This is a genomic window from Bacillus sp. PDNC022 (assembly GCF_016919285.1).
Lineage (GTDB): Bacteria > Bacillota > Bacilli > Bacillales > Bacillaceae > Bacillus > Bacillus safensis.
This window is the reverse complement of the sequence record NZ_CP070345.1, coordinates 3,569,182-3,626,852: the sequence shown is the minus strand read 5'-3', so window position 1 is coordinate 3,626,852 and position 57,671 is coordinate 3,569,182. Positions and strand designations below refer to the sequence as shown.

The 57,671-nt window shown below is 41.8% G+C and carries 56 protein-coding genes and 1 riboswitch (2 of these 57 only partly in view); of the genes, 19 read left to right on the top strand and 37 right to left on the bottom strand.

Features of this window, described 5'->3' with window-relative positions; all coding sequences use genetic code 11:
* Both JVX94_RS18420 and JVX94_RS18415 read right to left on the bottom strand, forming a co-directional pair.
* A protein-coding gene (locus JVX94_RS18420) for an ABC transporter ATP-binding protein (protein WP_008347057.1) crosses the window boundary here: on the bottom strand, positions 1-280 show its 5' end (the start). It extends 551 nt beyond the left edge of the window; 280 of the gene's 831 nt are visible here — the first part of the coding sequence; the start codon lies at positions 278-280; its stop codon lies beyond the left edge, outside the window.
* Positions 281-426: 146 nt separating this feature from the next.
* Positions 427-873, bottom strand: coding sequence for a YusW family protein (locus JVX94_RS18415; RefSeq protein ID WP_205184071.1), 447 nt, complete (start codon positions 871-873; stop codon positions 427-429).
* Positions 874-986: 113 nt separating this feature from the next.
* On the opposite strand from JVX94_RS18415, the gene JVX94_RS18410 reads away from it, so the two are divergent.
* The gene (locus JVX94_RS18410) at positions 987-1,829 is read left to right on the top strand and encodes an oxidoreductase (protein ID WP_240193786.1); all 843 of its coding nucleotides are present in this window, start codon (positions 987-989) and stop codon (positions 1,827-1,829) included.
* A 47-nt stretch (positions 1,830-1,876) separates the two neighbouring features.
* Here JVX94_RS18410 and JVX94_RS18405 read toward each other — a convergent pair whose 3' ends face one another.
* Positions 1,877-3,283 (bottom strand): S1C family serine protease, encoded by a 1,407-nt coding sequence (locus JVX94_RS18405; protein WP_095409527.1) that lies wholly within the window; start codon positions 3,281-3,283, stop codon positions 1,877-1,879.
* 327 nt (positions 3,284-3,610) lie between these two features.
* Here JVX94_RS18405 and JVX94_RS18400 point away from each other — a divergent pair, with 327 nt between their 5' ends.
* Positions 3,611-4,288 (top strand): response regulator transcription factor, encoded by a 678-nt coding sequence (locus JVX94_RS18400; RefSeq protein WP_095409528.1) that lies wholly within the window; start codon positions 3,611-3,613, stop codon positions 4,286-4,288.
* Complete coding sequence (locus JVX94_RS18395; RefSeq protein ID WP_205184067.1) at positions 4,285-5,616, top strand: sensor histidine kinase; 1,332 nt, start codon at positions 4,285-4,287, stop codon at positions 5,614-5,616. Before JVX94_RS18400 ends, JVX94_RS18395 begins: the two co-directional genes overlap by 4 nt.
* A 20-nt stretch (positions 5,617-5,636) precedes the next feature.
* On the opposite strand, the gene spxO is transcribed toward JVX94_RS18395, so the two are convergent.
* Complete coding sequence (spxO, locus tag JVX94_RS18390) at positions 5,637-5,801, bottom strand: anti-adapter protein SpxO (RefSeq protein ID WP_003212782.1); 165 nt, start codon at positions 5,799-5,801, stop codon at positions 5,637-5,639.
* A 192-nt stretch (positions 5,802-5,993) separates the two neighbouring features.
* Between spxO and JVX94_RS18385 the strand changes: the two genes are divergently transcribed.
* A complete protein-coding gene (locus JVX94_RS18385; protein ID WP_144472173.1) occupies positions 5,994-6,872 on the top strand; it encodes a TetR/AcrR family transcriptional regulator in 879 nt (292 codons plus the stop codon).
* Between the two features lie 21 nt (positions 6,873-6,893).
* Here the strand turns inward: JVX94_RS18385 and JVX94_RS18380 are convergent, their stop codons facing one another.
* The 3 genes from JVX94_RS18380 to JVX94_RS18370 all read right to left on the bottom strand — a co-directional run bounded on the left by JVX94_RS18380 (position 6,894) and on the right by JVX94_RS18370 (position 9,005).
* Positions 6,894-7,199, bottom strand: coding sequence for a hypothetical protein (locus JVX94_RS18380; RefSeq protein ID WP_225315506.1), 306 nt, complete (start codon positions 7,197-7,199; stop codon positions 6,894-6,896).
* Positions 7,200-7,353: 154 nt separating this feature from the next.
* The gene (fumC, locus tag JVX94_RS18375) at positions 7,354-8,748 is read right to left on the bottom strand and encodes a class II fumarate hydratase (RefSeq protein ID WP_024423418.1); all 1,395 of its coding nucleotides are present in this window, start codon (positions 8,746-8,748) and stop codon (positions 7,354-7,356) included.
* 89 nt (positions 8,749-8,837) lie between these two features.
* On the bottom strand, positions 8,838-9,005 hold the full coding sequence (locus tag JVX94_RS18370) for a YvzF family protein (protein ID WP_003213147.1): 168 nt from the start codon (positions 9,003-9,005) through the stop codon (positions 8,838-8,840).
* Positions 9,006-9,117: 112 nt separating this feature from the next.
* Between JVX94_RS18370 and JVX94_RS18365 the strand changes: the two genes are divergently transcribed.
* From JVX94_RS18365 to JVX94_RS18350, 4 genes are read left to right on the top strand one after another with little or no spacing between them, the layout of a single operon-like run.
* Entirely contained in the window at positions 9,118-10,542 is a 1,425-nt protein-coding gene (locus JVX94_RS18365; protein ID WP_095409531.1) for a spore germination protein, read from the top strand.
* Positions 10,529-11,623, top strand: coding sequence for a GerAB/ArcD/ProY family transporter (locus JVX94_RS18360; RefSeq protein WP_095409532.1), 1,095 nt, complete (start codon positions 10,529-10,531; stop codon positions 11,621-11,623). The genes JVX94_RS18365 and JVX94_RS18360 overlap by 14 nt, the downstream gene beginning before the upstream one ends.
* The gene (locus tag JVX94_RS18355) at positions 11,620-12,741 is read left to right on the top strand and encodes a Ger(x)C family spore germination protein (protein WP_203128827.1); all 1,122 of its coding nucleotides are present in this window, start codon (positions 11,620-11,622) and stop codon (positions 12,739-12,741) included. Before JVX94_RS18360 ends, JVX94_RS18355 begins: the two co-directional genes overlap by 4 nt.
* 37 nt (positions 12,742-12,778) lie before the next feature.
* Positions 12,779-13,147 carry a hypothetical protein gene (locus JVX94_RS18350; RefSeq protein WP_041115724.1) on the top strand — a complete coding sequence of 123 codons (369 nt, stop codon included), beginning with the start codon at positions 12,779-12,781 and terminating at the stop codon, positions 13,145-13,147.
* A gap of 42 nt (positions 13,148-13,189) precedes the next feature.
* Here JVX94_RS18350 and liaR read toward each other — a convergent pair whose 3' ends face one another.
* The 6 genes from liaR to JVX94_RS18320 form a co-directional block, all read right to left on the bottom strand.
* On the bottom strand, positions 13,190-13,825 hold the full coding sequence (liaR, locus tag JVX94_RS18345; protein WP_041115722.1) for a two-component system response regulator LiaR: 636 nt from the start codon (positions 13,823-13,825) through the stop codon (positions 13,190-13,192).
* Positions 13,822-14,886 carry a two-component system sensor histidine kinase LiaS gene (liaS, locus tag JVX94_RS18340; protein ID WP_048237405.1) on the bottom strand — a complete coding sequence of 355 codons (1,065 nt, stop codon included), beginning with the start codon at positions 14,884-14,886 and terminating at the stop codon, positions 13,822-13,824. The genes liaR and liaS overlap by 4 nt, the downstream gene beginning before the upstream one ends.
* Positions 14,883-15,674 (bottom strand): cell wall-active antibiotics response protein LiaF, encoded by a 792-nt coding sequence (liaF, locus tag JVX94_RS18335; RefSeq protein ID WP_186437281.1) that lies wholly within the window; start codon positions 15,672-15,674, stop codon positions 14,883-14,885. Before liaF ends, liaS begins: the two co-directional genes overlap by 4 nt.
* A 15-nt stretch (positions 15,675-15,689) precedes the next feature.
* Positions 15,690-16,559 (bottom strand): LiaG family protein, encoded by an 870-nt coding sequence (liaG, locus tag JVX94_RS18330; protein ID WP_205184065.1) that lies wholly within the window; start codon positions 16,557-16,559, stop codon positions 15,690-15,692.
* A gap of 103 nt (positions 16,560-16,662) precedes the next feature.
* Complete coding sequence (liaH, locus tag JVX94_RS18325) at positions 16,663-17,331, bottom strand: stress responsive protein LiaH (RefSeq protein ID WP_095409535.1); 669 nt, start codon at positions 17,329-17,331, stop codon at positions 16,663-16,665.
* A 15-nt stretch (positions 17,332-17,346) separates the two neighbouring features.
* Entirely contained in the window at positions 17,347-17,739 is a 393-nt protein-coding gene (locus tag JVX94_RS18320; protein ID WP_111292639.1) for a hypothetical protein, read from the bottom strand.
* Positions 17,740-18,167: 428 nt separating this feature from the next.
* Here JVX94_RS18320 and JVX94_RS18315 point away from each other — a divergent pair, with 428 nt between their 5' ends.
* The 4 genes from JVX94_RS18315 to JVX94_RS18300 all read left to right on the top strand — a co-directional run bounded on the left by JVX94_RS18315 (position 18,168) and on the right by JVX94_RS18300 (position 22,716).
* Positions 18,168-18,962 (top strand): AraC family transcriptional regulator, encoded by a 795-nt coding sequence (locus tag JVX94_RS18315; protein ID WP_095410054.1) that lies wholly within the window; start codon positions 18,168-18,170, stop codon positions 18,960-18,962.
* A gap of 275 nt (positions 18,963-19,237) precedes the next feature.
* On the top strand, positions 19,238-20,587 hold the full coding sequence (locus JVX94_RS18310; protein ID WP_197197687.1) for an NtaA/DmoA family FMN-dependent monooxygenase: 1,350 nt from the start codon (positions 19,238-19,240) through the stop codon (positions 20,585-20,587).
* Positions 20,584-21,570 carry an ABC transporter substrate-binding protein gene (locus tag JVX94_RS18305; RefSeq protein ID WP_197197686.1) on the top strand — a complete coding sequence of 329 codons (987 nt, stop codon included), beginning with the start codon at positions 20,584-20,586 and terminating at the stop codon, positions 21,568-21,570. Before JVX94_RS18310 ends, JVX94_RS18305 begins: the two co-directional genes overlap by 4 nt.
* Before the next feature lie 96 nt (positions 21,571-21,666).
* Positions 21,667-22,716 carry an NAD(P)/FAD-dependent oxidoreductase gene (locus JVX94_RS18300; RefSeq protein ID WP_205184063.1) on the top strand — a complete coding sequence of 350 codons (1,050 nt, stop codon included), beginning with the start codon at positions 21,667-21,669 and terminating at the stop codon, positions 22,714-22,716.
* A gap of 90 nt (positions 22,717-22,806) precedes the next feature.
* Here JVX94_RS18300 and JVX94_RS18295 read toward each other — a convergent pair whose 3' ends face one another.
* The 14 genes from JVX94_RS18295 to JVX94_RS18230 all read right to left on the bottom strand — a co-directional run bounded on the left by JVX94_RS18295 (position 22,807) and on the right by JVX94_RS18230 (position 39,559).
* Positions 22,807-23,376 (bottom strand): cob(I)yrinic acid a,c-diamide adenosyltransferase, encoded by a 570-nt coding sequence (locus tag JVX94_RS18295; RefSeq protein WP_205184061.1) that lies wholly within the window; start codon positions 23,374-23,376, stop codon positions 22,807-22,809.
* A 125-nt stretch (positions 23,377-23,501) separates the two neighbouring features.
* A complete protein-coding gene (locus JVX94_RS18290) occupies positions 23,502-24,788 on the bottom strand; it encodes a heme ABC transporter ATP-binding protein (RefSeq protein WP_205184059.1) in 1,287 nt (428 codons plus the stop codon).
* Positions 24,785-25,843: a FecCD family ABC transporter permease gene (locus JVX94_RS18285; protein ID WP_205184057.1), complete on the bottom strand. Its 1,059-nt coding sequence runs from the start codon at positions 25,841-25,843 to the stop codon at positions 24,785-24,787. The genes JVX94_RS18290 and JVX94_RS18285 overlap by 4 nt, the downstream gene beginning before the upstream one ends.
* Complete coding sequence (locus JVX94_RS18280) at positions 25,809-26,759, bottom strand: ABC transporter substrate-binding protein (RefSeq protein WP_205184055.1); 951 nt, start codon at positions 26,757-26,759, stop codon at positions 25,809-25,811. The genes JVX94_RS18285 and JVX94_RS18280 overlap by 35 nt, the downstream gene beginning before the upstream one ends.
* A gap of 175 nt (positions 26,760-26,934) precedes the next feature.
* The gene (locus tag JVX94_RS18275) at positions 26,935-28,323 is read right to left on the bottom strand and encodes a glycoside hydrolase family 28 protein (RefSeq protein WP_095409544.1); all 1,389 of its coding nucleotides are present in this window, start codon (positions 28,321-28,323) and stop codon (positions 26,935-26,937) included.
* Between the two features lie 20 nt (positions 28,324-28,343).
* Positions 28,344-29,837 carry a UxaA family hydrolase gene (locus JVX94_RS18270; RefSeq protein ID WP_205184053.1) on the bottom strand — a complete coding sequence of 498 codons (1,494 nt, stop codon included), beginning with the start codon at positions 29,835-29,837 and terminating at the stop codon, positions 28,344-28,346.
* On the bottom strand, positions 29,834-31,291 hold the full coding sequence (locus JVX94_RS18265; protein WP_205184051.1) for a tagaturonate reductase: 1,458 nt from the start codon (positions 31,289-31,291) through the stop codon (positions 29,834-29,836). The genes JVX94_RS18270 and JVX94_RS18265 overlap by 4 nt, the downstream gene beginning before the upstream one ends.
* Positions 31,292-31,350: 59 nt before the next feature.
* On the bottom strand, positions 31,351-32,361 hold the full coding sequence (locus tag JVX94_RS18260) for a LacI family DNA-binding transcriptional regulator (protein WP_095409547.1): 1,011 nt from the start codon (positions 32,359-32,361) through the stop codon (positions 31,351-31,353).
* A gap of 58 nt (positions 32,362-32,419) precedes the next feature.
* Entirely contained in the window at positions 32,420-33,856 is a 1,437-nt protein-coding gene (gene uxaC, locus JVX94_RS18255) for a glucuronate isomerase (RefSeq protein ID WP_205184048.1), read from the bottom strand.
* Positions 33,857-33,991: 135 nt separating this feature from the next.
* Entirely contained in the window at positions 33,992-35,746 is a 1,755-nt protein-coding gene (locus JVX94_RS18250; RefSeq protein ID WP_095409549.1) for a HAMP domain-containing sensor histidine kinase, read from the bottom strand.
* A gap of 3 nt (positions 35,747-35,749) precedes the next feature.
* Positions 35,750-36,472, bottom strand: coding sequence for a response regulator transcription factor (locus tag JVX94_RS18245; protein WP_095409550.1), 723 nt, complete (start codon positions 36,470-36,472; stop codon positions 35,750-35,752).
* A 175-nt stretch (positions 36,473-36,647) separates the two neighbouring features.
* The gene (locus JVX94_RS18240; RefSeq protein ID WP_048237424.1) at positions 36,648-37,463 is read right to left on the bottom strand and encodes an ABC transporter ATP-binding protein; all 816 of its coding nucleotides are present in this window, start codon (positions 37,461-37,463) and stop codon (positions 36,648-36,650) included.
* Positions 37,464-37,483: 20 nt separating this feature from the next.
* Positions 37,484-38,506, bottom strand: coding sequence for a FecCD family ABC transporter permease (locus JVX94_RS18235; protein WP_095409551.1), 1,023 nt, complete (start codon positions 38,504-38,506; stop codon positions 37,484-37,486).
* Entirely contained in the window at positions 38,507-39,559 is a 1,053-nt protein-coding gene (locus JVX94_RS18230) for a FecCD family ABC transporter permease (RefSeq protein ID WP_095409552.1), read from the bottom strand.
* A gap of 259 nt (positions 39,560-39,818) precedes the next feature.
* On the opposite strand from JVX94_RS18230, the gene JVX94_RS18225 reads away from it, so the two are divergent.
* Complete coding sequence (locus JVX94_RS18225) at positions 39,819-40,760, top strand: iron-hydroxamate ABC transporter substrate-binding protein (RefSeq protein ID WP_205184045.1); 942 nt, start codon at positions 39,819-39,821, stop codon at positions 40,758-40,760.
* 243 nt (positions 40,761-41,003) lie between these two features.
* On the opposite strand, the gene JVX94_RS18220 is transcribed toward JVX94_RS18225, so the two are convergent.
* The 3 genes from JVX94_RS18220 to JVX94_RS18210 all read right to left on the bottom strand — a co-directional run bounded on the left by JVX94_RS18220 (position 41,004) and on the right by JVX94_RS18210 (position 43,555).
* Positions 41,004-42,410 carry an amino acid permease gene (locus JVX94_RS18220; protein ID WP_095409554.1) on the bottom strand — a complete coding sequence of 469 codons (1,407 nt, stop codon included), beginning with the start codon at positions 42,408-42,410 and terminating at the stop codon, positions 41,004-41,006.
* A gap of 191 nt (positions 42,411-42,601) precedes the next feature.
* Positions 42,602-42,780, bottom strand: a riboswitch (Lysine riboswitch).
* A 121-nt stretch (positions 42,781-42,901) separates the two neighbouring features.
* Positions 42,902-43,045, bottom strand: a complete 144-nt coding sequence (gene sspJ / locus JVX94_RS18215) for a small acid-soluble spore protein SspJ (protein ID WP_034280900.1) — start codon at positions 43,043-43,045, stop codon at positions 42,902-42,904.
* An 81-nt stretch (positions 43,046-43,126) separates the two neighbouring features.
* The gene (locus JVX94_RS18210; protein ID WP_048237430.1) at positions 43,127-43,555 is read right to left on the bottom strand and encodes a MarR family winged helix-turn-helix transcriptional regulator; all 429 of its coding nucleotides are present in this window, start codon (positions 43,553-43,555) and stop codon (positions 43,127-43,129) included.
* A gap of 170 nt (positions 43,556-43,725) precedes the next feature.
* Between JVX94_RS18210 and JVX94_RS18205 the strand changes: the two genes are divergently transcribed.
* From JVX94_RS18205 to modB, 4 genes are all read left to right on the top strand, one after another.
* Positions 43,726-44,211, top strand: a complete 486-nt coding sequence (locus tag JVX94_RS18205; protein ID WP_205184043.1) for a metal-dependent hydrolase — start codon at positions 43,726-43,728, stop codon at positions 44,209-44,211.
* Between the two features lie 123 nt (positions 44,212-44,334).
* Positions 44,335-46,185 carry an LTA synthase family protein gene (locus JVX94_RS18200; protein ID WP_111291353.1) on the top strand — a complete coding sequence of 617 codons (1,851 nt, stop codon included), beginning with the start codon at positions 44,335-44,337 and terminating at the stop codon, positions 46,183-46,185.
* Between the two features lie 115 nt (positions 46,186-46,300).
* On the top strand, positions 46,301-47,077 hold the full coding sequence (gene modA / locus JVX94_RS18195) for a molybdate ABC transporter substrate-binding protein (RefSeq protein ID WP_144472125.1): 777 nt from the start codon (positions 46,301-46,303) through the stop codon (positions 47,075-47,077).
* On the top strand, positions 47,077-47,742 hold the full coding sequence (gene modB / locus JVX94_RS18190) for a molybdate ABC transporter permease subunit (RefSeq protein ID WP_144472123.1): 666 nt from the start codon (positions 47,077-47,079) through the stop codon (positions 47,740-47,742). Before modA ends, modB begins: the two co-directional genes overlap by 1 nt.
* A 39-nt stretch (positions 47,743-47,781) precedes the next feature.
* On the opposite strand, the gene JVX94_RS18185 is transcribed toward modB, so the two are convergent.
* The 7 genes from JVX94_RS18185 to JVX94_RS18155 all read right to left on the bottom strand — a co-directional run bounded on the left by JVX94_RS18185 (position 47,782) and on the right by JVX94_RS18155 (position 56,252).
* A complete protein-coding gene (locus JVX94_RS18185; RefSeq protein WP_144472115.1) occupies positions 47,782-48,627 on the bottom strand; it encodes an aldo/keto reductase in 846 nt (281 codons plus the stop codon).
* 69 nt (positions 48,628-48,696) lie between these two features.
* Positions 48,697-49,566, bottom strand: coding sequence for an ROK family protein (locus tag JVX94_RS18180; protein WP_205185578.1), 870 nt, complete (start codon positions 49,564-49,566; stop codon positions 48,697-48,699).
* Between the two features lie 64 nt (positions 49,567-49,630).
* Positions 49,631-51,646 (bottom strand): Na+/H+ antiporter, encoded by a 2,016-nt coding sequence (locus JVX94_RS18175; protein WP_111291358.1) that lies wholly within the window; start codon positions 51,644-51,646, stop codon positions 49,631-49,633.
* A 309-nt stretch (positions 51,647-51,955) separates the two neighbouring features.
* Positions 51,956-52,567 carry a trimeric intracellular cation channel family protein gene (locus tag JVX94_RS18170; protein WP_024423463.1) on the bottom strand — a complete coding sequence of 204 codons (612 nt, stop codon included), beginning with the start codon at positions 52,565-52,567 and terminating at the stop codon, positions 51,956-51,958.
* Positions 52,568-52,914: 347 nt separating this feature from the next.
* Positions 52,915-53,328 (bottom strand): disulfide oxidoreductase, encoded by a 414-nt coding sequence (locus JVX94_RS18165; RefSeq protein WP_041107782.1) that lies wholly within the window; start codon positions 53,326-53,328, stop codon positions 52,915-52,917.
* Positions 53,325-54,011 carry a DsbA family protein gene (locus JVX94_RS18160; RefSeq protein ID WP_144472114.1) on the bottom strand — a complete coding sequence of 229 codons (687 nt, stop codon included), beginning with the start codon at positions 54,009-54,011 and terminating at the stop codon, positions 53,325-53,327. Before JVX94_RS18160 ends, JVX94_RS18165 begins: the two co-directional genes overlap by 4 nt.
* A gap of 141 nt (positions 54,012-54,152) precedes the next feature.
* Entirely contained in the window at positions 54,153-56,252 is a 2,100-nt protein-coding gene (locus JVX94_RS18155; RefSeq protein ID WP_205184040.1) for a heavy metal translocating P-type ATPase, read from the bottom strand.
* 412 nt (positions 56,253-56,664) lie between these two features.
* On the opposite strand from JVX94_RS18155, the gene JVX94_RS18150 reads away from it, so the two are divergent.
* Both JVX94_RS18150 and JVX94_RS18145 read left to right on the top strand, forming a co-directional pair.
* On the top strand, positions 56,665-57,408 hold the full coding sequence (locus JVX94_RS18150) for a metal ABC transporter ATP-binding protein (protein WP_205184037.1): 744 nt from the start codon (positions 56,665-56,667) through the stop codon (positions 57,406-57,408).
* A protein-coding gene (locus tag JVX94_RS18145) for a metal ABC transporter permease (RefSeq protein ID WP_205184034.1) crosses the window boundary here: on the top strand, positions 57,408-57,671 show its 5' end (the start). The gene runs 609 nt beyond the window's last position; 264 of the gene's 873 nt are visible here — the first part of the coding sequence; its start codon is at positions 57,408-57,410; its stop codon lies beyond the right edge, outside the window. The genes JVX94_RS18150 and JVX94_RS18145 overlap by 1 nt, the downstream gene beginning before the upstream one ends.

Genomic DNA, 57,671 nt, shown 5'->3' with positions numbered 1-57,671 from the left:
CGGTCAATCCTTCTGGGGCTTCTGGTCCTTGTGGAAGAATGGCGAGCTGTTTCGCTACTTCCTTTGTAGGTAATTTTGCAATGGAATGACCTTCAAGCAGAACAGAACCACCCATTGGCTTCATGAGACGGGCCAAAGAGCGAAGTAGCGTGGATTTACCGCATCCATTACTGCCAATAAATACTGTGATTTCTCCCTTAGGGATTGATACATTTAGTTCGTCTATGATCATTGTTTCTCCGTAGCCTAAGCTTAAACCTTCAGTAGAAATGGCACTCATTCCGCTCAAACGCTCCTTTTCTCATCCAAATTTTTATATGAAATATCGTCTATGTACAGACGTAAAAGATCACTTATCTCAATTTAGTGTATCAGATTTAAGTGATCTTGAAAATCATTTTCAATTAAAAAATGAGAAAGTCTCGTTTATTTCTTCTTTTGGAATGTACGTTTGGTCCCATCTTCGAGCTTCAGATCGATCTGAATCCGCTGATAGTCATCATCTAAATTAAAAGCAGTTAATAGTTCATTTACATACGCTTCATTGATCTTTGCACTAGGAATCGACATATCATTCAGCTTCATCTTCATCTCGCGCAAGGCTTCTTCCCCTTCATAGCGGACACCATTCATATGATCACGAATGAGTGCTTCCTCTTTGCCTCTTGACTGACGGTAAGTCGCTTCGTATAATTCGTTTTTCTGTCCATATTGTACATGCAGATGTATATGCTGAAATGGCAGTTCCTTCATTTGAACAGCTGACAGACTTTCTGCTTCTGCTTCATGTGTTTGTTGTAACGGTTCAATTGATTGACAGCCGGACAGCATAAAGAGCAGCACTCCTATTCGTCCCGCCTTCTTCCAACACATCATGTGTTTCCTCCTATTTCACAGCATCGCTTTTTATTCTTCTCCAAGCTCCTTTTCGTTATTCAATAAAACATCGCACTATGATAAATTTAAACAAAAAGGAGAACCGGATAATGAAAAAAACAGCCATTGTAACTGGTGCCAATAGCGGCTTTGGCAAGCTCATCACAATGCGTCTCGCCAAGCGGGGCTATACAGTGATTGCCGGCGTCAGACAGGAAACCAATGCAAAAAAGCTCGCTGAAGAAATCGAGCAAGCCTCTTTATCTGGCATGATACATATTGAAGCGTTAGATGTGACCGATACGCAGTCAATTCAAGCATTTCAGAAGAAACTGCATGACTACGCACCCATTACCCTGCTTGTGAACAATGCGGGAACAGCCTTTGCTGGTTTTGCGGAAGAGGTTCCTGTCGACACGTACCGCCAGCAATTTGAAGTGAATGTTTTCGGTGTGATGGAAATGACCCAAGCGGTGCTGCCGTTTATGACAAGTGGTGCAAAGATTTTCAATATGAGCAGCATCAGCGGATTAATGGGGATGCCTGCCCTATCTCCATATGTATCGTCTAAGTTTGCGTTGGAAGGCTATACAGAAAGCTTGCGGATTGAACTGGCTTCGTTCGGTATACAGGCGGCCTTGATCGAGCCGGGCTCTTTCCAAACGAATATTTGGAACACCTCCATGAACGAGCAAATGATTCAACCCGCAGAAGGATCGAAATACACAAAACTCTATCAAAAGATGATGGCCCATATTGATGCCCAGAAATCCAACTATGGAGATCCTCTTGAAGTGGCAGAGCTTGTTGTACGATTAGCAGAAAAGAAGCGGCTGAAACGGCTGAGATATCTTGTTGGAAAAGGCGTACGACTTTCATTCACAGCAAAGCAGCTTCTACCTTGGAACATGTGGGAACACATCATACTACGGACACTCTCTTCAAAAAAATAAGCACAAAAAAACAGGTGGATATGTTGACATCCACCTGTTTTTTTCATTTATTCGCTATCTGACTGTCCAAGGGTAATATCTAGATTTTTGTTCTTTCCTTCACGAATGACTGTCATTGTGGTTTTATCGCCGACTTTTGTTTCTTTATAAAGAATTTCTTTCAGCTGAGAGCTGTTCACTACGTCTTTCCCTTTGAACTTGATGATGACATCTCCAGATTTCAAGCCTGCTTTTTGTGCAGGTGAACCTTTTGAAACATCCTTTACATAAATGCCTTTGCCGATTTGTTTATCAAATAAGCCGAGCGTATTTTCTTGATACGTCTCAGGCACTTGCTCAAGATCAATCATTTGAACGCCAAGATATGGACGTTCAACTTTTCCATTTTTCAACAGCTCATCTACAATCGGTTTGACATCGTTACTTGGGATCGCGAATCCAAGTGATTCCACACCGCTTTCGCTGATTTTCAAGCTGTTGATGCCAATGACTTGACCATCTGTATTGATCAGTGGCCCCCCGCTGTTTCCTGGGTTAATGGCTGCATCTGTTTGCAGCACATTCATCTCCACCGTACCAGATGATGTATTTGCTTCTACAGTACGATCAAGACCACTAATGATTCCTTCTGTCACAGTACCTGAGAACTGTGCACCGAGCGGATTCCCAATGGCAATGACTTTATCTCCAGCACGAAGCTTAGAAGAATCACCAAAGCTCGCCACTTTATCAATGCCGTCTGCGTTCATTTCAACAACGGCTAAATCTGTCATGACATCACTGCCGACAAGCTTTGCGTCTTTTGTTTTTCCATCATAAAGGGTGACCTTGATTTTATTGGCACCTTCGACAACATGGTTATTTGTAATAATGTACGCTTTTTTGCCATCTTTTTTGAAGATGACACCAGAGCCTGTTCCAGCTTCAGCTTCTGTTTGATCACCGCTCAAGCCAAACGAATTTTGTGTAGATTGATAGTTTGAGACCCCAACAATAGTGGGCTCTAAATCTTCTACCATATCAGCAACATTTGTGGCATTGGTGATTTGTTTTGTCGAGAAATTATCTGAGGCTGCCGGCTCGCTTGATGCTGTCTGCGTTTGCGTGTTGGCAGCTGTATCCTGTGACTGCGGCAAAAGCGGTGTAATGCCAAGTACAAGACCCCCGCCAATAATTCCTCCAAGAATTGGACTGAGCCATGCCGCCTTCCGCTTTTTCTCTTTTTTCGACGCACGGTCATCCACCATTTGAGGAGAATGCTTTGTCACACTCTCCTGCGAGGCAGATGCTTCGTTTTCATGCTGGTGAAAAACGAGTTCCTTCTCTTTTTCTGGTGCGTCTATTTGTTTCTCATTCTCTTGATGGGTATCTTTTTGCTGATTCATTTCATTGTCTTGATGCGCGTTTTCAGGATGATTCATCTTATTCTCTTCATCTTCTCTTCGGAAATCCATCGCTTGCACTCCTTTACATCATGTTTCATTCATATGTCTAGATCGGACTTTAGGTCCTCTTAATGGAAAGATCATTGAAAATCACTTTATGGCAATATGTCAAATTATATAATACTTATTCATAGAAAAAAAGCAAGGTGCGCACATTGATGAAAAGCACCTATTCATCCGCCTTTTGTCTATGCCCTTTTTTCCCTTGACCTTATCATAATCAAACATTATGGGATAATGATGAGAAGAATATGTGAAATTGTGAAAAAAGCGTGTGATTGTTGACATGCCGCCTTCGTATCCCGTTATAATGACGTTGAGAGGATGTGGAAGACTTTGTCGTACACCATTTATTTAGTTGAAGATGAACAAAACTTAAATGAACTGTTAACCAAATATTTAGAGAGTGAAGATTGGAATGTCTCCTCTTTTTTAACTGGAGAAGCGGCACGCGAGGCAATGAACAAGCCGCCGCATCTATGGATTTTAGATATCATGCTGCCTGATACAGACGGCTACACCCTTATTAAAGAAATCAAGGCCGCATCACCTGACGTACCGGTCATTTTCATTTCAGCACGTGATGCAGATATCGACCGTGTCCTCGGCTTAGAGCTGGGAAGCAGTGATTATATTGCGAAGCCATTTCTTCCGCGTGAGCTAATCATTCGAGTTCAAAAGCTGCTGGAGCTTGTGTATAAAAACAGCGATACCCCGCAGCAGCAAAGCGTCACACCAGTGTCTTCTTATGTCATTCATGAGGATGTAAGAGAGGTCTATGAAGAGGGTCAGCTCATTAACTTAACGTCTAAGGAATTTGACTTGCTGCTTTTATTTACACATCACCAGGGACATGCTTTTTCTCGTGAAGATATCCTCGTCAAAATTTGGGGACACGATTACTTCGGGACAGATCGTGTGGTCGATGACCTTGTCAGACGGCTGCGCAAAAAAATGCCCGACTTAAAGGTCGAGACCATCTATGGATTTGGCTATAGGATGCTTAAAGGATGAAGAACAAACCGCTCGCTTTTCAAATTTGGGTTGTGATCTCTGGCATTTTGCTCACCATTTCAATTGTCCTGATTATTCTATTTTCCAATACATTACGTGACTTCTTCACAAATGAAATTTATAAAAATATCGAAAATGAACAGCAAGTGCTGACAGAATATCCATTAAACCGAGACGGCTCGCCAAAGTCGACACCGGAAAACCGCTCCGTGCAGCACATTTTGATCCCATCAGATGAATTAGATCAAATGGCGCAGTTTTTCCCGCATGCCTTTATTGAGAAAATCCAATCGTTTGTGAAAAAACAAAAAACCGCAACGAAACGGTATTCTGAAGAGGTGAACGGCCAGCATATCTTTTTTGTCATCAAAAAGGTATCAACAGGCAATACACAATATATTCTTCTGTCCTATGCACCGGATTCTTATCGAGACGACCTGTCCTTTACGCTGTTTAAACAGCTGATCTTTATCTTAGGCACCGTTATTTTACTAAGCTGGATTCCATCGATTTGGCTTGCCCGCTATTTATCCCGACCAATCGTTGCGTTTGAAAAGCACGTTAAACGAATTGCACAAGAGGACTGGGACGACCCTGTCATCGTTGACCGGCAAGATGAAATCGGCAAGCTTGGCCATACCATTGAAGAAATGAGACAAAAACTCATCCAAAAAGATGAAACTGAACGGACACTTTTGCAGAATATTTCACATGACTTAAAAACACCTGTCATGGTCATCCGCGGCTATACGCAGTCCATTAAAGATGGTATTTTTCCTAAGGGAGATCTTGAACAAACGGTGGAAGTCATTGAAGGTGAAGCGGAAAAGCTTGAGAAGAAAATCAAGGATCTGCTGTACTTAACAAAGCTTGATTATTTATCTAAACAACATCCCGCACATTCTTCCTTCCTACTCAGTAATACGTTGCTGGAAGTGGTCGACCGAATACGCTGGTCGAAAAATGAATTGCAGTGGAACGTGGACTTAGATGATGAGGCTACTCTTGAAGGCGATCCAGAACAATGGAGCAAATTATTTGAGAATGTACTAGAAAATCAACTTCGCTACGCAAAAAGTAAGATTGATATTCAGATGGAACAGGAAGAGGATCAAATCCGCATTGTCATTCGTAATGACGGTCCTCCAATTGAAGAACATATGCTATCCAACCTATACGAACCTTTTAGTAAGGGAAAAAAGGGCGAATTCGGTATTGGGTTAAGCATTGTCAAAAGAATTCTTTCAATGCATCAAGCGTCCATATCTATTGAAAATGATGATCTAGGTGTACGTTATACAATCATGGTTCCAAAGAAGAGACTGTAGGTTTTTGACCGCAGTCTTTTTTAGATGAATGAATACCCATTGAAATCACGGTATGTGGCTTTGATCTTTTTGCCAGCTTGATACATCCATTTCTTTTCAATGGTTGTCTCTTTCGGCATTTTGACTTTTTCTACTTGAATCCCTTTTGTTCGCAAGCGTCTAATCATATCATCGATTTCTCTCATGGAACATCATCCTTTCACATATTTTGACCAGTTGGTCACCTTACTTTATAATATAAAGAATTACACTGTAAAAAACAAGTTACAATCTGATTAATTTTTGAAAATTTTCGTCGTTTATGACCGATAAGTCACATCTCTTTGCGCACGTTTCCTAAGACATTTGTCTCTCGGTAAGAAAGGATGACATTCATTTTGAAAAAGAAAGAAAAAATGATCATTGAGGCTGGCATGAAATTATTTGCCAGCAAAGGCTATAACACAACGTCTGTTCAGGAAATTGCAGATGAATGCCACATGTCAAAGGGTGCTTTTTATCTTTATTTTAAATCAAAGGAAGCACTGCTCATTTCGATCCTTCATTACTATTACGATAAGGTATTTACCCGGATTCATGAGGTTCAAACAGAGGGCGGCACACCAAAAGAAGCCTACCGCAAACAGCTCACTGTCTATTACGATAATATTTTGCAGCAAAAGGATTTTATAAAAATGCAGCTGAGTGATCGTGCGCTTCCATTGAATGAAGAGACGCAGCAACTCGCAAAACAAATTAGGCTTGCAACCATCCAGCTTCACATCGATAACATTAAACAAGTGTATGGAGACGCTGCCATTCCATATATGGCTGATTTATGTTTGACGATTGAGGGCATGAGCCACGTTTATTTCGAGCTGGCGATTTTATATGATTTTCAGCTGGAAGCAGAAGAGCTTGCCACAACCATGATTCATCGTATCGATGATTTGATGGGCGGTATGATGAAGCGAAATGACCTTCCTCTCATTTCTGTAGATCAAGCGAGCGATTGGTTTGGTCCAATTTATGAACGGTCATTCGATCCGCTCACAGAATCTCTTTTAAAGGAATTAAGAGAGCTGGCTGAAGCACACTATGAAGTGAAAGAAGAGCCCGATTTATTTGAAGCGCTTGGCATTCTAGAAAATGAATTAAACAAACAAAAACCAAGACAAGTCATCGTGAAAGGCATGCTGTACCAATTGAAATTATACGCACCGCTTCAAACCAACTCTGAGTCACTTTTGCGTATTTTGAAAGAGGATCATTTGTAAAACCCAGGGGATGCCTTGGGTTTATTGTTGTGATAAAAAATCAAAATCCTTATGTGTCAGTTCAGGAAGTTTGCTGGCTTGAACTCTATTTAGTAAGTCATCTACATATCTTTGAACAGCAAGCATGTCACAAGGAAAATCAAATTCAAATTCTTCCTCTATCGACAGAGTGTCCATACAATACGAACAGGTTGGTTTAAAGCCAAGCATATCGTTATTGAAACTTAGAACATCTTCATACGACTCTTCTGACAGCTCAAAATGAGAGATCAAAAATATATCAATATGATTCCCACCCTCGGGCCGTCTTTGATCAATGTATAACAAAAAAGCTGACTCCTCCGTATCTTGGGACATTACTTGAAAGAATTCAACATCACGTGTCCGCAACCATCTAATAAACCTTGTCTTTAATGTTCTCACAACTATTCACCCCAAATATCTTCCCACATAAAAACCAGGGGCAGCCGCCCCTGGTTTCTTATTTTGCTTTTGGTGTCACCATTTCCTCTGGTTTCACAAATTGCTCAAACTGCTCTTCTGTTAACAGCTCTAATTGAAGTGCTGCTTCTTTTAGTGTTAATCCTTCTTTGTGAGCAAGCTTCGCAATTTTTGCTGCATTTTCATATCCGATGTGCGGGTTAAGTGCCGTCACAAGCATCAATGAATTGTTCAAGTTTTTCTCAATCGTTTCAAGGTTTGGTTCGATTCCAACTGCACACTTGTCATGGAATGAGTTCATGCCGTCAGCAAGTAGTTCAACTGATTGCAAGAAGTTATAAATAATGACTGGCTTAAATACGTTCAGCTCAAAGTTTCCTTGGCTTGCCGCAAAACCGATTGTGGCATCATTCCCCATGATTTGCGCTGCAATCATTGTTAAAGCTTCACTTTGGGTTGGGTTGACTTTTCCTGGCATAATTGAGCTGCCCGGCTCATTTTCAGGAATGATCAATTCGCCAATTCCGCAGCGAGGGCCACTTGCAAGCCATCTCACATCATTGGCAATTTTCATTAAATCAGCTGCAAGTGCTTTTAAAGCACCGTGTGCATACGTAATTTCATCATGGCTTGTCAGCGCATGGAATTTGTTTGGTGAAGAATTGAATGTTTGACCTGTCAGCTGGCTGATTTCCTCAGCAACATATTGACCGAACTCAGGATGTGCGTTAATTCCTGTACCAACAGCCGTTCCGCCAATGGCTAATTCTCTCATTTTTTCAGTTGATTCTAAAATCATTTCTTTTGAACGATCCAGCATGTATACCCAGCCGCTAATCTCTTGACCAACTGTCAGCGGTGTTGCATCCTGCAAGTGCGTACGGCCGATTTTCACAATCTCTTGATACGCTTTTGCTTTCTCATCAAGAGTTGTTCTTAACTGGTCAATAGCAGGCAGCAATTTTTTGTACACAGCTAAAACAGCTGCCACGTGCATAGCAGTTGGGAATGTATCATTTGAGCTTTGGCTGCGGTTAACGTCATCATTCGGGTGAATGCTGAACTCGCTATTTTTATCTTTCAAGTAAGCAGTTGCTCTGTTTGCAACGACTTCGTTCATGTTCATGTTACTTTGTGTTCCACTGCCTGTCTGCCAAACAACAAGCGGGAAATGCTCGTCATACTTTCCGCTGATGATGTCATCACATACTGCAGCAATTGCTTCTGCTTTTTCGCTTTCAAGGTTGCCAAGACGTTCGTTGGCAATCGCTGTGCTACGTTTCAAAATTGCAAACGCATTCACAACTTCCTTTGGCATTTTCTCAGAACCGATTTTGAAATTTTCTTTGCTTCGTTGTGTTTGTGCACCCCAGAACTTGTCCTTCGGCACTTTGATTTCGCCCATTGTATCTTTTTCGATTCTAAATTCTGTCATTATGTATCCCTCCATAGCTTCTCATCACTCAACTCTATTCTATACAAAAAACGAAAATCCTTTAAGCGTTTTCAATTAAAATTTTATCTTTATTTTAATTTTAGTTCAATATAAACGCGAACATCCTTCGAATATTTGTATTTTGGGTTCGTTTTTCCGTAATCCTTTGATGTATATGTCACCTCATAATGCTTGTCAAACGACTGTAAAATACGGTCGATCTCCTCTTTTGTTCCTGCTAAACGAATCTGTGCCATCTTGTTTCCTCCAAAACCCTCATTCTTTCTTTTACCACAAAATAATGTAACACAGAATATTGTTTTTTCAAGCAGGTAATGCTAAGAAAAAGATTTGAGGCGGGTGATCCGAATGAAACATACTCCATTAAAAGAGCACTTATACGATAATCTCTCCGTCATTCTTCCGCAATTAAAAGAAATGGACGATTTGGTTCATGAGAAAAAAACACTGCCTCAAGGACAGGTTGTTTACTATTTATACATAAAAGAAATGAACGAAAAGATGGAGATTCAAACTTTTTTAAAGCTGCTTCTCCAAGATCATACGTCTCTCACAAAGGAGAAGCTGGAATCCAATTTATCAATGATGACCACACGTTCGGTGAAAACATCTGAGGAATTGGTTGAGGCGATTTTTGATGGGCATTGCGTGGTACTGATTAACGGATTTCAGCATGCGTATATTTTAGAAACGCATGGAACGAAGAAACGCAGTATAGGTGATGCTACCTCTGAAACAGTTGTGAGAGGACCGAAAATTGGCTTTATTGAAGATTTAGATACGAACTTAGCTCTTGTGAGGCAGCGCTTGAAAAACCCCAATCTTAAAACCGTCGACATGAAGATTGGTCAAAAAAAGTACACCCAAGTGACCATCATGTACATTGACGGTATGGCTCAATCGTCTGTTTTAAAAGAAGTGAAAAAACGACTCAAGCAAGTCACCATTGATGATATACAAGATTCCGGTGTTCTTGAGGAACTGATTGAAGACAATGTGTACTCGCCTTTCCCGCAAGTCCAAAACACAGAACGGCCGGATAAAGTGGCATCTGCTTTAAATAATGGACGTGTCGCCATTTTTGTTGACCATTCACCTTTTGTGTTAATTGTACCTGCTTCTCTTGCGACGATTATGCAATCACCTGATGATTATTATGAAAGGTGGATCGCCGCCTCTCTCATTCGTATGCTGCGGTTTACCTCTATCTTTCTGACATTATTTTTATCAGCCATTTATATTGCACTTGTGTCCTTCCATCAAGGACTTTTACCAACAACACTGGCTATTTCGATCTCAAGCACAAGAGAAAATGTCCCCTTTCCGCCTATTGTGGAGGCACTCATCATGGAGATAACGATTGAGCTGCTGCGGGAAGCCGGTTTAAGACTGCCAAATCCACTCGGTCAAACGATTGGGCTTGTAGGCGGAGTCGTCATTGGGCAGGCGGCCGTGCAAGCTCATATTGTGAGTTCGATCATGGTGATTATCGTCAGTGTGATTGCCCTTGCGTCCTTTACTGTGCCTCAATACGGGATGGGCATGTCGTTCCGCGTGCTCCGCTTTGTGTCCATGTTTACGGCAGCTACTTTAGGTTTATATGGGATTGTGCTGTTCATGCTCGTTCTCCTTACTCATTTAACACGGCAAAAAAGTTTTGGTACGCCTTATTTCTCACCAGATTTTGTGTTCAGCTATAAAAATGAAGACAATTCCATCATTCGATTGCCTTTGAAAAATCAAAAGAAAGGAGAACGATATGGTCAATCATAAAGAGTCGATTTCCAGCTATCAGGCAAGTGCCATTATTGCCAATACAACATTAGGTGCAAGTATGATGATTCTGCCAAGATCAATGGCTCAGGCTGCAACTACACCTGACGGCTGGATTGCGCTCTTACTTATGAGTGTCATTTACATTGTGTTCATTTTTGTGAATGTCCTTATGATGAAAAAAGTCCCCTTCTCCTCTTACTATGATTACACAAATGAGGGGCTTGGAAAGTGGATTGGTGCTCTTGCTAACCTGCTCATTATTATTTATTTTCTTGGCGTTGCCAGCTATGAAGTACGGGCTATGTCGGAAATGGTGAAGTTCTTTCTGCTTCAAAACACACCTGTAGCGGTGACAATGATCAGCTTTATTTTGGTTGGTCTTTACCTTGTAGCCGGCGGGATTGGTGATTTTGCCAGACTGTGCCCCTTTTTCCTCATTGTCACCTTGATTATCTTATTTGTTGCATACGGACTCAGTGTTCAAGAATTTAAGTTAGATAACCTCCGGCCTGTTTTAGGAGAGGGATTCTCCCCTGTCTTCAAATCCCTTAACGCATCAGCCATTTCGTTTGTTGGCATTGAAATGATGCTGTTTATGCCTGCCTATATGAACACGCAAAAACACACCTTTGCTTATGGCACAGTCGGCTTTTTGATTCCTGCGATCATCTATATTTTCACCTATATTCTTGTAGTTGGTGCGTTCACCGTGAAAGAAACTGCGACTTTGACTTGGCCGACGATTGCTTTATTTCAATCATTTGATATACAAGGGATTTTTATTGAGCGAATTGAATCCTTTTTGCTCATCGTTTGGCTTGTTCAGCTTTATACGAGCTTTGTAGGATATACGTTTTTTGCTGCAATGGGGGTATCCAAACTCACAAAATTCCCTAAAAAAATCGTGCTCGCATTGATGGGAATTGTCATCTACTTTGCCGCTGTTTTCCCAAAGGATGTTGATACAGTGCGTGATTATTTAACCTATGTGAATCATTTATTTTTTCTTTTATTCGGTATCCTCCCGTTTCTCTTATTTATCATCGTGTTTTTTAAAAGGAGGCGGAAAGCAGCATGAAAAAAAAGGCGGCCTTTGCATACCTGGCCCTTGTTCTATTAAGTGGATGCTGGGATAGTACCAATATTGAGGAGCTCAATATGGCGATTGGTTATGGCTTAGATAAAGGAGATGACGGTCATAAGCTTAAAATATCTATGCAAGTCCTTGTTCCTCAAAAAATTGAGCAAGAATCCAGCGTGAAAGACCCAACAAAGATTATTGAAACGAGTGGTGATTCCGTACATCAAATATTCCGAACAACGACGCTCAAAAGTCACCGTATTTTCGCCCAGCAGCTGAGGGTGTATTTATTTTCTGAGGAGCTCATCAATGAAAATAATTTCGACCTCGTCATTAATCAATTCATTCGCGACAATGAAACGAGAAGAGGAAGCCTCGTCTTTATGACCTCTGAGAAGCCTGGGGACTTGCTGAAAATCAATGACGATGGACAGCCAGCTTCTTCTACATTATATGATATTTCTGGGAATACTAAATCGACCATACGTATGCTCAAGCCCGTTTCATTAGGAGATATTTCTTCTGCCATGCAAAACAACGTATCTTTTGCTGTTCCGAAAGTCGGTGTGGATCAAGGGAAATTAATAGTAGATGGAGCCTCTATTATAAAGAACAGACGATTTCTCACCAACATCTCTCCTTTAGCAGTGCAGTCATACAACCTGTTGACCGGAGACAGAGAAGGTGGAGTCATTGAATTTGAATATGATCACAGCATCTATTCGTTTGAGGTTTTTAAACTGAAACACAACATTGAAACGAATAAAACAGCAAGCGGAAAATATCAATTTAATGTGTCAGTGGAGCTTGAAGGAAGGTTGTCTGAGGATTGGAATGAACGGGAAAATGCATTTAATGAAAAGTATCTCCAAGAGATTGAAGGTGTCGTGGAGCGTCGAATAGAGAAAAACGTAAAAGATTTCATTGGGGAATTACAACATGAGATCAAAGCAGATATTTGCGGGTTTTCTCAAAAAGCGAGTATTGCGTATCCGAAGGACTTTCGAAAAGAAGCGAAGCATTGGGATGAAATTTTTAGTGAATCGGACATTCGTTACAAGGCAAATGTGAAAATCCGTGACTTCGGGACTAAGGGCGCAACACAATCTTTATAGAGTATGTTAAAATGGTAAGAAAAAAAGGGTGTCAATCATGAAACGAGCTTTACTTTCGGCCGGCATTCTATTTTTGATTCTAGGGATACTTCTGTTAATCGTTGTATTCACGCAATCAAAAGAAGATTTCTTCATTGAAGCCGACAGCTTTTCAAGCACATTTTTGATCGTGGTTTATTATGGACAAACCCCTGCGCTCCTTCTGATGGGAGGCGGATTATTCGTCGGACTTTCACAGATCATTGATTTGCAGGAAAAAAAAGCGGCAGCAGCAAAGGAGAGCGTAAAGCTTTTATCCGAAATGAAGAAAACCCTGGAAGAAAAATCGGCCAAGGAGCAGGAGGCTTTTCCAGTTCCTGAGCTCCATCAACTATCCGAACGTCCGATCACAGGACAGAAGGACTAATTTTACGCATGTTCTAGCAGCTTTCACTTGAAAGCTGTTTTTTTATTGAATCAGCTTATGACGGTGCGCATACACAGCCGCCTGCGTTCGATCTTCCACATCAAGTTTGGAAAGAATGTTGGTAATATGGGTCTTCACCGTTTTAATTGTAATAAATAATTCCTCGGCAATCACCTTATTCGATTTTCCATCCGCAATCAGCTTCAATATCTCCATTTCTCTTGCTGTTAATGAATCATGAAGGATTGATCCATTTGATGAATGACGGAGTTTGTTCATGACCTTTCCAGCCACTTTTGATTCAAGTCTTGGTTCGCCGATACTTGCAGATCTGATGGCATCAGCAATTTCTCCTGCCTTGGATGTTTTTAATAAATAGCTTAAAGCACCCGCCTCAATCACCGGATAGACTTTATCATCGTCAATAAAGCTCGTCAGAACGATGATCCTAGCATCTTCAATTTCTTGACAAATTCTTTTCGTTGCTTCGATGCCATCCATCCCTTCCATGACAAGATCCATTAAAATCACATCTGGCCTTAATTCAACGGCTAGCTCTACACCCTTTTGTCCATCTGACGCTTCACCAATGACTTCAATATCAGCCTGCGCCTCTAAAAAGGCCGCAAGCCCCATTCTCACCATTTCGTGATCGTCGATTAAAAGCACTCGAATCATCGAACGTTCTCTCCTTTTCCTTCATCAAAAATGGGAACCTTCACATCAATTTGTGTGCCTTTTCCCTCAAATGACATAATCTCTGCGACACCGCCTACTTCACTTGTTCTCTCTCGAATCGATTCAAGTCCGTAGGAGGCTGTCTTCACATGGTCTGTTTGAAAGCCGATACCATTATCGATAATCTTTAGCTGCACTTGTCTGTTTCTTATGAGCAGGCGCACTGTCACCTTTGTCGCCTTTGCATGTCTAAACACATTCGACAGTGCTTCTTGCACAATTCGGAAGAGGTGGTCCTCTACTCCTTTAGATAACGGAACATCATCTTCGATTTCCCAATCAATATCAATCGGCTGCTTTGCTTGGAATTCATTTAGCAGCTCTATCAAGCCTTTTTTCAGGTCTTTTCCTTCTAGAGTAATCGGTCTTAAATGAAGCAGAAGAGCACGCATCTCATTTTGTGCATCGCCAGCCATTCGTTCGACAAGCTGCATTTGCTTTAAAATCTTTTCGTCCTTTTCCTTCATGCCTTCCAGAATAGCTGAGGTCATCATCGAAATCGCAAATAACTGCTGGCTAACCGCATCATGGAGCTCTCGTGCTAGCCGCTGGCGCTCTTCTGAGACGACCGACTTCTTCATTTGAACCTGCCATTCAGCCCGTTCATTCGAAAGCTTTTGCAAAGAGGCTACTTGCCCTTCCACCCGTTTTGCCATTTCATTTAATTGATCGGCAGCTAAGCCAATTTCATCGTCGCCAAGAGACGGCAGTCTGTATGCAAAGTTTCCATTTTCAAACTTCAAAATCGACTCTACAAGCTGATCGAGTCGCTTCTTATGCTGATAGCCAAATACACTCCCGGCAGAAATCCCAATCGCAAGACTAACGATGAGTAAAATACAAAAAAACGGTATGCCAAACCAGCGGGTAGAAAGAAGGATCATCGGATCAAGCTGATAATAAAAAAACATCGGCAGTGTCGTCATCGTTACAACACCGAGCGAGATACCGACGCCAAGACGAACAGATTGCCACTGGATACCTAAATGCAGTTTCCTCATAAGTATCTCACATCCACATCTCCGATCAGTAGCGAGATGGAGATTTTCACTTTTCGTTTACTCTCATCGTAATCGTTGGTCATCACATACACTTTACTGCCGAATCCGCTTCTTTTTTCATCTATGATTTTCATATCACCAATCGCGGCGGAAGCACTCACACATACTTCAATATCCTGCGGTACGTAAATATCCACATCTCCGATCAGCCCGCTAATCACGATCGTACTTTCTTCTTCTGCGATGATCGCCTTTGATAAATCGATTTTCACATCGCCAATAAAACCTGAAATCGTCAAATCACTTAATTGAAAAGGCTTTTTCATCAGCCTGACTTCACCGATAAAAAAGTCATGCTCTTTACGCGGCTTTGTCTGGCTTTTTGTTTTCTTCTGATCGCCCTTTTTTTCAAGATTGACTTTCAGTGAAGGTTTCCCGTCTTCTGATGTTTCCTTTTTATCGACATCAAAAACAGGTTTATTCTTCAATAGGCGATAGCCGGCATAAATCAAAAAGGCCGCAAATAAGTAACCTGTTAAACTAAATGTAATATTGAGCAGAAATTTTAAGAAGAGAAAGCCGGCAAAAATATAGGAAACCGAACCGAGCCAACGTTTGGATCGTGAGTGAAGCCAATAACCTGCCAGCGCAAAAAACACAGGCCAAAACAAATCTGCTCCGATCCCAATAATTTTGAGAAATAAATTAATACCAAAAATCACAACAATGATGCCTAAAATTTGATTCCTTGTAAAACGCAGTTGACTCGCCTCCTTCCTTTCATTCATTCATTCATTCATTCATTACCTCAGCTTGAGGTTACCACTTGTCATTTCAATATCGACTAAATGTGTCCCTTTTCCCTGCGTGCCTGTAAAGCCTCGACCTTCACTATTCACCTGATCAAAGTCATACGAGTGGTCGACGCTTCCACTTGTTTTTTTCACCTGAACGTTGAAATCTCCTTCATCTGGTAAATTAAATTTCGCGCTCCCTGATGTCATATGAAAGGAGACAGGTGACTCAATTGTATCAAAACTTGCCGTCAATCGACCGCTTGTCATGCCCAGTTGCAGTTCTCCTTTGACATCTTTAATATCGGCACGACCCGAAGTTGCCCCAATATCACTATCCTTTGCATCGATGTGCGACACTGCCAGCCTGCCAGAGGTTGCTTTGATTTCTACATTTTTTGCTGAAAAATTCTCGGCTGTGAGGTTTCCACTCGTTGATTTGAGTATCACATCTTGAAGGGACAGCTTTCCTTCTCCTTTAATCTCGCTGACTCCGCTTCCACCCGTAATCTTCACATTTTTATGATAATCTGTTGGAATTTTAACTAAGAGCTCTCCTTTTTCAAATTGAGTGAAAAACAAGAAGCTTTTATTTTCAGCACGAACTTTGAATGTACCGCCTGTTTGCTCCGCATACATTTTCCCTTTTCCATTGACAGCAGTCACCGAAATATCGGAACGATTTTCAGGTTTTACCTTTACGCGAAACCCAGAAAGAGAAATATCTAATTGATCAATCTCATCTGTTTTCGCTGAAGCTGTTGTCACTGGTTTTTCACGGGAAAAACTTAAATGAAAGAGATCTCCATTTTTGAAAAGCATCCCAATCATTAAAAAGACACCTGCAAGTATAAAAATTAGACCGATTAATCTCTTCATCATACCATCCCTTTATCTTCTGACCTTTTCATTATAAGGAAAAGCGAAACAGAAAGAAATCAAATATCGGAAGAAAAAGCATGCTTTTCTTCCGATTTGACCTCTATACGTTTGCTTGCTGCTGTTCAGGCTTTTTATCGAGCTTGAGTTTCTGCCATTCTTTTTCAACCTCATCGGCATAGTCTAAATGAGCATATGCCCCTTGATCCGCAAATTGTGCATAGCTGCCTGCTTTTGTTTCCATTTCTTCAATACGGTTCTCCATTCGAAGAAACTCTTTATATGCACTTTCACTGTCTACTTTATTGATGGAATCATTCATATGCTGCTTTGCCTGCGCGGCATTTGCTCTTGCAATCAGAGCCTGCTTCTTGTCCTTTATATCACGCAGCTTCGTTTCTAAGTGCTGTAATTGCTCTTTCAGCTCTTTCAATTGTTTCACAGATTGCTGGTACGCTTCCTGGTATTCGTTGTGCTTTTCTTCAAAATACTTCATTTCAGTAAGCGCTTTTCGTGCAAGCTCTTCTTCTCCCGCATGATATGCCAGCTCGGCCTGCTTCTTTCGCTTTTCAGCAAATGCTTCCGTCTCTTCTGCTTTGCGCAGGAAGCCTTGCTGAATTGTTTGCTGTTTGATGATGGCATGTTTCGCTTTCGCAACATCATCCTCCATATCACGAACGTATTGATTCAGCATGACACGCGGATTCTCCAATTTATCTAAACCTTCATTGACAGTTGCAACAAACATATCTCTTACTCTTCTTAATACCATTTGATATTCCTCCCTTTATTTTTTCTTTAAAAAGTCTTCCCATTCTTGATCAAAAGACGTATGAATCGGTTCTTCCGTATTAGGTGCCGTGTTTGGCTCCATATATGCTCTGCTTGATGATTTTTTGGTAGATTCACCATTGATCATCGACCAGCCAAAATAAAGAAGTACCCCTGCAAATGCGATGCCAAGTATAAACGGCAGAAATTGCACGACGATCAGTACACCAATGACTGCTAGAATGACACCTAAGGTTTTACTGCCTTTTTCGTATTTTTTAACACCTACATAGATGAGCCCTGCACCAATCAAAACCGGGATCAGCCCACCTAATGAACCACCAAAGAAGATGGATAAACCGACAAACAATAAAATTGAACCGATAATGGTTTTACTTGTTATTTTCATCTTCATGCCTCCTTTCTTGCTCCTTGCTTTAACTATAGTCAAAAAAGAAAGCCGGCAAAACGTGTCACAGATTGATCTTTGATTGCGACTAGAGTCGTAACAATGCTCAGACTGAACGGTTGAATCAAACAAAAAACACTCTTCGAAAAGAAGAGTGTTGCAGATTGTTGACAAAGGGCTAAAATGATCTTTATTTTAGCCCTTTGTCTTCTTTTCAGCGTGATAGATAACCTTTGCAGCCCTAGGAAGGGCGAGTACCGGAGCGGAGCGAATTTGACATTCGTGAGCACCGGAGCGCAGACCTGACCCCGAATGCGAGGGTTTGTCTACACGCTGAAACACTCATCGAAAAGAAGAGTGATGTTAAACGTATGGTAGAATCACAGAATAAGTTGTATCTAAATCAAGCAAGAGGTAGGTGTCATATATTGATAAATAAAGATCAACTAGCTGATCTATTTGCTAGTCATTCTTTTCACATACAAGAAATCTATCGTTTAGTCATCCAGCCCCATAGTACATTAAGGGAGTTTAAGACAGAAAGTGCGGGCTTTCTTTTCAGCATTCGCGGGGAAGCTAGACTGAATGTCAATGGAAAGATCTACGATTTGCAGCCAGGGTCCGTCATGCATGTAACACCCGGATGCAAGCTTGCTCTGCAGGTGATCAGTCAATCAGAATACGAGTACCATTCACTGTTCTATCATTTGGATTGTGATAAGAAATCTGACTGTGACACTGCGTTCAAACTGGAAACGGGAGCAAATCCGAGAATCATTGAAATACTCACCATGCTCCATCAGAATGTCCATGTACCCGGCGGGATGGGAAAACTTCGAGTCAAAGAATTATTTTTGCGCATCCTATATCAAATGCTAATGAGCTGTAAGCAGAAAGAGAGCCCTCCTCATGAAAGGGTCATTGAGGAAGCCATCGCTTATATTAGAGGACAATATATGATTCCATTAACACTTCAGGATCTCGCTGAACTGTTCGATATGAACCCTAAAAGCTTCTCATACTTTTTCCATAAATATACCGGACTTCACCCAATTGACTATGTCATCCAGTATCGTATGGAAAGAGCGCTTGAAATACTAAAGGCAGGCAATATTCCCATCCGTGATGTTGCTATGACTGTCGGCTATCCCAATCCGCTATATTTTAGCAGACTATTTAAAAAGAAATTTGGAGTGCCGCCTAGCGCATATACCGCTAAATAAATCTTTCACACTTCTTCTCAAAACGATGGATGCCAGCCCCATTCCTTAAAGGAATTCTACAGCTCTCTATGAAACAACCAGCCTAACTGCCTCAGAAATTGAAGTCGATCAAGATCATCCCTTTTCTGTCAGCCCAGATTAGATAATAATGCATATGATATTCGTTATTTGTGTATTCGCATTTCACGAGGTCCTTGCTATACTATTCAATGATAATGATTATCAATATCGATTATTACTAACTAATAATCAGCAACGACTGGGAGGCAGATGATGTGAACAAAAAAAGGCAGCTTTGTATCGGATTGTCCTTGTCAGCGACCTGGTTGAAGGGAAAAGGCTGGCAGCATCCGAGCAGCATGGTAGAACACTTATTCTCAACCAACTTTTACGTTGAGCTTGCAAAGAGAGCAGAGATGACCAAGCTTGACTTTCTTTTTAAGCCGGATTCACTGGCCCTCAACATAGAGTCATTGAATCACTCCCCTGGCTTTGGCGGTCTTGATCCAACGGTTTTGCTTTCTTCGATTGCTCATGAGACGGATCGAATCGGACTTGTTTCAACCGCCTCGACTACGTTCAATCCTCCCTATGTAGTGGCGAGACAGCTTCAGTCCTTGCACTCGATCAGCAATGGGCGTGCCGGCTGGAATATTGTCACTTCGATCGACGGAGCCGATAATTTTAGCCATTCACCCATGCCAACCTCAGAAGAACGGTATAAGAAGGCGGTGGAATTTACGGATGTTGTACGCAAACTTTGGGAGAGCTATCCAAATGAGGCACTGCTCTTCAATCGAGCAACAGGACAGTTTGCTGACAAGGAGAGAATTTCTTCTATTCAACATGAGGGTGATTTCTTTCAAATTAAGGGGCCGCTTAATGTGCCGGCTCATCCGTCAGGAACCATTCCTTTGTTTCAGGCAGGTGCTTCGGAAACGGGGCGGGATTTTGCCGCTTCAACCGCAGATGCGATGTTTGCAGCAACCCCTGATCTGGCCTCAGGCATTGAATTACGGAAAGACATGAGGAGAAGAGCAAGCAAGCATGGCCGCCAACCGGATGAGATCCGTGTGCTGCCTGGCTTGTACTTTTTTATAGGAAAAACACGTGACGAGGCACATGAAATGTATCGAGAGGCGCATTCCCATATAAGCACTGCACAAGGTTATGCAGCGATACAATCGATTCTAGGTCTCGATATTCGTCACCTTCCCTTAGATCAACCCGTTCCTGCCGATATGCTGCAAGGATTGGATGAGCAGGTACGCAGTCAGACTCATGCTGATTTGCTGCGCAGGTTGATTGTACAAACGCAGCCTACCGTAAGAGAATTACTCTCCAGACCAGAGGTCATTGGATCGGCACACTGGGTCATCGTGGGAACAGCTGAGGATGCACAGAGAGAAATAACCAGATGGTTTGAAGCAGGCGCTTTAGACGGTTTCATTGCTCTTCCGGGCTCAGTACAATCACTAGAATTATTTTTTGACGAATTGGTTCCCTTACTCGTCCAACATGGCTTATTTAGAAGTGAATATATAGGATCCACCTTACGTGAGCATCTGGGGATGAAATTAAGCACGACTACAATAGACAGTTTGAGAGGAGTTTTGAAAAGATGAATAAAAAATTAATGATCATCGGCTTCATTTCCTTATTGATGCTGATCATGGCGGCATGCGGCGGCGGAGACAAGCCTAAGCAATCAACTACAGCCTCCGGAAGCAAAAATGCAGGAATTGAAAATTCAGATGATGCTGCTACGAAAACAATAGAGTATCTTGGGAAAAAGTATACCATCCCGAAAAAAGCCGAAAAAATCGTCATTACTGGGGCGATGGAAGCGATGGAAGATGCCGTTGTACTTGATGTTCATCCGGCAGGGGCAATATCAGTAGGAGGAAAGTTTCCGAAAATATTTGCTTCAATCACAAGAGATTCCGAATCAATCGGTGAAAAACAGCAGCCAAATTTTGAGAAAATATTAAGTTTGAAACCTGACGTTATTTTAGGCTCCTCTAAATTTCAACAAGTCGTACTGAACAAGTTAGAGAAAATTGCGCCGACCATTCCGATCTCCCATATCGCGACAAATTGGGAGGCTAATTTAGAGCTAATGGCCGAATTAACAGGAAAACAAACGAAAGCAGACAAAATCCTCACTCAATACAAAACAGATGTCAAAGACGCAAAAGCTTCGTTAAAGGAGAAGCTCAAGGATAAAAAAGTAGCCATCATTCGCATTCGGGGAGCACAAGCCTTCGTATATCCAGAAGATGTGTATTTCAATCCTGTTTTGTATAACGAATTGGGTCTCGCCGTTCCTCAGCCGGTTAGCTTGGCAAAGACGCAAGAAGCAATCTCTGTCGAGCAGCTCGGGGAAATGAATCCAGATTATCTATTTGTACAATTTTCTACGGATGAAAATCAAGAGGCAAGGCATGCATTTGATGACATGAAAAAGAATCCTGTTATTCGAAACATGACGGCCTTTAAAAAGGATCAGGTTTATACCAATGTGGTACATCCACTCCTTGAAGGAGGACCTGCTTATAGCCGCATCCAGTTTTTAGAAGCCTTGCAGCAGCAATTAGAAAATAAATGAGACTGCATGATTGAGATTGCATGAATCAGCTATGAAATCATGACTATGGTCATTTTTAAAAATAAATGAAAAAAAAGAAGTGGGGAGAATTGTACGATGCAGGATATGGAAGTATATGATGTAACAATTATTGGCGGCGGACCTGCTGGATTGTTTTCCGCCTTTTATAGCGGGTTGCGTGAAATGAAAACGAAACTGATTGAATTCCAGCCTTTCCTTGGAGGAAAGGTTCATGTTTATCCAGAAAAGATGATCTGGGATATAGGAGGATTAACGCCTGTTCCAGGCTCTCAGCTAATCGAACAAATTGTTGCTCAAGGACTGACCTTTGAACCAAAGGTCGTACTTGGAGAAAAGGTCACCTCTATTTCTCAAGACGAAACAGGTCACTTTGTTCTCCACACCGCGTCCAATCAAAAACATTACTCCAAAACCGTCATTTTAGCTGTTGGAGGAGGTATTCTCAAGCCGATTAAATTGGATATTGAGGGTGCAGGACGATTTGAGGTTCAAAATTTGCATTATACGGTCAAATCCCTTGCACGCTTTAAAGATAAAACCGTGTTGATTTCAGGAGGTGGTAATTCAGCCATTGACTGGGCGAATGAGCTGGAGCCGATTGCCAAACAAGTGTATTTAACCTACCGGAAAGATGCTTTAAAAGGACATGAAGCCGAAATATCACGACTTAATAACAGCTCTGTCAAATGCCTGCTTCATACCTCGATTGAAAAGCTCATCGCAGCAGACAATCATGAGCGGATTGAAACGGTTGTCCTCAAAAATAATCAGGACGATGCCTTATTTGAGCTATCCATAGATGAAGTCATAATCAATCATGGATACGAACGAGACAAAGAGTTACTTGCGAATAGCTCCATTAAACTAGAGCAGAAAGATTACTGGATTTCAGGAACTCCACTGAGTGAGACGTCAGTCCGGGGCATTTATGCAGCAGGCGATATTTTGCATCATGAAGGAAAATTGCATTTGATTGCTGGGGCTTTCCAGGATGCTGCGAATGCAGTAAACCAAGCCAAGCAATACGTAATGCCTGATGCAAGTGCTCGTGGAATGGTTTCTTCGCACAATGACATATTTATTCAAAAAAACAAAGAGCTGATGAAGCATTTGTATACGAAATAACGTGTTCATTGAACAAGCAGACTTGGAATCCCTTATGTGCTTACAGAAGGAAGACGTTTAGCACTCTTCTCATTCGAAGAGTGCTTTTCCTTATTTAGATCGAAACACGTCGGCACTTCGTTCATATTCAACATCAGCTTCACCAAGCCGATGATTCACGATTCGGGCGGCAGCAAATAAATAATCGGATAGACGGTTTATGTATGTGAGCGCAACGGCTGGAATCTCCTCCTGTTTCGCAAGCGTCACAATATGCCGCTCTGCTCTTCTTACGACTGTCCGCGCTACATGTAAGAGAGCAGCGCCTTCCTGACCACCTGGTAAAATAAACTTGGTGAGCGGCGCGGCTTCTTCTACATAGACATCCATTCTTTCCTCAAGAACTGTCACAGAGGCTTCTGTTAATTTGCTTTCTTTACGTGGTGTCACTGCTGCCAGATCACCGCCGCAGTCAAACAGCTCATGCTGTATAATGATCAGCTCTGACAAAAGGTCCTGAAACAATTCGCCATGCTGCCGTAATTTTGCATGCGCGAGTCCAATAAAGCTATTCGCCTCATCTAACGTACCATATGCCTCTACTCTCACATCATCTTTATCAGCTCTTCCTCCTATCAAGCTTGTTTGTCCCTGATCCCCGGTTTTCGTATAAAGTTTCAATGGTATTCCCCCTTTTTTACTGCTTTGTCCTTTTTAGTATAACCTGAACTGAATAAGAAGCAGTTGTTTTACTAAAACATGTTGAATGAATGTCATCAATGAAACAGAAAAGTGAACCAAATGGTTCACTTTTGAATGGCATTCAACGTTTGAAGAAGCCCTTGCACCTTTTGTCCCAATCTTTCGTGTAAAAGGTCAGCATCTTCCGTTTCTTGCGTATTGGGTGCAGCAATACAAAGGTGATGGATCGGATAACTTGTTTCTTGCTTCATGTTATGCATAAGCTGACCCATGAACTGAACAGCTGCGCCGTCTGATAAAGATCGTTTAAGGATAAGCCAAATGGTCAACTCTTCTTGTTGAAGCATGCCGTAAAGGATCATATCGTCTTCGGCGTCTTCTGCGGCATATTCCGCTAATCCGTTAGCTTGCTCGAAAAACAGCATATCTTCAGCTGGCTCTAGCTGTTCATGAAGCGTCTTCGTTCCCGTTCCAATAGACCTTTTCCAAAAAAATCCGCCGTTTTTCTTATGTGAGGAAAGGATGCGAAGAGGCTGATTCACGGAAAACGTCATTCCTTCTGAGCCATATGTCCTCCAGCCATCCGCTATGTTTACAATTGATGCTTTAGAAGAGGCCGCAGGCTCAATCATCAGCTGAGGGTTTGCCCTAAATGGATGCTGGAGCGGTGTTACACTTGTTTTATACACACGGTTGATTCGTTCAGTGGTCAAGACGTGATGCGGCAGTCCTAACTTATCAGTCTTTCCTTCATGAAGCAGAAGCAGCCGATCACAATACAAGCTGGCGATGTTCACATCATGAAATACACCAATGACCGTTAATCTAGAGGAAGTCGTTTCTTCTTTAATTAAATCAAGCAAATCTTTTTGATAGGCTAAATCAAGGAAGCTGGTTGGTTCATCCAGCAATAAATATTCAGGCTCCTGCGCTAATGCCTGTGCCAAATACACACGCTGCTGTTCTCCTCCACTTAACTCATGGATGGGTTGATTCTTAAACTGTGCAACACCCGTTTGTTCCATGACTTTGCTGACGACCTGCACATCTTCTTGCGTGACAGATTGCAGCCATCCTTTTTGATATGGATAACGACCGAATTGGACGGTTTCTTCCACCGTAAATGAAAAAGCTTGGTCCGTTTTCTGTGGCAGAACTGCCATTTTTTGCGCAAGCGTCTTGGGCTGATAGGATTGAACAAGTTGACCGCCAAGGCGTACTTCACCGCTCTTAGGTGCTAAAATTCCTGCCATCATTTTAAGCAGGGTCGTTTTACCGCTCCCGTTTGGGCCGAGTATACCGAGAAATTCTCCTTGCTTTACTTCAAGACTAATGCCACGAATGATCTCTTTCTCTCCATATCCACCTCTGATTTCCTTCACTTGAATCATACGTGCGTCCCCCCTCTATATTTACGAATGAGGATGATACCAAATACAGGTGCACCAATTAACGCAGTAATGATGCCAATCGGTAATTCAGTCGGCTCAATGATGGTACGGGATAACACATCTGCTAATACAAGAAAGGAAGCACCGTTCAGCATAGACAAAGGCAGCAGATGCCGGTGATCTGTTATAGTTAAGAGGCGGATAAAATGTGGAATCACAAGTCCTACAAAACCGATCGTACCCGATACCGCTACTGCACTTCCGGTCAGAATCGAGCCCGCCAGCAGCACAATATATTTGCTCCTTTTCACATGTACACCTAATAGCTTTGCTTTCTCCTCGCCATACGTCATGACATTCAAATCTCGCCCCATCAACATTAAAGCGAAGGTCCCAATGAGAAAGAAAGGTAGAAAAAGCGCAATATAACGCCAGCCCCTCATGGACACACTGCCAAGCAGCCAATGAATGATCTCTTTTAGATCATCACCTGTTAAAGCAATCATCAATGAAATGAGCGCACCCAAAAAAGAGCTGAAAATTACCCCTGTCAAAATTAAAGAAGAGATGCTCATCCCCCGATGAACAAGACGTGCAAAAAAGAGAACGAGACAGAGGGTCACAAGCGCTGTTGTCATACTGAATAATGGCAGTGTGAAACTGCCAAAAAGCGGGAGCTGCAAGCTAAAAAACAGGGTCGCTACCGCTCCAACTGATGCCCCTTGAGATACCCCCAGCGTATAAGGGTCAGCGAGAGGATTTTTTAATAAACCTTGAAAAGCTGCACCAGATAATGCAAGTGCTGCTCCGACTAATGCCGCTAATATGACTCTTGGCAGCCGAATGTTCATCATAATATTGCGATCGATGGAATCAAAGGTTCCAAACTGCACTCCGAATAGTTCATGAACAAATATTCGAAGAATAGAAGGAATGGGAATCCCTAAGCTTCCAAAGGAGATTCCCATTCCAATACTCATTACAAGAAGTAAAGTACTTAATGTATATGCGATGATCAATTTATTTGAACGTGTCAGGATAGACGCTTTTCGCAAGAGCCTCGACTCCTTCAACCAATCGCGGTCCCGGTCTTGATGCGAGATCCGTATTCAATTGAAAGACTTGTTTTTCTTTCACTGCTTTCATTGCATTCCAGCCGTCTCTTTTTTTCAGATCAGCTAAGGTGGAACCATCAATTGTCACGATGACATCAGGATTTCGTTTGATGATCGATTCTTCTGTCATTTGCACCCAGCCAGTTTGATCGCCAGCAGCATTTTTGGCATGGATAACAGAAAGCATTTCATCCATAAATGTATTTTTACCAGTTGTATAGATTTCAGGAGCACCTGACACTTCGACAAAGACTGTTTTTTGTTTGTCTTTCGAAATCGCCTCTGCTTGTTTATTGATGTCATTCAGTTTTGTTTTCATCTCGTCTACAAGCTTTGTTGATGCTTCTTTCACGCCAGCTGCTTCACCGATCATATTGATTGATTTGTACACATCCTTAAAGGAGGTCGCATCATTTACAGTCAGCACTTGGATTCCTGCATCTTCAAGCTGTTTAAATCCATCTTTTGATCCCATCTGAGATGCATGTGCTAATACAAGATCTGGCTTTAAGGAAATGACCTTCTCGACATTGAATTCAAGCCCGCCAATCTTCTCTACCTTTTCGACTTCCTTTGGATAATTGTCAAAGTCTGATCGTCCAACCATTTTATCTCCAAGACCGAGTGCATAAGCAACCTCCGTATTACTTGGAATTAACGAAACAATTCGTTTAGGCTGTTCTTTGATTTCGACTGTTTTGCCAGCTGCATCTTTAATCGATACTGGAAATGCCGCAGTGGCCGTTTCTTTATTTTGTGACCCTTTTGCTTTGTGATCTGTCTCAGCGCCTGCACATCCTGCTAAAACACCCATCACAAGCAATAACGATAGCCAAATAGCTGTTAACTTTTTCATGAGTGGACCCCCTGGTTTATGTACTGCTTGACGAAATCTCTTTCGTCAATTCTTTTCTAATTTCGGGAATATTATACTACAGTGCAGATAGGTTGTATATGTGATTTCTAAAAGCGTTTTTTCTGTTCACAAAACAAAAAAACAGCCTCTGAAAAGACTGTTTTTCACTCTTCTATTAATTGATTTGTTCTCCATTGATGACGACTTTCTGAAAGGCAGGCGAAACAGCATGCTCTAAAGATAGGGGATACGCCACATCATCTATGACACAATCTTTCATTTTAAAATGAGTAACAGGAGAATGTGCGTATGCGGCTATTTTTACACCATATCGTCCGCCACTGCTTTTGAGTCCTTCTACTTCAATATGACGTACAACAGGACGATGAGGACCAGCATCTCCTTCCTCATACATCATGTCGATACAGACCACTTCATGCTTTAGACTTTTGACTGTATTGTTTTTAAAATAAATATGTTCAATGGTGCCGCCTCTGACAGAGTTGGTTTTAATACGCAGTGCCCGGTCAAGGTTTGGACTGTCCATTACATTATTTTCAGCATAAACATACCTTACGCCTCCAGAGATTTCGCTCCCGATCGTCACACCGCCGTGTCCATCCCGCATCTCATTTCTACGAATGACGATGTTTTCAGATGGAATCCCTATTCTTCGCCCATCCTCGTTTCTGCCCGATTTGATGGCAATACAATCATCTCCGTTATCAAAATAACAATCTTCAATGAGTACATTCCGGCAAGACTCCGGATTGACACCATCTGTGTTTGGTCCATGCCCAATGATTTTAACGCCGCGGACGATGACGTTATCACTTAACACAGGATGAATTTGCCACATTGGTGAATCCTTCACTGTCACTCCTTCGATTAGAACATGCTGACATTGGTATGGCTGAATAAAGCTCGACCTTAAATAATGGCCTTCTCCAAACACCCTTTCTTCTACCGGTATTCTCTTTTCTGCCATTTCAAACAAGAGCTGACGATCCCGATCCTGAGAGGGCTGGCCATTCGTCCCATACTTCCAAGGCCACCAATGATGCTCATCCCCTCTGCCATCAAGCGTTCCTGCTCCCGTAATAGCGATGTTTTCTGCATGGTGTGCATAAATGAGAGGTGAATAATTATAAAGCTCAACCCCTTCATATCTTGTCAGTACAAGAGGCAGGTAATTCTTTGGGTCTTGGCTGAATGTCACATAGGCTTTCTCATGCAGATGAAGTTCTACATTGCTTTTCAATTCTAAAGCACCTGTCATAAATGTTCCTGCTGGGATCAGCACCCGTCCCCCTTTCAACCGATGCGCATCATCAATGGCAGACTGAATGGCATTTGTAGAAAGCTCTTGCCCTTCCGCATCTGCTCCATAATGCACCACATTCAATTCATGATCTGGGAACTGCGGTGCTTTTATCTGCTTTAGCACTTGATCGATTCCGTTTGCTTTCTTATTTTTCTTCCCTTGCTTTGCTAAACGAGCAATTCCGACTCCAGTTAGTACCGTTCCCGCTGTGATATACATCAAACCCCGTTTTTTAGACACTTACTCATCCCCCAGTCGCCTTAAAGTGTGACACCTGTTTTGAAAATAGCCAGCTCTCTAAAATTGTTTTTTTCATGATTTAACAGCTTCCCGCTCGCTACATCAATGACAGTTGAAATGAATTTTTCTAACACAACATCTTCCGGTACATCTTCAAGCAGTTCTCCAGCATTAAAGTCAATCCAGTGCTTTTTTGTTTCATATAAAGCTGTATTGGTCGAGATCTTCATTGTTGGCACAAACGTACCAAATGGTGTCCCTCTGCCTGTTGTAAACAGGACCATTTGACAACCGGAAGCAGCCAGTGCAGATGAAGCAACCAAATCATTACCCGGTGCACTTAATAGGTTCAATCCCTTTTGTTTCAGCAACTCTCCATATTTCAATACATCTTTAATATCAGAAGTACCTGCTTTTTGTGTACAGCCAAGAGATTTATCCTCTAATGTCGAAATTCCACCGGCTTTATTTCCCGGGGAAGGATTTTCATATACCGGCTGTCGATGATCCATGAAGTATTGTTTGAAGTCATTAATCATTTGTACAATATTGTCGAAAGTCGCTTCTGATGCTGCTCTCTCCATTAAAATCGTTTCAGCACCAAACATTTCGGGCACTTCTGTCAGCACAGTTGTTCCGCCTTGCGCGACAAGAAAATCCGACAGTCTGCCTAAAAGCGGGTTTGCGGTAATACCAGAGAATCCATCTGATCCTCCGCACTTCAAACCGATTTTCAGTTCAGATAACGGAATATCTTCACGATGATCTTCTTTCGCCGCATCATAAATTTCCTTGAGTAAAGCGACTCCCGTCTCAATCTCATCTCCTACTTCTTGGCTTCTTAAAAATTTCACTCTCGTACGGTCATATTCACCTAATGTGGACTGAAAATCCTCAATGTCATTGTTTTCACAGCCAAGCCCAAGAACGAGTACTCCTCCAGCGTTAGGGTGTTTCACCGCATTTTGTAAAATGGTTTTGGTATTTTCATGATCGTCTCCAAGCTGTGAGCAGCCATAATTGTGCTTTAATACGAGGGCTGTTTCAAAAGGATGGATGTTTCCACCCATTTCAGCGGTGAATATTTTGATCATTTGATCTGCGATGCCATTCACGCATCCAACGGTAGGAACAATCCAAAGCTCATTACGGATCCCACTTTCGCCATTTTTTCGTTTATATCCTTTAAATGTAAGATTCGTTTTTTCATAGGGATTTTCTGATAATGAAGGCAGGTATTCGTATTCGAGCTTGCCAGATAGATTGGTTTTGATATTATGCGTATGCACCCATTCTCCAGCAGAAATTACAGTCACTGCATGACCAATGGGATAGCCATATTTGATAATATTCTCTCTTTGCTTGATTTCAGCCAATGCAAACTTATGACCTTTGGCGACGGTCTCTTTTAAGATAATCGTATGTCCTTGATGCTGCAGCTCCTCCCCTTGCTCAAGCTCTTTTAAAGCAATACCGACATTATCTGAAGGGTGGATGACAATAAAGTCTTTCATGCTTTCTCCCCCTGACTTTCATATTGATGAAGCATCATTCGATGAACAGCTGCTCTCATCCCATGCGTCTGTATGAGGGTAAGCTGATCAGCTACAGCTTGACTCAATCCATTTATATCTGTTAAATCTCTGCCCCATAATGACTCGCATGAAAGAATTTTCGCTGCAATTCCTTCAGTAGAATGGTTTTCCTCTTCCCATGCTTCCTTCATGAGCGTTAGCACAGTTTCATCATCCTTTACCCTTCCTGCATGTGCTCTGTAGAAATAAATGAGACTGCTAAGTGAAAACACAAGTTTCATTGGCAGCTGTTTCTTTCGCTCAACATAATCAAGCAATGACGGGAGATTACGGGTTCGGAATTTGGATACCCCATTCAGTGCAATATCCAGCAATTGATGCTTTACAAATGGATTGCAAAAACGATCCCAAACGGATTGTGTATAAAGAAGAAGCTCATCTTCGGGGAGTTCAAGCCCTGGAAGTACTTCTTCCTCCAGCATACGCCTGACGAACGGACCAACATGCTCATCATCCACAGCTTCTTTTACAGTTTCTAAACCGCATGAATAGGCAATCGGCACCATCGCTGTATGTGCACCATTTAAAATTCTTACCTTGCTCATACGATAAGGCGCAATATCCTCTACAAAAAGTACATTTAATCCTGCTTCTTGAAAGGGGAGCTCCTTTTGCACAAAGGCAGGCGCTTCAATGACAAAAAGATGATAATATTCTGCCGTGACAAGCAATTCGTCGATATACCCTGCCTCCTTTTCTACAATTTCAGCCGCTTCCTTAGAGAATCCAGGGACAATCCGGTCCACAAGTGTATTACAAAACGTGTTGGCTTCCTTTATCCATATAATAAACGCAGGCGGCAGTTCCCACTCAGCTGCCATACCGATCACATATTCCTTCAATCGATCACCATTTTGTTCCACCAATTCACAAGGCAGAATGATCAGACCTTTCTGCTTATCTCCAGCAAATGCTTTAAACCGGTGATACAAGAACGCTGTCAGCTTTCCTGGAAAACTGGCTTGCGGCCGATCCTCCAAACGATCCTCCTTTCTGAACACAAGTCCTGCCTCCGTCGTGTTTGAGAAGACAAAGCGGAGATCCGGGTTTTCCGCTACGTGTAAAAACTCCTCGTAATCCGTATACGTACTAATTCCTCTGCTAATCGATTGGATGATCATACGTTCATTCATTTCTTGCTGGTCATGATATCCTTGAATACATAATGTGTACAAGCCGTCTTGTTCATTTAAGGATGCTACCGATCCTTTTCGAGGAGGAACAACAACCGCTCTTCCTTTAAAATCTGTGCAGTCGTTCAGCTTCTGGATGTGCCAATTGATAAATCCTCGCATAAAATTTCCTTCGCCAATCTGCAAAATCGTTTCCGGATACTCAGGTGCCGGGTATATGACTTTTGATAATCGTTTCAAATGGATTCCCCTCTCCGCGCGATATGCACACGTGAACATTTTTTCTAAACAGATGCTGATTACTGCACCTGTTTGACTGAATCTCTGATCATCAGCTCTGTGTGGACATACACTTTTTCCATATGATCTTCTTCTTGTTCTTCACCGTTTATCACTGAAAGGATAGCTTCTGCTCCAAGTGCACACATTTTTTCAATCGGCTTTTTCACCGTTGTCAATGCAGGTGTGGTATAGGATGAAAAGGCAATATCATCAAAACCAATTATAGAAATATCACCCGGACACGTTTTGCCTTTTGCAAATAAAGCATTCATTGCACCAATCGCCATGTCATCGTTTGAGCAAAAGAGCGCTGTTGGCGGATCATCAAGGGCCAGCAGTGATTCCATTGATTCATAGCCGCTTTTCATGTGATAGTCGCCTTTCATCATATATTCTTTCTTCATAGGTATTTGGTGATCAATTAACGCTTGCAGGAAACCAGCTTTTCTTTCTTGAGTTGATTTAAAGCCTTCTTTTCCTTCAATAATAGCGATTTGTTCATGACCTTGCTGAATGAAATGGTGTGCAGCCTGATAAGCTCCTTGACTATCATCTGCTAATATATTCATGACCTCATCACTTTCTACACGGCGATTCAGCACAATAATGGGAATGCCCTGTTTCTTCACATGATGGATAAATGCTTCATCGTGCTCGCTTTGGCTCATAAGCAAAATGCCATCGTAGCGTTGTTTATGAATGGTTGTGTAATCGTGAAAGTCGTCAATTCCTCTTACAAAGAGATTATAATGCTCTGTCATGACGCTATTGACACCTTTTAACGCATCCACAAAGAAGCTTGAAGATGTGCCTTCTGTTAAACTCGTAAAAAATAGACCGATTGTAAACGATTTTTGTGATACAAGGCCTCTTGCATGGACATTCGGTGAATAATTCAGCTGTTTTGCAATCGACAAAATTTTTTGTTTTGTCTTCTCCTTAATAAAAGGACTGTTATTCAAAGCCCTTGATACCGTGGTATGAGAGACGTTTGCCAATTTTGCTATGTCTTTAATTGTGACTGTCATGCTATTTCCGCCTTTTATGATTTTTTACCATCTTATCATAAAACCGCTTTCATTTTCTTTATGTCATTCTGTTTGGATGCTTGAGCTGCTTTGCCCGGTCAAATTGGAAATACTGTCTGGCATTTTCATAGCTGATTCCTTTCACGATTCCCCCTAGCAGTTCAAGATCATAAGGGACTTCTCCTTTTTCTACCCAATCTCCGATGATATCGCAAAGCAGTCTTCGAAAATATTCATGCCTTGTATACGAAAGAAAGCTTCGTGAATCTGTCAGCATCCCAATGAAACGGCTGATCAGTCCAATACTGGATAGAGCCATCATCTGCTCTGTCATCCCTTGTTTCGTATCATTAAACCACCAAGCTGTACCATGCTGGATCTTCCCAGGTGTCGTCCCGTCTTGAAAGCTTCCAGCCAATGTTGAAATCACAACATTATCCCGAGGATTCAAGGAATAGAGAATGGTTTTTGGCAGTGCCTGTTTTTGTTCTAAACGATCCAATATTCGGCAAAGCGGCTTGGCAATGTCTTCATCATTCATCGCATCATACCCTGTATCTGGTCCAAGCCGTTCAAACATTTTCGTATTGTTGTTCCTAAGCGCATTGATATGAAGCTGCATCGTCCAGCCCCGCTCATAGTAAGCCTGACCTAGCTGAATAAATGTTTGTGTTTTAAATTTGATCTTCTCTTTTTCCGTCAATGAATGCCCAGACATTCTTTTATGAAAGATGGCTTCCACTTCTTCTTCCGTCGTTTCTTCAAACGTCATTTCGTTAATAGCATGATCTGAGATCAAGCAGCCCTGTTCATGGAAAAAATCAATTCTTGCGAGGAGTGCTGTCAAAAAGTCTTGATAGGATTGTATTGAAGTAGATGAAGCCTCAGCCAGTTCATGAACATACGCTGCAAATAAATGATTCGTTATATCGAGTGCCTTATCAGGCCGAAATCCGGGAAGCACTTGCACAGTGAATCCTTCTTCCCGCAGTTTTTGATGATATTCAAGCGAATCGACTGGATCATCTGTTGTCACGACTGTTTCAACGTTCGATTTCACAATGAAGTCTCTTGCACCAAAACCCTCTCCTTGCAGCTTTTCATTTACTTTCTGCCAGATGATGTGTGCGGTTTTTTCGTTTAAAAGTTCTTCTACACCAAAATATCGTCTCAGCTCTAAATGAGTCCAGTGATAGAGCGGATTTCCAATGGTCATGGGAACGGTCTTCGCCCACGCCAGAAATTTCTCATAATCTGAGGCATCCCCTGTGACTTGCGATTCGGGTATGCCATTTGCTCTCATGGCACGCCATTTGTAATGATCTCCGTAAAGCCACGCTTCGGTGATATTATGGAAGGTTTTATTTTCATAGATTTCTTTGGGGCTTAAATGACAATGGTAATCTATAATTGGAAGGTCCTTTGCAAACTCATGGTATAGCTTTTCCGCCGTTTGACTGTTGAGTAAAAAATGCTCATCTAAAAAGGCTTTCATCAAACTCCCCCATCTCTCTTATAGATAAAAATGATTTGTTCACGTTAACAATTTTATTGTAACCGTTTACAAATTCAATTTCAATCCTGAAACAGGAAAAAACGATCTCCTTTAGAAAAGAAAATCGTTTTTTGGCTATTTTACAGGTGATGATTTTTTTAGGATAATCGCAATAGTTGTTCCAGTGCCTAGTTCACTTTCAACTTGAATATCACCGTCATGCAGCAAGACAAGCTCTTTTGCTATCGCAAGCCCGAGTCCTGTTCCGTTCGTTGGATCATTTGTATTTGTCCCTCTGTAGTAGCGGTTAAATAGGTGCTCCACCGTTTCCTGTGCCATTCCGCGGCCATTGTCTTTCATTTCGATCCGAACTTCTTCATCTGTTTCAGATAAAACAGCTGTAATATGAGTGCCTTTTTCGTTATGCTTCACTGCATTCGCCAGCAGGTTCTCAATCACTCGTCTGAACCAGGCTCTATCGATCTCAAATATGACACCATCTGTTTGATCTTCAAAGGAGCATGGATAATCCTCAGATGAGGAGCTTCTTGAAAACTCGTCCATAATGGAAGCTAAAAATTCACTGAGTTCGACCGGTTTCCGATTAATAGGCAGGGCACCATTCTTCAATCGGTATGTGAGGTTTAAATCCTCGATTAGTGTCGACATGTATTCTGATTTCTCACGAATCACCTGTCCCATTTCCATGACTTCTTCCTTGGACCATTGATATTGATCGGATTCAAGCATGAGTCCATAGCCGTAAATCGTACTTAGAGGCGTTTTCAAATCATGAGACAATCCTGCAATCCATTCTTCCCTTGTGGTTTGAATTTTTCTTCGGTTTGCTTCGTTCTCTTTTAACGTATGTGTGAGCTGATCCATTGTTTTTAGAATATCCTCAAATAAACGGTATTCCCGCTTAATACGGCCTTTTTTATTTTTACTGACTGGAATTCCCTTTCTATTTGTTGGTTCCTGCAATTTATTTTTTGATAAGAAAATCAGCCAGCGAATAATGTGATAAATTGGCAGCCCATAGCGATACGAATACCATAATGTCATGACAATAATAATAGTGAGTGCAAGACCTGCAATTAAGATGGTTGTATATTGATTTAAAGCGTCTGTCTCTTTATCGTATAGCTCGTCTGGGCTGTATACTTTATTTGGTACTGAAACGATGATATACAGTTTTTTATTCACTTTTATATAAGTGAGGTCACTTCTAAACTCCCAAGGCTTCGATTGATACTTGAGCAATTCAACATCTGTTACATCATGTTTCAAACTGGTGTTGGCTCGAATGCCTTTTAAATATTTCCCTTCTTCATTGAACAGATGAACCGATCCGTTCATTCTCTTCAGGAATTCTTTCGTTTCAACCGAATACTGAGATAATGCAGCCAAATTTTTCTCGTGCTGTTTCAGATAATTGGCTACCTTTGTGCTGTTCGTTTTGAACCCATATAACACAATAAAGCTTTCTTGATCAATCTCAATTGGCCAGAAGTACATCTTGTAATCTTTGAATTCTTTTTTTTCAAAGATCTTGATCATTTCATCCTTTTGATAGGATGTTGGAATGGATTTAGGCCGGTGATAACTATAAACGTTATTCTTTTTCGAATCAATCACTTGCAGCCAGCCGTCTCGTTTTTTCACTGCTTGCTTGAGCTGATCGTCGGCTTCCATTTTTCCATCCTCGTTAAAATAAAGCCAGCTCATGAGTGTATCTCCATCAGCTTTTGTTAAACCGGTTTCAGCCATGTTCTCGTATTGTTTTGTTAAATATAAATTATCAGAGAACGTCTGCCCGATCGTCAGAATGGCAATCACAATAAACATTTGTCCGACAAAGTGAAAGAAAAGTTTTGATCGTAAATTCATAAATTATTGAAGGACCTTTGCAGGGTGTGGTATAAATTTATATCCCATACCACGGATCGTCACAATATATTCGGGCTGACTCGGATCTAATTCGATCTTTTCTCTCAGCTTTCGAATATGAACCATGACAGTGTTGTTATCACCATATGATGGGACGCCCCATACTTTCTCATAGATTTGATCTTTTGAAAGAACTACATTCGGATGGTCACAAAAGTACTTCAGCAAAGAAAGAAGCTGAGCAGAGCATGCCGTCACCTCTCCTCTTACTTTCAATTCGGCTGCATGAGGATGATAGGAGAAATGGGCATAATGATATTGGCTTTGAGTATCTTCTTGCTCCTCCTGTAAGGAGATATATGTTCGGTTTAGGTGAGCCTTAATTCTAGCCACTAACTCAAGCGGGTTAAATGGCTTCGTGATATAATCATCTGCCCCCTGCGCAAAGCCCGTCAGTTTATCGACATCAGACGTTCTTGCAGTTAAATAGAAAATAGGCGCTTTCGTTAATTTTCTGATTTCAGGCAGAACGTCAAAGCCAGACTTACCGGGCATCATCACATCTAGAAGTAAAAGGTGGATGTCCTCGTTTTTGACAACATCTAATGCTTCATCTGCATGGTAGGCTTTATAAATATGCTTGAATCCTTCTTTTTTTAATACGCGTTCAACCATTTTCACAATTGCTTCTTCGTCATCTGCAATCAATATTTTTGCTGTTTCCACGCATCTCTTTCCTTTCTAGCTATGATCTCTAACCGTATATTACCATTGTCTAAAGTAAAAAAGTACCTCTTTTCTGCATAAAAGCGAAAAAATATCAATTGGAGAAAATAGCAGCTTCAGGAATTTTCAAACACGCAAAAAAACCCGGCAGCTGCACCGAGTTCCTTTACATCTATTATCCATTCACAGCTTCTAGCTTTCGTTCATGATTCATTAAGTCATATGTTAAACAGATCGGCTTATTCGTCCTAGGATCAAGCACAATTTCTGCATCAATATGGAATACCTGACTGAGTACCTCTTTGGTCATGACCTCATGTGGCGTACCGTCTTTTATCACTTTCCCTTGATTGAGGGCAATCATGTAATGTGAAAAACGCGCCGCATGATTCAAATCATGAATGACCATCAACACAGTTCGGCCCTGCTCTCTATTTAAGCGTTCTAACAGTTGAAGAATCTCGAGCTGATGTGCAAGATCCAAATACGTCGTAGGTTCATCCAATAGGAGCAGCTCTGTTTCCTGAGCAAGTGCCATCGCTATCCATACACGCTGACGCTGTCCACCTGAAAGTGCTTCAATTGGCCGATCATGAAAAGCGATCATTCCCGTTTCTTCAAGTGCCCATCTAATGATTCGTTTATCTTCATTTGATAAGCGGCCAAACCCATTTTGATGCGGGAAACGTCCATATGACACGAGCTCATACACTGTCAATCCACTTGGTGCTTCGGGCGTTTGCGGTAAGATCGCCATTTGTTTTGAAATTTCTTTTGTCGGCGTCTCATGGATGGCCTGGCCATTTAAGTAAACAGCTCCTCGATTGGACTTCATAATACGAGACATCGTTTTTAAAATGGTTGATTTCCCGCAGCCATTCGGTCCAATCAGTGTTGTCACCTTGCCTTTTGGGATACTGACATTCAAATCTTCTACAATCAAACGGTCTTGATAACCGATACAAAGCTTTTCTGTTTCGAGCGATTTCATATGTTGTCTCTCCTTCCTCATTAGTTCGATTTCATCAATAAGTAAATGAAGTAAGGTGCGCCTAGAGCAGAAACGACAAGGCCAACTGGCACTTCTGATGGTGCAAGTATGACGCGGCCAAGTGTATCTGCCAGTAATAATAACAGCGCGCCAATCAACGCGGAGGCCGGTATCATTCCTTGATGCTTTGGCCCAACAAGCTTTCTCGCCAAGTGCGGTGCGGCTAATCCTAGGAAAGAGATACTTCCTGCAACAGCAACACTCGCACCTGCTAATGCAACGGCAATCAGCATGAGAAGGCTTCTTTCTTTATGAACAGAAATGCCCAATCCATAGGACAGCTGATCACCTAAATTCATAATGTTTAAGTAGCGTGATCTGACAAGCGCTAATATAAGGAAAATCAGCATCCATGGCAGAACAGATAAGACGTATGTCCAGCTCGAGCCATAAATGCTTCCAGATAACCACACGATGGCTTGGTTAAAGTCATTAGGGCTCATCTTCAATTGAATGACCACAATCGCTGCTGAAAACGCAGCATTCACACCAATACCAGTTAAAATCAATCGAACAGGTGTGATGCCTTTTTTCCACGCTAACACATAGATGAGAAATGCAGCAAAGCCTGCACCTACGAACGCGAAAAGCGGCAGTACAAAAATCGTAAAATCACCTAAATTCGTCATCGCGCCTTGAAATGCAAAGATAAATAGCACAACGGCAAAGCCAGCACCGGCATTGACACCGAGAATACCTGGGTCAGCTAAACCATTTTGTGAAACACCTTGCCAAATCGCTCCTGATACAGCGATAGAAGCGCCGACAAGTAAAGCGATGACCATTCTTGGAAGCCTGAACTCGAATAATACGAGCTCATCCATTTCACTTCCGAATCCAAAAAGGGTTTTCAATGTATCCATCGGAGAGATCCTAATTTCTCCGGTATTTAAACTAATGAGGAACACAGCTACGATCGCGAAAAAGATCATGAGCATCGTTCGTTGATATTTCTTTTTCTTTGCTTGCTGCACCATTTCCATTTAAATTCCGCTCCTTTCACGTCTAGCTAAATATAAGAAGAAAGGAACGCCTATAATCGCAGTAATGGCACCGACTGGCGTTTCAAACGGAGCGTTGACCAGCCTTGCAGCAATGTCTGCATAAATTAATAAAATGGCACCTAAAATAGCGGAGCATGGGATAATCCATCGATAGTCCACTCCGACCAAGAATCGAGTGACATGAGGGATCACAAGCCCGATAAAACCAATAGAGCCTGCTACCGACACGGCAGCACCCGTTAAAAGGATAACAACCAATATACCAAGCACCTTGACCGTTTTCGTATACTGTCCAAGTCCTTTCGCCAGTTCTTCACCTAAGCTCAGAACCGTGATCGAGCGGGCAAGGATCATTGCAATGATTAGTCCTGCAATGGCAACTGGGATGATGATATGAATGTTGCTCCAATTCACACCTGCCACTCCGCCAGCATACCAAAAGCTCATATCTTGAGCGACGTCAAAACGGATGGCAATGGCTGAGGAAATGGAGCTCAAAAGTGCTCCAACTGCCGTACCAGCCAGTGCGAGCTTTACCGGGGTCAGTCCCCCTTTTGACATAGTACCGACACCAAATACAATCGAGGCACCGAGTGCGGCTCCAACAAATGACCAAAGAATTAATGTAAAAGAAGATTGGCCAGGGAAAAATGCTAATGCAATGGCAATTGCAAATGCGGAGCCATTTGTCACACCCATAATCTCAGGTGACGCAAGCGCATTTCTTGTCATTCCTTGCATAATGGCACCTGATACGGCTAAAAAGGCACCGACGAGGGCAGCTCCAACTGTACGCGGCAGCCTCAATTCTCGAATGATTTGATGTGAAGTTTGATGTGAATCAAAATGAAAAACGGCTTCCCATACAGTCTGTAGATGAATGTTTGCCGCTCCTAATGATACCGATAAAAAAAGACCAAATGCTAAAGCGATGATTCCTATGATGATAACAGCTGCTGTTCCAAAAGGCTTCGTGACAATATCGATCGTATCATCGCTGGCTGGCAGCTGTTTATTCGATTGTGAGCCCAAAACCAGTCTCTTCCTTTCCGTTCATGTCTATTCTCTATTAGTGATAATGATTATCAATCTCGAAGTCTAGTATATCACTTTCTTTTCTTTTTGAAATCATTGTTCTGATAATTTTCTTTATTTTCATCAAAAAACTGTGAGAATTTCATCATTTTTCTTTTGGTTCTAAATTAGCCGATGCATTTTTATTCCTATCATGTTACGATGAAATCGAAAATGAGAATCATTATCAAGGGAAAGTGAATAGGAGAGAATTTTTGTGAAAAAACGAACTGGATTTCTTTTGATTTCTTTATCCATCCTTATGATCTTTACAGCCGCTTGCGGCAGCACTTCAAATAAACAATCTGCAGCAGCGAAAAAGAATGACATGATGACATATCAGGATGCCAAAGGTGAAGTGAAGCTTCCGAAAAATCCGAAACGAATAGTGCTTCTTGCAGAAAGCTATTACGGGGACCTCGTCACACTCGACAAGACGCCGGTTGCTACAACATCACCCATCTTTAAAAATCCTTTTTATAAAGGGAAAACAGATGGCGTCGAAAATCTTGGAAGGACTCCATCAGTCGAAAAGGTAGCCGCTTTGAAGCCAGATATGATTATTGCTTGGGGAGAAGATGAGAAGTTTGATCAATACAAAAAAATCGCCCCAACTGTAGCGGTTAAATACAACCAATATTCTTTCAAAGACCAGCTAAAAGAATTCGGTAAAATGACAGGTACACCGAAAAAAGCAACGGAATGGATCACGAAATGGGATACCAAAATTGCTGAGGTGAAACCAAAGGTCACCAAAGCTGTCGGCAGCAAAACGGTCTCGATCGTATCGCCATTTGATAAAGGTATTTATATCTTCGGAAACACTTTTGGCCGCGGGGGCGAAATCATTTATGACGAGTTGAAATTGAAAGCACCGAAGGCCGTCCAAAAAGAAGCGATCGACAGCGGTGTCGGCTATGCAAATATTTCTCTTGAGAAGCTGCCAGAATTCGCAGGCGACTATATTTTCACAGGTCCATGGAGCGGTTCAAAAAGTAAAGGAGACCAAGTGTATCAAAGCAGCATTTGGACATCACTTCCTGCCGTAAAAAATAAACGTGTATTTGAAATAGATCCAGTCGGTTACTTCTTTAATGATCCAGTGTCACTAGAAGGTCAGCTAGAGTTTATTGTGGACCGATTGACATCTGCATCATAAAAAAACGTTTCTCCAGAAATGGAGAAACGTCCAAATTATTGACAAAGGGATAAAATGAGCTTTATTTTAGCCCTTTGTCTTCTTTTCAGCGTGATAGAAAACCTTTGCAGTCTAGGAAGGACGAGTACCGGAGCGGAGCGAATTGAACATTCGTGAGCACCGGAGCGCAGACCTGACAACGAATGCGAGGGTTTGTCTACACGCTGAACGTTTCTCCAGAAATGGAGAAACGTCTTCCTTATCTTATGCCGTTTCTTTGGCAAAGCCTTTTGACATCAATGGATAAAGCAAAATACCTACTAAAAATAGACCGATTCCAAGACCAAAAGTTTTCAAGTCGGCTGTTCCTGAAATAATGACCCAAGCCGAATACCCCATCGCAACAAGTGCAATAATGCCGTCTCTTGTTCGATTTCCTTTTTGAAGCTCATACGTGTCACCTTGCATAATGACCTTAAAGCTGTAGATTGAAGACACAATATACGGAATAAGATACGCAAGTGTCGCTGATGTGGTTAAAAAGGTAAAAGCTTCATTGATCGTACGTGACATCACAGAGAAGATAAACAGCTGTGACATAATATTTGTAACAGTCAAAGCGAAAGCAGGACTTCCTTTTTTGTTTGTTTTTGCAAACACTGCTGGAAAATCACCAGCCTTTGCTGCTTGATACGGTACTTCTGAACCGAGTAAAATCCAGCCAAGCATCGAGCCAAACAAACAAATAATCGCAAGCAGTGCCATGACAATTCCGCCAGCTGGCCCAATAATAAGCTGAAGCACATCCACGAATGGTTTGTCAGAGCCTTGCAATTGATCGTGCGGCAGAACACCCATTGTAATCAATGTGATAATCATGTAGATCGAAAGTGCGATTAAAAGACCTGTAATCGTCGCACGTTTCACATCGCGCTGTGAGGATGCTCTTCCTGATAAAATGACAGCTGATTCAATTCCAATAAATGCCCATAGTGTGGAAATAGCCGCATGATGAATTTGGCCTCCAAGTCCGAGCACTCCTTCTCCGCCTGTTTCAACTGGGAAATAATAATGTTCAAATAATGCCGTTTGAAATGCAAATAATCCCGCAACAATAAAAAGGACGAAACCAAGCACCTTTGAAAAGGTCGTAATAAAATTCAATTTACTTGCAGCACTTAAGCTTGTGATTAAAATGGTATGTGTTCCCCATAGAAGAAGGGTACATACGATAAACGTCATGAGCTGTCCAAGTGTGACCGCTTCTTTTCCAAAGGTAAAAACCTCAGTCTTCACTGTGAGAATAGGGAAAAAAGTTGTTAAATAACCAGCAAGGCTTGTAATAATCGCGACATTACTAATCCAGCTTGCCACCCAATATCCCCAAACCATTGTAAAACCGGCCGCTTTCCCTTTTTTCGGATCTTTAAAAAGCGCCCTTGCATAACTTTGTGGTCCAGCTGTCAGCTGCGGCTTATGAATGGACAAATGCCCAAATACAAGCGCAATCATCAGCACACCGCCGCCTGTGACAAGCCATGCCATCGTCACACCTAAAGGACTTGCGTGCTGGGCAAGCGTACTTGGCAGCATAAAGATGCCTGAACCTACCATATTTCCGACGACAAAGGCCGTCAATAACCAAAAACCCCATTTTTTTGTCTGTTCCATTTCCGTACCTCCGTTTTATTCACTTTGGACCAGACCCGGCAGTATCTACATTGATATATTTGTGAAGCAATGACTTGCATTCTTTATGTTCATCATGGATTACTTTTTAACAGCATACCCTTATTTTTGTTACTCAGAACATAAAAAAAAGCCTGAACAAAAGTCCATGCTTTTCAAAACATACACCTTGATCTCCGGATAGCCCTCCACGCTTCAAAGACGTGGCAGTCCTGCATTTATTCAATGCAGACCCAGCATAAAGAAAGTTGGAGCTCTCTCTACACTTCGGCGCTGATGCCTTTTTTCTCATGATCTACGATTCCATCTCTCCTATGAGTGACTCATCATCCGCGCAACCTCTACCTCACTGAGACATAGCGTGAGGATTTCTATTCATTTTTACTACACGAAGGTTATCAAACATTCTCACATCTGTCAAAGGGAAAAACATAGAAAAAAGGCAGAGAATTATTTCTCTGCCCTTTACCTGCTTATTGTTGGTTGTTTTTCTTCTTTTGTACAGCTTCCTGAAGCGGATCGCCTGCTAGCTCTTTACTTGCTTCCTCTAACAGCTGATCTACCTGCTGATGGTCTTTCTCACTTTTCGCCTTTTTATCCTTTTGGAAAAATGACATCGCTGTTTCCTCCCTTTTCATATAATGCGGTTGCCTGTTTAATTTGCGCTACAGCGCTCAGCATTATACAAAGGAAGAGGCTCAATCATCATGAAAGGTCTGTCTCATTTTTTGCAAGTACGTCAGAAAGGTTTTTAAATCATCCTTTGTGAAGTCTGACATCATATGCTGAATCACCTTTCCGAAAAGACGCGTATGCTTTTCATAAATGGCCAGTCCTTTTTCTGTGACTTCTAAACGGACAAGTGACGAATCGTCCTTGTCCCGTTCTCTTTGAATATAACCCTGCTCACATAATTTATTGAGTGCAATAGAGGCTGCACCAGGGTTTAAAGAGAGTCTTTGCTTCAGCTCTTCGGCATGTGATACTTTGCCTTGTATCAAAATAGAAAGAGCATATATCTGCGGTGGCGTGATGTCTTTCTCTAACTCAAGTAACTTGCGGTTTAATTTACGGCTGACTTCATAATGTACAAGAACAATTTCTTTTAAAATGTCTGCATTACCCATCCGAATCGCATCCTTATCGTTAGTATCAACATGACTTCCCCCTTATTATAGAATGTTTTTCCATTCAGCCAACCCTTTTGGCCTTTTTTCTTTAGAAATAAGCCTTGCTGAATGTATCCACCCTTGATATAGTGAGTACTTGAACTAAAGATAGAACAGGAGTACGCATCATGACAGGAAAAACACACATCATGGGCGGAATTGCCGCCTCCACAGCCGTTGCCTACTATTATGGATTCGACCCAGTGACGATGGCTGCTGCTGGATCAGTTGGTGCCCTGATCCCTGACCTTTGCCATACAAAAAGTAAAATCGGCAGAAAATTCCCGCTGCTCTCGACACTGATCAGCAGTGTGTTTGGTCATCGCACGTTTACACACAGTTTATTATTTTTGCTGATCATTTATTTTCTAGCGACAACATACATTCCAAATGACAGCCTAAGTATCGGTTTACTAGTCGGGATGGCAAGCCATCTCATCCTGGATGCAGGAACAGTGAACGGGATTAAATTTTTATTTCCAGCTTCCATTAAAGTGCGCCTTCCCTTCTATGTCAAAACAGGCAGCGCAGGAGAACAAATCGTACTAGCTGCTCTCACCGTCGTTACCTGCTATTACATCGCTGTCATCTGCGGCATATCCATCCCATTCTAATGAATCAAAAAGAGTTTTCCGAAAAAGACAGGATATGAATTGATCATTCCTCATTTTTTTAGTAGGTTTAAGATAAGTGTTTTTACCTTGCAGCTGAATACAGAATGGTGAGGAGCTACATAAATGAAAGCGTTCTTCAAAAATCACTGGTTTTTAGTGTACTCCATCCTCTTCATGTGGATGAAAACATACATCATTTATCAATTCGGATTTCACATACGAACGGCCAATCTGTTTCATGAATGGCTGCTTTTGATCAATCCACTTAGCTTTTTGCTCCCTTTGTTTGGGATTGCTCTTTTTTTAAATGAAACGAAGCAAAAGGTTTTTTTATTGACCGCAAATTTTATTTTGACGGCGATTCTCATATCGAATACGATCTTTTATGGATTTTATATTGATTTCATTACGATCCCTGTATTATTCCAAGCGAAAAACATGGGAGATATGGGCAGCAGTATGACGGAATTGTTCCACCCGCTGTTTTTGCTGATGCTCATTGATTTCGTAGTACTGGCATGGCTGTTAAAGCGCAAACCTTTAGCACCAAAAGCATCCTTCAAGACGATCAAAACATATTATGCCGTGTGCTGCAGCTTTCTATTGTTTCATGTCAGTTCAGCCATGATGGATCACCCTCGCTTTCTGACAAGCTCTTATGATCGAGAAGTGATTGTACGAAACCTTGGGCTGTTCCAGTTCCACCTGTATGACGGCGCTGCCCAAACAGCGCGAATCGGACAAAAAGCCTTTGCAGATGAAGATACACTTTCAACCGTGGCAAACTACACAAAGGCTGATTACAGTGCACCAAACGAAGAGTACTTTGGACTTGCTAAAGGTAAGAATGTGGTGTTCATTTCACTTGAATCAACACAGCAATTTGTCGTTGATCAAAAGGTGAATGGACAATACATCACGCCCTTTTTAAATCAACTCGCTAAAAAGAGTTTTTATTTTGATGAATTTTATCAACAGACTGAGCAAGGAAAGACCTCGGATTCAGAGTTTATTGTCGCAAATTCCCTCTACCCATCTAGCAGCGGCGCTGTCTTTTTTACAGCGAGTGACAACGAATATGACACGTTATACAAACAACTGAAAAAAGAGAATTATCAATCCGTCCAATTTCATGCGAATAATAAAACGTTTTGGAATCGTGATGTGATGTATGAATCGTTTGGAATTGACCGCTTTTATGATGTCGATTCATATCAGGTCAATGAACAGAATTCAACTGGCTGGGGCTTAAAGGATATCGACTTCTTTGACCAATCCATTGATTATTTAAAAAAGTTGAAGGCGCCTTATTACAGCACATTTATTACCTTGACCAATCACTTTCCATTTGAAATCGATCCAAAGGATCAATTGATTGATGAATATGATTCGTCCAGCGCCATTTTAAACCGCTATGTGACGACTGTCCGCTATCAGGATGAAGCCATTAAGACATTTTTTGACCGCATGAAAGAAGAAGGACTGTATGACAATACAATGTTTGTTCTCATGGGGGATCACTATGGTATTTCTGAGGCACATCATCAGGCAATGGCAGAGCTGCTCAAAAAAGATGAGATCACACCGTATGACGCTGTTAAATTGCAGCGGGTTCCTTTTTTGATTTACATTCCTGGTGTCACAGATCAAGCACCGCAGACAATTTCTGAAACAGCTGGACAAGTGGACGTGAAGCCGACACTCCTGCACTTACTCGGTATTGAAACGAAGGATGCCATTCAATTTGGCAATGACTTATTTTCAAACGAACGGACGCCTTTTGCTGTTTTGAGAAACGGGAACTTTATTACAGATGATTATCTCTATACAAAGAACACCTGCTATGATCAAAAAACAAAAGAACCTGTTGAACAGGATGAGGTATGTCAGCCTTATATCGAAAAAGCCAATAAAGAACTTTCCTTATCAGACAAAGTGATCAATGGGAATTTGCTGCGTTTTTATCAGCATTAAAAGTCGCCATCTGGCGGCTTTTTCTTTTCTCTTTTTACTGAAAGCCTATGAATGGTCAAATAAGTTTGCTTATAATAAAGGATACAGATGATATTGAATAATAAGAGGTGTGAACATGAAGTATGCGTTCTTCGCCTTCATCTCCATCTGCTTGCTCCTGAGCGGGTGTCAAACAGAGATGAAGTCATCGGATACAAGCAAAAAAACAGAGCTTGTCATTTCAGCAGCGGCAAGTCTTCAGGATGCACTTATAGAAATTGAATCTGCCTTTAACGATGAGCATCCGAATGTGACATTAACAAATAATTTCGGGTCATCCGGCGCATTGAAGCAGCAAATCGCTCAAGGGGCAAAAGCTGATCTCTTTTTCTCTGCAGCTGAAGCGCCCTTTGATGAGCTTGTGCAATCTGGAGACATCGATCAACATTTTATCAAGGATGCCATTCAAAATGAACTTGTACTTGTTGTGCCAAAAGATCATTCTTCCTCTATTAAAAGCTTTCAAGACGTCCAGCACATAAAAGGAAAAGTTGCTCTTGGCACACCTGAATCCGTTCCTGCTGGTACATACGGCAAAGAAATTTTCACAAAGCTGAACATCTGGGATCAAGTGAAAAAGAATGCTGTGTATGGCAAGGATGTGCGGCAGGTTTTAAGCTACGTAGAAACAGGAAATGTGGAAGCGGGTGTTGTGTATAAAACAGACGCCCTCGTTTCCAAAAAAGTAAAGATTGCAGCTGAAGCCAATCAGGACATGCATTCCCCGATCATTTACCCAGTAGGGATCGTAAAAGGGACAGAACATTTAGAAGAAGCCAAGTCCTTTTTTGAATTTCTTCAATCAGAAACAGCCAAATCCATTTTTAAAAAGTACGGCTTTCAAGTGACATAATGCCCATGCTGACTGAAGAATTCCTATCTCCCATTTGGCTGTCTGTGCAAGTTGCCGTTGTGAGCGGACTACTGGCAACTGTTTTTGGTACATTGATTGGTTATTGGATGGCGCGAACATCATTTAAAGGGAAAATGATCGTAGAAACGCTCTTGATGATGCCGCTTGTCCTCCCGCCAACGGTTGTAGGGTTTTTATTGCTCGTCATATTCGGAAGGCATAGCATAATCGGGGGCGCGATTGAGTGGATCTTCCACCAGCCTGTCATTTTTACATGGTGGGCGGCAGTTATTGCATCGACGGTTGTGGCATTCCCGCTTATGTATCAATCTGCAAAAGCTGGATTTTCTACGATTGAGTCAGACATTGAAGGGGCTGCAAAAGTAGATGGTGCTCATTCATTCCAAGTCTTTGCTTATATTACTGTACCACTTGCCCTGCCTTCCCTCTTGTCAGGCAGCATCCTCAGTTTCGCTAGAGCCCTTGGAGAGTTCGGGGCGACCTTAATGTTTGCCGGCAACATCCCAGGAAAAACCCAAACACTCCCAACTGCTATCTATGTAGCGATTGATTCTGGAAGAATGGAGCTTGCTTGGGCGTGGACGATTTGTATTGTGATCTTATCTTTTATCATGCTCTTGGCTGTGCGACGAAGCAGTACGTAAAAAATCCCCTTTCTCACATGAGAAAGAGGATTTTTTTATTTATTCAAACCCAACCGTCATCGTCTCTGGATTCGAGCCGACACGTTCGTTATTGTTTAATGCATCGATTTTTTCCATGTCTTCTTTGGAAAGCTCGAAGTCAAAGATGTCTGCATTTTGTTTAATGCGTTCTTCATTGATTGATTTAGGAATTGTCACGACACCGCTTTGCAGATCCCAGCGCAAGATGACTTGAGCAACAGATTTGTTGTAGCGTGCAGCAATGTCTTTCAATACGTCATGATCTAATAGCTTCCCTTGCATCAGCGGAGACCATGCCTCAATTTGAATGCCTTTTTCCTTTGCATATTGACGCAGTTCAACAAGTGTCAGTTTCGGATGAAACTCAACTTGGTTCACAGCTGGAACAACCTCAGCATCTTTTAACAGTTCTTCTAAATGCTGAATGTAGAAGTTGCTGACTCCAATGGCTCTGACTTTCCCATCTTTATAAAGTTTCTCAAGAGCGCGCCATGTTTCTTTAAATGTAGCTGCATTTGGTCCAGGCCAATGAATCAAATAGAGGTCTAAGTAATCAAGACCTAGTCGGTTTAAGCTTGCGTCAAACGCCGCCAGCGCTTTGTCATAGCCTTGATCTGTGTTCCATACTTTAGACGTAATAAATAAGTCTTCTCGTTTCACGCCAGATTCTTTAATCGCTTTTCCTACGCCTGTCTCATTTTTATAAACAGCTGCCGTATCAATGCTGCGATATCCGTTCCGTATGGCTGCTTTTACGGCATCTACCACTTGATTGCCGTCCTCCACTTTGAATACACCTAAACCAAACCAAGGCATTTCGACTCCGTTATTCAGTGTTACGGTATCATTCAAGCTTTTGACCATTTTAACAACCACCTTTTTTATAGATTCCATCTCTTTCATTATCTCATGTTGTGCTTCAAAACTCTATTATCAGGCGTTTCTCTTCGCTTCGATGGCTAAGAACAGCGCACCTGTCATGCCAGCCTTGTCCTCAAGTCCAGGGGAGACAATGTATGTATCAAGCGGCGGCAGGTCCACATAATCATTAACATAAGCAGCTAGCTTCTCTCGAATGAGTGGGAATAGCTGCTTTTGCTTCATGACGCCTCCGCCCATGATGATGCGCTCTGGGCTTAAAATGAGCGAGTACTGCATGAGCGCCTGCGCTAAATAATCTGCTTCAAGTGCCCAAACCGCTTCTTCCTTCGTAAGCTCTTTGGCAGGTTTTCCCCACCTTTTCTCAATCGCTGGTCCAGCTGCGAGTCCTTCTAAGCAATTTCCATGTGCCGGACAGACACCTGCAAACGAATCCGATTCATCCTGCCTCAACAGAATATGTCCCATCTCTGGATGTGAATGGCCGTGTAGAAGCTCATTTTTCACAACAGCTCCCGCGCCAATGCCTGTACCGACCGTGATATACAAACAGCTGCTTAGCCCTTTGGCTGCCCCTTTTGTTAATTCACCTAGTGCTGCGGCATTGACATCGGTTGTAAAAGATACTGGGACACCTAATTGCTTCTCAAGCTCTGGAATGAACGGGTAATGCTTCCACTCCGCTTTCGGCGTGTTCATGATATAACCGTATGAAGGATCGTCCTTTTGAACACAAATGGGTCCAAAGGAGCCGACCCCTAATGCTGCAATGTCATGTTTCTCGAAAAACGGAATAAGCTGTTGTATTGTTTTCTCCGGGTGCTCTGTTGGAATCGTCATTTCCTCTAAGATGTCTCCATGCTCATTGCCGATTGCACAACAAAATTTTGTACCCCCAGCTTCAATTGCTCCATAATACGCCATCATTGATCTCCCCTCTGCTCGTTCTCTTTCTTCATCATAAAACACGAGGGAGAAGATGACAACATCACGTATTGGTGAGCAGAACAGCCTCCATGTCATTGATATACTCCCTTAAATGATGGGCAATATCACGATTGATCTCACCATCTTCATATAAGGTTTGAATTTCATTTCGAATCGTCTGTACAGCTTGGAAGTTAAGCTCTTTTTTCTTCCGGTCAAATGAACGGTCTTTTTGCTGGAAGAAGCTTGGGCCGTGTTCACAGCGATAAATCACTTGGTTGTAAAAACCAATCACTTGGTGGCACGTTTGCTGGTTTTCATCTGTCATATGCTGTTTGATCGAGTCTACCGCAGCCTCAGCCGTTTTCTTACGGATTTGTTTGTACGCGTCCTCTTTTTCTAAAATACCGCTTGAAATGTGCTGATTCGGCCGCCATAATTGCAGCCATTGAAGCAAGCGGAGAAACTTCACCTTTGAAAAGCGAATTTTGAAGGAGTTTGAGTACAGCATTTCCAGCTCATGAAATCTCTCTTGCAGATCATAGGCTTCTTCCTTGTCAATTTTCTCTTCATCAATTAATTGTTGAAGTTTCATCTGTTCTGCTTTGATGCCGTGCAGTCTGATTTTTCGCTCTTGTCTTCTCATCCCAAATTGGTATGGTTCACGCTGGATATTTCTCAGCTTCATTCGGTAATCATTGATGAGTGCAAGAGACACTTCTCTGTTGTCCTCATTCATACCTTCTTTTAACGTTTTAATCGCGCTTCTCAGCAGCTTCCGTTTCGCATGCTGAATCTTTGTATCCAAGTCCACAGCGATTTGTTTGTCTTTTTTCTCAGATAATAGAGGCAGTAACACACTGGCTAAAATGAGTGTACATAAAATGACGCCTGCTGCGAGGAAGATAATCAAATGCCGCTCTGGAAATGGTGATCCGTCCGCGAGGGTAAATGGAATAGAGAAGGCACCGGCTAATGTCACAGCCCCGCGGACACCAGAGAATGTCATGAGCATCGAGGCACGAAGCTTAGGTTTTTTCACATTTTGCTTTTTCGTTGCACTCCAATTTCCTGCCCAGAACAGCCATACCCATAAGAATCGCAGCACCATGAGACAGAGTGTAATAATTAAGATGTAACCAATCACCTGCATGTTGTTAAAGGCTTCATCTTGGAAAATGACTGTAGAAACATCCGGAATCTGCAATCCAAGTAAGACGAAAACAAGTCCGTTTAAAATAAATAAAATAATATTCCATGTGTTTGATGAAGCAATTTGCAGTTTGGCTAAATTCGCTTCCATTCGATCTTGCTCAATGGCATGTGTCACACCACCAGCCACAACAGCTAAAATTCCGGATACACCGATTTCTTCCGCTGCTAAATAAATCACAAATGGAGTAAGGATTTGCAGGATGATATGCATTGTGACATCGTCCATTCCTAAACGGCGGAGAAAATAGCGAAAACGAATGATGAAAAAGGATAGAATAAATCCAGTCAATAAACCACCTGCGGCAATCAGTACAAAGCTAAAGGATGCCTGAGCAATTGAAAAGGCTCCCGTCACCGTTGCGGCAATGGCAAATTTAAAGGCGACAAGTCCTGACGCATCGTTCATCAGCCCTTCGCCCTCCAGCAATCTCATGATGCCCTTTGGCATATTCACACGGCTGGATAAAGCACTTACTGCCACCACATCTGTTGGTGATAAAATCGCTGCAAGCGCAAATGCGGCCGGAAGCGGTATGCTTGGAATCATCCAATGAATGGTATATCCCGCTACAATCACGGTCGCAAACACTAAACCAAGCGCTAAAAGGAGAATTGGTGCTCTTAATTTCCATAGCTCGTCTCTTGGGGTACGCTTCCCGTCATTAAATAACAGCGGTGCAATAAATAGAACGAAGAAGAGTTCAGGGTTTAAAGAAATATGTAAACCTGAAGGAAAAGCTGCCACCAATATTCCTAAGCCCACTTGAATTAACGGAATAGGAATAAAGGGGACAAAACGATTGATAATATTAGATACTGCAATGAGTGCTAGTAGTACGAGCACTGCCAAAAAAATCTCCACTAGTACATGTCCCTCCTATGTATATTTTTCATCAAGTTTTGCTTACATGCAAAGATGTGTTCATTACATCTGTCCGCTCAGAAGTGCTTCTTTAGTATTCCGCAAAATGTGAAACCAACACATAACAATCCATCTAGGCAAAAAAAGGCTGAATCCAGATATTCAGCCAGCTGACAAAATTTTCATCATATGTATTGTTCTAATGATGAACAAAAGACCTGCTTTTATTTTACACGAAAACTCCATTATCTGCTGATATTCAGCTCTTATTAAACACAAAAAAAAGAGCGGAATCGCCCTTTTTTCGTTTTACCCTTTATTTAAAAAATAAGACCTGGCGGGAAGACGCCATTTGAATAAGTAGGAACAAACCCTGCATACGACAAGGATGACAAACAGCAGATATAAAGCAAGCTCTCCTTGCGCTAAGCCCAGTCCGACGAATAAGCCGCCAAGGGCTGCCCATACGGCGTAAATCTCTGCTTTTAGCACAAGCGGCTTTCGCCCTGCTAATAAATCACGCACAATTCCGCCGCCGCTTCCAGTCAAAATGGCTGCCACAATGACTGCACTGAGCGGGAGTTCTCTTTGCACAGCAAATAATGCGCCTTGAATCGCAAACGCTGCTAAACCGATCGCATCCGAGAAATTCCCCCATGTGCTCCAGTGCTTGAGCAAAAGCTTTGGAAAAAGAAACACAATCGTAATGGATACAAGGGCAATCGTAAACATTTTGCCCTGTGACCATAAAGCAGACACCGGAAGACCAATTAATAGATTCCGAATCGCTCCACCGCCAAATGCAGTCACAATCCCTAAAATGTACACACCAAGAATATCGTACTCTTCCTCCATTGCCACAATCGCACCACTAATGGCGAATGCAACAATGCCAATGATACTTAAGACTTCCCATGCCATTTTCCGCTTATCTCCTTACCATTATCTAATCATCTAACACTACCCCCTTAATGTATATCTGACACAGGCGAAAAGCAATACAAATTTTCTTTAAATTTTATCTTTTTGCAAAAATAAAAAATAGCCCGCTTATAAGCAGGCTACAGATTGTTGACAAAGGGCTAAAATGAACTTTATTTTAGCTCTTTGTCTTCTTTTCAGCGTGATAGAAAACCTTTGAAGTCTAGGAAGGGCGAGTACTGGAGCGGAGCGAATTTGACATTCGTGAGCACCAGCGCGCAGGACTGCGGGCGAATGCGAGGGTTTGTCTACACGCTGATAGCCCGCTTATGAGCAGGCTATCTCTTTCAATCTTCTTTTGCATTTAACAGCAGCATACTAATGATGATGAGAATAAATGCAATAAGGGCTAGTAGTGGAATGGTGATAAAACCAAACCAATTTAAATAATCAACGGAACAAGGAATACCGCTCAGGCAAGGGCGAATCGATGCAAAGCCTGGTATCTTTTGTTCCATATAATGATAGATAGAAAAACAAGCGCCAATCACAGCCAAAGGCAGAACGTAATATTTCACTTTCACATCGCCTCTGAATGTCGCAATTCCAAGTAAAAGCACGAGCGGGTACATGAAAATGCGCTGAAACCAGCACATATCGCATGGGATAAACTTCTTTACTTCACTTAAATACAGGCTGCTCATCGTCGCAACAATAGAGACGATCCAAGCACTGTATAAGTAAACAAGCTTATTCCTCATGATTTTTTCCCTTTGAGCTCTTGATCAATTAATTCTTTGATTTCATCATAGTCATAAAAGTTTTGAACTTGTTTGTTGTTAATAAAAAGAGTTGGTGTTGCATTCACTTTATATTGGTTCACAAGCTGATCGTCAGTGTTCAGCTGCGGCTGATATGTCTTCTTTGATAGATTATCTTTTAGCTTGTCCGTATTTATTTTTGTTGTCTTTTTCGCTAGTTCCGTCAACTTAGCAGGCGTGACCCATTCGGCTTCACTATCTGGCTGTGCCTGATAGACAGCTTCATGAAATGCCCAAAAGTTTTTCGGATCTTCTTTCCACACTTCTTCAGAAGCTAGTGCTGCTAACACTGCGCCATCTCCATGAACAGGAAGTGGCAAGTTAATAAACGAAAATGATACATCGCCTTTATCTATGTAGTCCGCTTTCAGTTTTGGGAAAATGTCTGTTTCAAATGATTTACATGACGGACATTTATAATCCCCAAACTCGACGATTTGCACCGCTGCGTTTTTATCCCCCATAACAGGCTGTCCTTTAATAGAAGGCTTACTGTCTACTGTTTGCGCTTCTTTGCTGTTGTTATTTCCAATGACGACGAATATTCCGATGAGAAGAGCCGCAATAATGGTTAAAATGACAGCAAATTTAATGGATGAAGATTGATTATTTTTTTTACTCACATAAGCACCTACCTTATCTTTTTCATTCCTTCAAAAGAAAAAGGATAATAGCTTAGAAAAATGCCATTATCCAACTTCTTCTATTTTAACAAGAGGGGGGTCATTATGAAAGATGGTATTCATGAATTTTTCCTTACAATTTTATTTCATCACCCTCATGGCATTTAAAACAGCGAGTACAGTCACACCGACATCTGAGAAGACGGCTTCCCACATCGTCGCTATCCCAAATGCACCGAGTAATAGGAAAACACCTTTCACCCCAAGAGCGAATGCAATATTCTGCCATACAATTCTTCTTGTTCGTTTAGCGACAGCGATGGCTTCTGCCACTTTTGACGGCTGGTCTGTCATAATGACGATATCAGCCGCTTCTACTGCTGCATCTGAACCAAGTCCACCCATCGCAATTCCTATGTCTGCTCTTGCTAAGACCGGTGTATCATTGATCCCGTCCCCAACAAATAATAATTTTTCTTGAGGTGCTTTTTTCTGATCAATTTCTTCTAATTTCGTTACTTTATCCTGCGGCAATAATTCTGCATGTACTTCATCAATGCCAATTTGCTGTGCGACCGCTGTTCCGACTTGCTTGGCATCACCAGTCAGTATGACTGTTTGAATGCCAGATGCTTTTAGAGCAGAGACGGCTTCAATTGCATCATCCTTCAATTCATCTGCAATCAAGATCGATCCGGCAAACTCACCGTTAATGGCCATGTACACAACCGTTCCGCTTCGTTTTTCTTTTTCATATGAAATGCCTTCTCGTTCCATCAGGCGATGATTACCCGCTAACACTTGGGAACCACTGATGGTCGCTTTAATTCCATGTCCCGCAATATCTTCATATGCTTCGATCTTGCTTTCATCAAGCGGCGAACCATATGCCGCTTTAATCGATTCAGCAATCGGATGTGAGGAATGGGCTTCTGCTAAAGCTGCAAAAGAAAGCAGCTCTTCTTCTGACCACTTATCGCTCGTTGTCACGATATTGGTCACCGTAAAGTTTCCTTTTGTGAGTGTGCCCGTCTTATCAAATACAGCATAGCTCACAGAGTTCAGTGCTTCTAGATAGTTACTGCCTTTTACAAGGATACCTCGTTTAGAAGCTGCCCCAATTCCCCCGAAGAATCCTAATGGGATAGAAACGACAAGCGCACAAGGACAAGAAATAACAAGGAAAACGAGTGCCCGGTAAACCCAGTCAGACAATTGAGCTGATGGAATGAGAAGCGGCGGCACAAAGGCAAGCAGCAATGCCAATACAACGACAGCCGGTGTGTAGTATTTTGCAAACTTTGTGATAAAGTTTTCTGTCTGTGCTTTTCGGCTGCTCGCATTTTCAACCAAATCTAAAATTTTCGTCACTGCCGATTCGCTTAGCCCTTTTTGTACTTCAATTTCAAGAATACCGTTTTGATTCACAAATCCTGCAAGAACTTCTTTCCCTGCTTCTACATCCCGCGGCACAGACTCACCTGTTAATGCGGAAGTATCCACGAGTGAAAAGCCTTCAATGACAAGGCCATCGAGTGGAATTTTTTCGCCAGGTTTCACGACGATACGATCGCCTACTTTTACTTCTTCCGGCTTCACTTTTTTCGTTTCATTTCCTACTTTGAGATTCGCATATTCAGGGCGAATATTCATTAATTCACTAATGGATCGTCTTGAACGATTCACTGCTGCCCCTTGGAACAGCTCTCCAATTTGGTAAAAAAGCATCACTGCCAGTGCCTCTGGATATTGCTGAATCACAAAAGCGCCAGCTGTTGCAATGGTCATTAAGAAGTTTTCATCAAATACTTGGCCGCGCACGATATTTTTCAGCGCTTTTAAAACCACATCACCGCCGACTAGTAAATACGCTGCGAAAAACATGATAAATTTCAGTAAGCCATCTTCTGGTATAAGATAAGCTGCTGTTCCAATGACTGCACCGCCAACTAATTTCAGCACAATCGCTTTTAAATTTTTTGTCCCATGATCGTGATCATGGTGATGTCCTTCTTCTTTTGGTGAAACACTCACATGAGGTTCGATGGACTGAACCGTTTTTTCAATACGTTTTGACATCGTTTCTTGCTTATCTGCATGTGTGACAGTCAATGTCCCTGTGGCAAAATTAACGGAACAAGCTTCAACGCCATCCATTTTGCTGACACCTGTTTCAATTTTACGTGCACAGTTTCCACAATCAAGACCGCTTAATACGTATTCATCCTTCATTTTTTTCATGTTCTCACCTTTTTTCTATATGATAAGTAACGTTCCCTGGATCGATGAAACCTATTAAAAAACAAAAACTTTATATATGAGCATATATTCATATATTGGATTACCTTTATTATATGAGGAGTTCTTGTCTTCTGTCAATCATTTCTGAAGAAATAATTGGTTTTTTGTGTCCTATTCTGTCACACGGATTTTCAATAATCCAAGCTCATGTCCCCTGCTCCCCGCATAACATAAAAACGATCGTTTGCAGTTTTTCTCTTTACAAAAGAAGGACAGACGCTTAGAATAAAATAAAAGTTTCCCTAAGGAAACAAATTAGCGTTAGAGAATCATTTCATCCTTTAGTCAAAATTATTTAATTTATGCATATATCTTTAGGAAGTGCAATGATGATTGAAAGGGGCCGCAAGAGATGTCAAAAGCTTTAACAATCGACCGTCTTCATGTCTCATATCACGGACAGGATGCATTAGAGAACGTCTCTCTTTCCATACAGGAAGGGACAATGACAGGAATCATCGGTCCAAATGGTGCTGGTAAATCGACGTTACTCAAGGCATGTTTGGATTTAATTGAGAAAGACCAAGGGGATATTCGTTTTTTTGAACAGCCCTTTAAACAAGTCAGAAAACAGATCGCCTATGTACCGCAGAGAAATGATTTAGATTGGACGTTTCCGATTCATGTACTGGATACCGTACTACTTGGAACATATCCGAAGCTCGGACTAATCAAACGTCCAAAAAAAGAAGACCGGGCATATGCGTACCACTGTTTAGAAAAAGTCGGGATGCAGGACTTTGCTAAAAGACAAATCGGTGAGTTATCCGGCGGACAGCAGCAGCGTGTCTTCCTTGCAAGGGCACTAGCGCAAAACGCACAGCTCTTCTGTTTGGATGAACCATTTGTCGGGATTGATATGGCAAGTGAAGAAACGATGGTTCGCATTTTGAAGGAATTACGAAATGACGGGAAAACCATTTTGGTTGTCCATCATGATTTGAGTAAGGCAGATGATTATTTCAGCCATCTTGTTCTGTTAAATAAAAAACTCATCAAAGCAGGTCCTGTACACGACATCCTTCGCCCAGAGATCATGCTGGAAGCATATGAAACACAGCTGCCATTCTTAAAATCAGCAGGAGGAGACGTGTAATGGAATTTTTAACCGGACTCTTTGAATATGCTTTTTTACAAAAAGCGCTATTTACATCCGTCATGGTAGGCATCATTTGCGGCGTTATCGGCTGCTTTATCATTTTACGCGGCATGGCCCTAATGGGAGACGCCATTTCACACGCCGTACTGCCAGGTGTCGCCATCTCTTATATGCTGGGAATTAACTTTTTCTTCGGTGCCGTTTTAACTGGGGTGTTAACAGCGATTGGGATCGGTTACGTGAGTCAAAACAGCCGCATC

What these genes read in the sequence shown, in the direction of transcription:
- JVX94_RS18415 (WP_205184071.1), bottom strand. Translation starts at nt 873, where the DNA reads ATGTGTTGGAAGAAGGCGGGACGAATAGGAGTGCTGCTCTTTATGCTG.
- JVX94_RS18410 (WP_240193786.1), top strand. Translation starts at nt 987, where the DNA reads ATGAAAAAAACAGCCATTGTAACTGGTGCCAATAGCGGCTTTGGCAAG.
- JVX94_RS18405 (WP_095409527.1), bottom strand. Translation starts at nt 3,283, where the DNA reads ATGGATTTCCGAAGAGAAGATGAAGAGAATAAGATGAATCATCCTGAA.
- JVX94_RS18395 (WP_205184067.1), top strand. Translation starts at nt 4,285, where the DNA reads ATGAAGAACAAACCGCTCGCTTTTCAAATTTGGGTTGTGATCTCTGGC.
- spxO (WP_003212782.1), bottom strand. Translation starts at nt 5,801, where the DNA reads ATGAGAGAAATCGATGATATGATTAGACGCTTGCGAACAAAAGGGATT.
- fumC (WP_024423418.1), bottom strand. Translation starts at nt 8,748, where the DNA reads ATGACAGAATTTAGAATCGAAAAAGATACAATGGGCGAAATCAAAGTG.
- JVX94_RS18370 (WP_003213147.1), bottom strand. Translation starts at nt 9,005, where the DNA reads ATGGCACAGATTCGTTTAGCAGGAACAAAAGAGGAGATCGACCGTATT.
- JVX94_RS18365 (WP_095409531.1), top strand. Translation starts at nt 9,118, where the DNA reads ATGAAACATACTCCATTAAAAGAGCACTTATACGATAATCTCTCCGTC.
- JVX94_RS18360 (WP_095409532.1), top strand. Translation starts at nt 10,529, where the DNA reads ATGGTCAATCATAAAGAGTCGATTTCCAGCTATCAGGCAAGTGCCATT.
- JVX94_RS18355 (WP_203128827.1), top strand. Translation starts at nt 11,620, where the DNA reads ATGAAAAAAAAGGCGGCCTTTGCATACCTGGCCCTTGTTCTATTAAGT.
- JVX94_RS18350 (WP_041115724.1), top strand. Translation starts at nt 12,779, where the DNA reads ATGAAACGAGCTTTACTTTCGGCCGGCATTCTATTTTTGATTCTAGGG.
- liaR (WP_041115722.1), bottom strand. Translation starts at nt 13,825, where the DNA reads ATGATTCGAGTGCTTTTAATCGACGATCACGAAATGGTGAGAATGGGG.
- liaS (WP_048237405.1), bottom strand. Translation starts at nt 14,886, where the DNA reads ATGAGGAAACTGCATTTAGGTATCCAGTGGCAATCTGTTCGTCTTGGC.
- liaF (WP_186437281.1), bottom strand. Translation starts at nt 15,674, where the DNA reads ATGAATGAAAGGAAGGAGGCGAGTCAACTGCGTTTTACAAGGAATCAA.
- liaG (WP_205184065.1), bottom strand. Translation starts at nt 16,559, where the DNA reads ATGAAGAGATTAATCGGTCTAATTTTTATACTTGCAGGTGTCTTTTTA.
- liaH (WP_095409535.1), bottom strand. Translation starts at nt 17,331, where the DNA reads ATGGTATTAAGAAGAGTAAGAGATATGTTTGTTGCAACTGTCAATGAA.
- JVX94_RS18320 (WP_111292639.1), bottom strand. Translation starts at nt 17,739, where the DNA reads ATGAAAATAACAAGTAAAACCATTATCGGTTCAATTTTATTGTTTGTC.
- JVX94_RS18305 (WP_197197686.1), top strand. Translation starts at nt 20,584, where the DNA reads ATGAATAAAAAATTAATGATCATCGGCTTCATTTCCTTATTGATGCTG.
- JVX94_RS18300 (WP_205184063.1), top strand. Translation starts at nt 21,667, where the DNA reads ATGCAGGATATGGAAGTATATGATGTAACAATTATTGGCGGCGGACCT.
- JVX94_RS18290 (WP_205184059.1), bottom strand. Translation starts at nt 24,788, where the DNA reads ATGATTCAAGTGAAGGAAATCAGAGGTGGATATGGAGAGAAAGAGATC.
- JVX94_RS18280 (WP_205184055.1), bottom strand. Translation starts at nt 26,759, where the DNA reads ATGAAAAAGTTAACAGCTATTTGGCTATCGTTATTGCTTGTGATGGGT.
- JVX94_RS18270 (WP_205184053.1), bottom strand. Translation starts at nt 29,837, where the DNA reads ATGAAAGACTTTATTGTCATCCACCCTTCAGATAATGTCGGTATTGCT.
- JVX94_RS18260 (WP_095409547.1), bottom strand. Translation starts at nt 32,361, where the DNA reads ATGACAGTCACAATTAAAGACATAGCAAAATTGGCAAACGTCTCTCAT.
- uxaC (WP_205184048.1), bottom strand. Translation starts at nt 33,856, where the DNA reads ATGAAAGCCTTTTTAGATGAGCATTTTTTACTCAACAGTCAAACGGCG.
- JVX94_RS18250 (WP_095409549.1), bottom strand. Translation starts at nt 35,746, where the DNA reads ATGAATTTACGATCAAAACTTTTCTTTCACTTTGTCGGACAAATGTTT.
- JVX94_RS18240 (WP_048237424.1), bottom strand. Translation starts at nt 37,463, where the DNA reads ATGAAATCGCTCGAAACAGAAAAGCTTTGTATCGGTTATCAAGACCGT.
- JVX94_RS18235 (WP_095409551.1), bottom strand. Translation starts at nt 38,506, where the DNA reads ATGGAAATGGTGCAGCAAGCAAAGAAAAAGAAATATCAACGAACGATG.
- JVX94_RS18220 (WP_095409554.1), bottom strand. Translation starts at nt 42,410, where the DNA reads ATGGAACAGACAAAAAAATGGGGTTTTTGGTTATTGACGGCCTTTGTC.
- sspJ (WP_034280900.1), bottom strand. Translation starts at nt 43,045, where the DNA reads ATGTCATTTTTCCAAAAGGATAAAAAGGCGAAAAGTGAGAAAGACCAT.
- JVX94_RS18210 (WP_048237430.1), bottom strand. Translation starts at nt 43,555, where the DNA reads ATGGGTAATGCAGACATTTTAAAAGAAATTGTTCTTGTACATTATGAA.
- JVX94_RS18205 (WP_205184043.1), top strand. Translation starts at nt 43,726, where the DNA reads ATGACAGGAAAAACACACATCATGGGCGGAATTGCCGCCTCCACAGCC.
- JVX94_RS18200 (WP_111291353.1), top strand. Translation starts at nt 44,335, where the DNA reads ATGAAAGCGTTCTTCAAAAATCACTGGTTTTTAGTGTACTCCATCCTC.
- modA (WP_144472125.1), top strand. Translation starts at nt 46,301, where the DNA reads ATGAAGTATGCGTTCTTCGCCTTCATCTCCATCTGCTTGCTCCTGAGC.
- modB (WP_144472123.1), top strand. Translation starts at nt 47,077, where the DNA reads ATGCCCATGCTGACTGAAGAATTCCTATCTCCCATTTGGCTGTCTGTG.
- JVX94_RS18185 (WP_144472115.1), bottom strand. Translation starts at nt 48,627, where the DNA reads ATGGTCAAAAGCTTGAATGATACCGTAACACTGAATAACGGAGTCGAA.
- JVX94_RS18180 (WP_205185578.1), bottom strand. Translation starts at nt 49,566, where the DNA reads ATGGCGTATTATGGAGCAATTGAAGCTGGGGGTACAAAATTTTGTTGT.
- JVX94_RS18170 (WP_024423463.1), bottom strand. Translation starts at nt 52,567, where the DNA reads ATGGCATGGGAAGTCTTAAGTATCATTGGCATTGTTGCATTCGCCATT.
- JVX94_RS18165 (WP_041107782.1), bottom strand. Translation starts at nt 53,328, where the DNA reads ATGAGGAATAAGCTTGTTTACTTATACAGTGCTTGGATCGTCTCTATT.
- JVX94_RS18155 (WP_205184040.1), bottom strand. Translation starts at nt 56,252, where the DNA reads ATGAAAAAAATGAAGGATGAATACGTATTAAGCGGTCTTGATTGTGGA.
- JVX94_RS18150 (WP_205184037.1), top strand. Translation starts at nt 56,665, where the DNA reads ATGTCAAAAGCTTTAACAATCGACCGTCTTCATGTCTCATATCACGGA.